The organism is Rossellomorea sp. NPDC071047 (assembly GCF_050270195.1).
GTDB lineage: Bacteria > Bacillota > Bacilli > Bacillales > Bacillaceae_B > Rossellomorea.
The window spans coordinates 1-48,657 of sequence record NZ_JBNNJT010000011.1 but is presented as its reverse complement, the minus strand read 5'-3'; the positions used below and the strand labels follow the sequence as shown (position 1 = coordinate 48,657).

General features: G+C 42.0%; 60 protein-coding genes, 1 rRNA gene, 1 pseudogene and 2 other annotated features. All 62 genes and pseudogenes read right to left on the bottom strand.

The features are described 5' to 3' along the window. Window positions 1-56 precede the first annotated feature (56 nt). Window positions 57-158 (bottom strand): annotated as a pseudogene (locus ACQKFO_RS22870) (DNA-directed RNA polymerase subunit alpha); the annotation flags it as partial. A 171-nt stretch (window positions 159-329) separates the two neighbouring features. Next, window positions 330-719, bottom strand: a complete 390-nt coding sequence (rpsK, locus tag ACQKFO_RS22865; protein ID WP_032085294.1) for a 30S ribosomal protein S11 — start codon at window positions 717-719, stop codon at window positions 330-332. Between the two features lie 25 nt (window positions 720-744). Then, a complete protein-coding gene (rpsM, locus tag ACQKFO_RS22860) occupies window positions 745-1,110 on the bottom strand; it encodes a 30S ribosomal protein S13 (protein ID WP_034765943.1) in 366 nt (121 codons plus the stop codon). Between the two features lie 24 nt (window positions 1,111-1,134). Further along, the gene (rpmJ, locus tag ACQKFO_RS22855; RefSeq protein ID WP_003156543.1) at window positions 1,135-1,248 is read right to left on the bottom strand and encodes a 50S ribosomal protein L36; all 114 of its coding nucleotides are present in this window, start codon (window positions 1,246-1,248) and stop codon (window positions 1,135-1,137) included. Window positions 1,249-1,286: 38 nt separating this feature from the next. Next, window positions 1,287-1,505: a translation initiation factor IF-1 gene (gene infA, locus ACQKFO_RS22850; RefSeq protein ID WP_034765945.1), complete on the bottom strand. Its 219-nt coding sequence runs from the start codon at window positions 1,503-1,505 to the stop codon at window positions 1,287-1,289. Beyond that, a complete protein-coding gene (locus tag ACQKFO_RS22845; RefSeq protein ID WP_427601287.1) occupies window positions 1,498-1,821 on the bottom strand; it encodes a KOW domain-containing RNA-binding protein in 324 nt (107 codons plus the stop codon). Before ACQKFO_RS22845 ends, infA begins: the two co-directional genes overlap by 8 nt. Window positions 1,822-1,836: 15 nt before the next feature. Further along, the gene (gene map / locus ACQKFO_RS22840; protein ID WP_148971245.1) at window positions 1,837-2,583 is read right to left on the bottom strand and encodes a type I methionyl aminopeptidase; all 747 of its coding nucleotides are present in this window, start codon (window positions 2,581-2,583) and stop codon (window positions 1,837-1,839) included. Then, window positions 2,583-3,233: an adenylate kinase gene (locus ACQKFO_RS22835; RefSeq protein ID WP_427601285.1), complete on the bottom strand. Its 651-nt coding sequence runs from the start codon at window positions 3,231-3,233 to the stop codon at window positions 2,583-2,585. The genes map and ACQKFO_RS22835 overlap by 1 nt, the downstream gene beginning before the upstream one ends. Before the next feature lie 62 nt (window positions 3,234-3,295). Continuing rightward, on the bottom strand, window positions 3,296-4,588 hold the full coding sequence (gene secY, locus ACQKFO_RS22830; RefSeq protein WP_113970898.1) for a preprotein translocase subunit SecY: 1,293 nt from the start codon (window positions 4,586-4,588) through the stop codon (window positions 3,296-3,298). After that, a complete protein-coding gene (rplO, locus tag ACQKFO_RS22825; RefSeq protein WP_113970897.1) occupies window positions 4,588-5,028 on the bottom strand; it encodes a 50S ribosomal protein L15 in 441 nt (146 codons plus the stop codon). Before rplO ends, secY begins: the two co-directional genes overlap by 1 nt. 32 nt (window positions 5,029-5,060) lie before the next feature. Further along, the gene (gene rpmD / locus ACQKFO_RS22820; protein WP_044340532.1) at window positions 5,061-5,243 is read right to left on the bottom strand and encodes a 50S ribosomal protein L30; all 183 of its coding nucleotides are present in this window, start codon (window positions 5,241-5,243) and stop codon (window positions 5,061-5,063) included. A gap of 13 nt (window positions 5,244-5,256) precedes the next feature. After that, window positions 5,257-5,757, bottom strand: a complete 501-nt coding sequence (gene rpsE / locus ACQKFO_RS22815) for a 30S ribosomal protein S5 (RefSeq protein ID WP_044340531.1) — start codon at window positions 5,755-5,757, stop codon at window positions 5,257-5,259. Window positions 5,758-5,780: 23 nt separating this feature from the next. Further along, window positions 5,781-6,143, bottom strand: a complete 363-nt coding sequence (gene rplR, locus ACQKFO_RS22810; protein ID WP_113970895.1) for a 50S ribosomal protein L18 — start codon at window positions 6,141-6,143, stop codon at window positions 5,781-5,783. 33 nt (window positions 6,144-6,176) lie between these two features. Next, window positions 6,177-6,716, bottom strand: coding sequence for a 50S ribosomal protein L6 (gene rplF / locus ACQKFO_RS22805; RefSeq protein WP_427601281.1), 540 nt, complete (start codon window positions 6,714-6,716; stop codon window positions 6,177-6,179). A gap of 30 nt (window positions 6,717-6,746) precedes the next feature. Next, window positions 6,747-7,145, bottom strand: a complete 399-nt coding sequence (gene rpsH / locus ACQKFO_RS22800) for a 30S ribosomal protein S8 (RefSeq protein WP_060674108.1) — start codon at window positions 7,143-7,145, stop codon at window positions 6,747-6,749. 30 nt (window positions 7,146-7,175) lie between these two features. Continuing rightward, window positions 7,176-7,361 (bottom strand): type Z 30S ribosomal protein S14, encoded by a 186-nt coding sequence (locus ACQKFO_RS22795; protein ID WP_010191505.1) that lies wholly within the window; start codon window positions 7,359-7,361, stop codon window positions 7,176-7,178. Between the two features lie 24 nt (window positions 7,362-7,385). Next, the gene (gene rplE, locus ACQKFO_RS22790) at window positions 7,386-7,925 is read right to left on the bottom strand and encodes a 50S ribosomal protein L5 (protein ID WP_148971242.1); all 540 of its coding nucleotides are present in this window, start codon (window positions 7,923-7,925) and stop codon (window positions 7,386-7,388) included. 26 nt (window positions 7,926-7,951) lie between these two features. Next, complete coding sequence (gene rplX, locus ACQKFO_RS22785) at window positions 7,952-8,263, bottom strand: 50S ribosomal protein L24 (protein ID WP_034765969.1); 312 nt, start codon at window positions 8,261-8,263, stop codon at window positions 7,952-7,954. Between the two features lie 40 nt (window positions 8,264-8,303). Then, entirely contained in the window at window positions 8,304-8,672 is a 369-nt protein-coding gene (gene rplN, locus ACQKFO_RS22780) for a 50S ribosomal protein L14 (protein ID WP_032085280.1), read from the bottom strand. 44 nt (window positions 8,673-8,716) lie between these two features. Beyond that, complete coding sequence (gene rpsQ / locus ACQKFO_RS22775; protein WP_032085279.1) at window positions 8,717-8,980, bottom strand: 30S ribosomal protein S17; 264 nt, start codon at window positions 8,978-8,980, stop codon at window positions 8,717-8,719. 20 nt (window positions 8,981-9,000) lie between these two features. Further along, the gene (rpmC, locus tag ACQKFO_RS22770; RefSeq protein WP_032085278.1) at window positions 9,001-9,204 is read right to left on the bottom strand and encodes a 50S ribosomal protein L29; all 204 of its coding nucleotides are present in this window, start codon (window positions 9,202-9,204) and stop codon (window positions 9,001-9,003) included. Further along, on the bottom strand, window positions 9,194-9,628 hold the full coding sequence (gene rplP / locus ACQKFO_RS22765; protein ID WP_044340527.1) for a 50S ribosomal protein L16: 435 nt from the start codon (window positions 9,626-9,628) through the stop codon (window positions 9,194-9,196). Before rplP ends, rpmC begins: the two co-directional genes overlap by 11 nt. Before the next feature lie 2 nt (window positions 9,629-9,630). Further along, complete coding sequence (rpsC, locus tag ACQKFO_RS22760) at window positions 9,631-10,287, bottom strand: 30S ribosomal protein S3 (RefSeq protein ID WP_034765973.1); 657 nt, start codon at window positions 10,285-10,287, stop codon at window positions 9,631-9,633. Window positions 10,288-10,290: 3 nt separating this feature from the next. Continuing rightward, window positions 10,291-10,632, bottom strand: coding sequence for a 50S ribosomal protein L22 (rplV, locus tag ACQKFO_RS22755; RefSeq protein WP_034765976.1), 342 nt, complete (start codon window positions 10,630-10,632; stop codon window positions 10,291-10,293). 19 nt (window positions 10,633-10,651) lie between these two features. Continuing rightward, window positions 10,652-10,930, bottom strand: a complete 279-nt coding sequence (gene rpsS / locus ACQKFO_RS22750) for a 30S ribosomal protein S19 (protein ID WP_148971241.1) — start codon at window positions 10,928-10,930, stop codon at window positions 10,652-10,654. A 60-nt stretch (window positions 10,931-10,990) separates the two neighbouring features. Continuing rightward, window positions 10,991-11,821, bottom strand: a complete 831-nt coding sequence (rplB, locus tag ACQKFO_RS22745; RefSeq protein ID WP_044340525.1) for a 50S ribosomal protein L2 — start codon at window positions 11,819-11,821, stop codon at window positions 10,991-10,993. A gap of 31 nt (window positions 11,822-11,852) precedes the next feature. After that, window positions 11,853-12,137, bottom strand: a complete 285-nt coding sequence (gene rplW / locus ACQKFO_RS22740; RefSeq protein WP_058300085.1) for a 50S ribosomal protein L23 — start codon at window positions 12,135-12,137, stop codon at window positions 11,853-11,855. Next, window positions 12,137-12,760 carry a 50S ribosomal protein L4 gene (gene rplD, locus ACQKFO_RS22735; protein ID WP_148971240.1) on the bottom strand — a complete coding sequence of 208 codons (624 nt, stop codon included), beginning with the start codon at window positions 12,758-12,760 and terminating at the stop codon, window positions 12,137-12,139. The genes rplW and rplD overlap by 1 nt, the downstream gene beginning before the upstream one ends. A gap of 30 nt (window positions 12,761-12,790) precedes the next feature. Continuing rightward, the gene (gene rplC, locus ACQKFO_RS22730) at window positions 12,791-13,420 is read right to left on the bottom strand and encodes a 50S ribosomal protein L3 (RefSeq protein ID WP_148971239.1); all 630 of its coding nucleotides are present in this window, start codon (window positions 13,418-13,420) and stop codon (window positions 12,791-12,793) included. Between the two features lie 35 nt (window positions 13,421-13,455). Next, window positions 13,456-13,764, bottom strand: a complete 309-nt coding sequence (rpsJ, locus tag ACQKFO_RS22725; protein ID WP_007085291.1) for a 30S ribosomal protein S10 — start codon at window positions 13,762-13,764, stop codon at window positions 13,456-13,458. A 686-nt stretch (window positions 13,765-14,450) separates the two neighbouring features. Further along, complete coding sequence (tuf, locus tag ACQKFO_RS22720; RefSeq protein ID WP_113970887.1) at window positions 14,451-15,641, bottom strand: elongation factor Tu; 1,191 nt, start codon at window positions 15,639-15,641, stop codon at window positions 14,451-14,453. Window positions 15,642-15,770: 129 nt separating this feature from the next. Next, on the bottom strand, window positions 15,771-17,849 hold the full coding sequence (fusA, locus tag ACQKFO_RS22715; protein WP_148971238.1) for an elongation factor G: 2,079 nt from the start codon (window positions 17,847-17,849) through the stop codon (window positions 15,771-15,773). A gap of 51 nt (window positions 17,850-17,900) precedes the next feature. Beyond that, window positions 17,901-18,371, bottom strand: coding sequence for a 30S ribosomal protein S7 (rpsG, locus tag ACQKFO_RS22710; RefSeq protein ID WP_034765993.1), 471 nt, complete (start codon window positions 18,369-18,371; stop codon window positions 17,901-17,903). Between the two features lie 44 nt (window positions 18,372-18,415). After that, a complete protein-coding gene (rpsL, locus tag ACQKFO_RS22705) occupies window positions 18,416-18,838 on the bottom strand; it encodes a 30S ribosomal protein S12 (protein WP_032085266.1) in 423 nt (140 codons plus the stop codon). A 99-nt stretch (window positions 18,839-18,937) separates the two neighbouring features. Then, a complete protein-coding gene (locus ACQKFO_RS22700; protein ID WP_148971237.1) occupies window positions 18,938-19,186 on the bottom strand; it encodes a 50S ribosomal protein L7ae-like protein in 249 nt (82 codons plus the stop codon). 160 nt (window positions 19,187-19,346) lie between these two features. Then, a complete protein-coding gene (gene rpoC / locus ACQKFO_RS22695; RefSeq protein ID WP_148971236.1) occupies window positions 19,347-22,946 on the bottom strand; it encodes a DNA-directed RNA polymerase subunit beta' in 3,600 nt (1,199 codons plus the stop codon). A gap of 51 nt (window positions 22,947-22,997) precedes the next feature. Next, window positions 22,998-26,555, bottom strand: a complete 3,558-nt coding sequence (gene rpoB, locus ACQKFO_RS22690) for a DNA-directed RNA polymerase subunit beta (RefSeq protein ID WP_427601272.1) — start codon at window positions 26,553-26,555, stop codon at window positions 22,998-23,000. A 232-nt stretch (window positions 26,556-26,787) separates the two neighbouring features. Continuing rightward, window positions 26,788-27,396 carry a class I SAM-dependent methyltransferase gene (locus tag ACQKFO_RS22685; RefSeq protein ID WP_427601271.1) on the bottom strand — a complete coding sequence of 203 codons (609 nt, stop codon included), beginning with the start codon at window positions 27,394-27,396 and terminating at the stop codon, window positions 26,788-26,790. A 155-nt stretch (window positions 27,397-27,551) separates the two neighbouring features. Next, a complete protein-coding gene (rplL, locus tag ACQKFO_RS22680; protein ID WP_148971233.1) occupies window positions 27,552-27,911 on the bottom strand; it encodes a 50S ribosomal protein L7/L12 in 360 nt (119 codons plus the stop codon). A 57-nt stretch (window positions 27,912-27,968) separates the two neighbouring features. Beyond that, window positions 27,969-28,469, bottom strand: coding sequence for a 50S ribosomal protein L10 (rplJ, locus tag ACQKFO_RS22675; protein WP_148971232.1), 501 nt, complete (start codon window positions 28,467-28,469; stop codon window positions 27,969-27,971). 42 nt (window positions 28,470-28,511) lie between these two features. Further along, window positions 28,512-28,656, bottom strand: a sequence feature (ribosomal protein L10 leader region). A 51-nt stretch (window positions 28,657-28,707) separates the two neighbouring features. Further along, a complete protein-coding gene (gene rplA / locus ACQKFO_RS22670; RefSeq protein WP_282139298.1) occupies window positions 28,708-29,454 on the bottom strand; it encodes a 50S ribosomal protein L1 in 747 nt (248 codons plus the stop codon). A 74-nt stretch (window positions 29,455-29,528) separates the two neighbouring features. Further along, entirely contained in the window at window positions 29,529-29,954 is a 426-nt protein-coding gene (gene rplK, locus ACQKFO_RS22665) for a 50S ribosomal protein L11 (RefSeq protein WP_032085258.1), read from the bottom strand. A gap of 175 nt (window positions 29,955-30,129) precedes the next feature. Next, window positions 30,130-30,663 (bottom strand): transcription termination/antitermination protein NusG, encoded by a 534-nt coding sequence (gene nusG, locus ACQKFO_RS22660; RefSeq protein WP_098353402.1) that lies wholly within the window; start codon window positions 30,661-30,663, stop codon window positions 30,130-30,132. 169 nt (window positions 30,664-30,832) lie between these two features. Further along, window positions 30,833-31,012 carry a preprotein translocase subunit SecE gene (gene secE / locus ACQKFO_RS22655; RefSeq protein WP_044340513.1) on the bottom strand — a complete coding sequence of 60 codons (180 nt, stop codon included), beginning with the start codon at window positions 31,010-31,012 and terminating at the stop codon, window positions 30,833-30,835. Window positions 31,013-31,060: 48 nt separating this feature from the next. After that, window positions 31,061-31,207 (bottom strand): 50S ribosomal protein L33, encoded by a 147-nt coding sequence (rpmG, locus tag ACQKFO_RS22650; RefSeq protein WP_079534455.1) that lies wholly within the window; start codon window positions 31,205-31,207, stop codon window positions 31,061-31,063. A gap of 72 nt (window positions 31,208-31,279) precedes the next feature. Further along, window positions 31,280-31,924 carry an RNA polymerase sporulation sigma factor SigH gene (sigH, locus tag ACQKFO_RS22645; RefSeq protein ID WP_374056919.1) on the bottom strand — a complete coding sequence of 215 codons (645 nt, stop codon included), beginning with the start codon at window positions 31,922-31,924 and terminating at the stop codon, window positions 31,280-31,282. 77 nt (window positions 31,925-32,001) lie between these two features. Then, window positions 32,002-32,511 carry an NYN domain-containing protein gene (locus ACQKFO_RS22640; protein WP_427601267.1) on the bottom strand — a complete coding sequence of 170 codons (510 nt, stop codon included), beginning with the start codon at window positions 32,509-32,511 and terminating at the stop codon, window positions 32,002-32,004. A gap of 6 nt (window positions 32,512-32,517) precedes the next feature. Continuing rightward, window positions 32,518-33,261, bottom strand: coding sequence for a 23S rRNA (guanosine(2251)-2'-O)-methyltransferase RlmB (rlmB, locus tag ACQKFO_RS22635; RefSeq protein WP_427601265.1), 744 nt, complete (start codon window positions 33,259-33,261; stop codon window positions 32,518-32,520). Window positions 33,262-33,263: 2 nt separating this feature from the next. Continuing rightward, on the bottom strand, window positions 33,264-33,683 hold the full coding sequence (locus ACQKFO_RS22630) for a Mini-ribonuclease 3 (protein WP_113970873.1): 420 nt from the start codon (window positions 33,681-33,683) through the stop codon (window positions 33,264-33,266). Continuing rightward, complete coding sequence (gene cysS / locus ACQKFO_RS22625) at window positions 33,683-35,083, bottom strand: cysteine--tRNA ligase (protein WP_427601263.1); 1,401 nt, start codon at window positions 35,081-35,083, stop codon at window positions 33,683-33,685. Before cysS ends, ACQKFO_RS22630 begins: the two co-directional genes overlap by 1 nt. Next, on the bottom strand, window positions 35,080-35,730 hold the full coding sequence (gene cysE / locus ACQKFO_RS22620) for a serine O-acetyltransferase (protein ID WP_427601261.1): 651 nt from the start codon (window positions 35,728-35,730) through the stop codon (window positions 35,080-35,082). Before cysE ends, cysS begins: the two co-directional genes overlap by 4 nt. Window positions 35,731-36,057: 327 nt before the next feature. Further along, window positions 36,058-36,278: a binding site (T-box leader), on the bottom strand. A gap of 43 nt (window positions 36,279-36,321) precedes the next feature. Beyond that, window positions 36,322-37,779 (bottom strand): glutamate--tRNA ligase, encoded by a 1,458-nt coding sequence (gene gltX, locus ACQKFO_RS22615; RefSeq protein WP_427601259.1) that lies wholly within the window; start codon window positions 37,777-37,779, stop codon window positions 36,322-36,324. Between the two features lie 87 nt (window positions 37,780-37,866). After that, the gene (ispF, locus tag ACQKFO_RS22610) at window positions 37,867-38,343 is read right to left on the bottom strand and encodes a 2-C-methyl-D-erythritol 2,4-cyclodiphosphate synthase (RefSeq protein WP_427601257.1); all 477 of its coding nucleotides are present in this window, start codon (window positions 38,341-38,343) and stop codon (window positions 37,867-37,869) included. Next, on the bottom strand, window positions 38,336-39,040 hold the full coding sequence (ispD, locus tag ACQKFO_RS22605) for a 2-C-methyl-D-erythritol 4-phosphate cytidylyltransferase (RefSeq protein ID WP_427601255.1): 705 nt from the start codon (window positions 39,038-39,040) through the stop codon (window positions 38,336-38,338). The genes ispF and ispD overlap by 8 nt, the downstream gene beginning before the upstream one ends. 76 nt (window positions 39,041-39,116) lie before the next feature. Further along, a complete protein-coding gene (locus tag ACQKFO_RS22600; protein WP_427601253.1) occupies window positions 39,117-40,208 on the bottom strand; it encodes a PIN/TRAM domain-containing protein in 1,092 nt (363 codons plus the stop codon). A 214-nt stretch (window positions 40,209-40,422) separates the two neighbouring features. After that, a complete protein-coding gene (gene disA / locus ACQKFO_RS22595; RefSeq protein WP_113970866.1) occupies window positions 40,423-41,496 on the bottom strand; it encodes a DNA integrity scanning diadenylate cyclase DisA in 1,074 nt (357 codons plus the stop codon). 3 nt (window positions 41,497-41,499) lie between these two features. After that, window positions 41,500-42,876 (bottom strand): DNA repair protein RadA, encoded by a 1,377-nt coding sequence (gene radA, locus ACQKFO_RS22590; RefSeq protein ID WP_427601251.1) that lies wholly within the window; start codon window positions 42,874-42,876, stop codon window positions 41,500-41,502. Between the two features lie 458 nt (window positions 42,877-43,334). Continuing rightward, complete coding sequence (clpC, locus tag ACQKFO_RS22585) at window positions 43,335-45,782, bottom strand: ATP-dependent protease ATP-binding subunit ClpC (protein WP_427601249.1); 2,448 nt, start codon at window positions 45,780-45,782, stop codon at window positions 43,335-43,337. Window position 45,783: 1 nt separating this feature from the next. Continuing rightward, the gene (locus tag ACQKFO_RS22580) at window positions 45,784-46,866 is read right to left on the bottom strand and encodes a protein arginine kinase (protein WP_427601247.1); all 1,083 of its coding nucleotides are present in this window, start codon (window positions 46,864-46,866) and stop codon (window positions 45,784-45,786) included. Next, the gene (locus ACQKFO_RS22575; protein ID WP_427601245.1) at window positions 46,863-47,411 is read right to left on the bottom strand and encodes a UvrB/UvrC motif-containing protein; all 549 of its coding nucleotides are present in this window, start codon (window positions 47,409-47,411) and stop codon (window positions 46,863-46,865) included. The genes ACQKFO_RS22580 and ACQKFO_RS22575 overlap by 4 nt, the downstream gene beginning before the upstream one ends. A gap of 19 nt (window positions 47,412-47,430) precedes the next feature. Then, window positions 47,431-47,892 carry a CtsR family transcriptional regulator gene (locus ACQKFO_RS22570; RefSeq protein ID WP_148971217.1) on the bottom strand — a complete coding sequence of 154 codons (462 nt, stop codon included), beginning with the start codon at window positions 47,890-47,892 and terminating at the stop codon, window positions 47,431-47,433. 674 nt (window positions 47,893-48,566) lie between these two features. Continuing rightward, window positions 48,567-48,657, bottom strand: a 5S ribosomal RNA gene (gene rrf, locus ACQKFO_RS22565); the annotation flags it as partial.

Sequence of the window (48,657 nt, the reverse complement as noted above, 5' to 3'; positions counted from 1 at the left end):
TCCAAAGTACGCTGTTCTTAATGCAGATGACGAATGGTATGAGCGCTACAGCTATATGACCCCACATGAAGTGATAAGCTATGGACTTGAAGGGCTCCAAATGTGGCATCATCGCTGATCTCAACCGTTTCAATTTTTGGCTTTTCAATTTCGATCATTAATATTTACCCTCCTTCAAAACGTCGAAACTCCGGGCTAAATAAGTTAAAGTCCGAAATTCCCCATGTTTACGTTCCCTATTGTGCACCAACAACTGGTTACTTTTCTGAATGAACGTATCTTGTATCATATCCCATTATAGACAACGATACAAAATTTATACAGAAAAATTAAACGCGGCGACGTTTTGGTGGACGGCATCCATTATGAGGAACTGGAGTAACGTCTCTGATTGCAGTAACTTCTAGACCTGCTGCTTGAAGAGCACGGATAGCTGCTTCACGACCAGCACCAGGACCTTTAACTGTTACTTCAAGAGTTTTTAAACCATGTTCTTGAGAAGCTTTCGCTGCAGTTTCAGCTGCCATTTGCGCTGCGAATGGAGTGGATTTACGAGAACCTCTGAATCCTAGTGAACCTGCACTTGACCAAGCAACAGCATTTCCGTGAACATCAGTAATAGTTACGATTGTGTTATTGAATGTAGAACGAATGTGTGCAATACCAGCTTCGATATTCTTTTTCACACGACGTTTACGAGTGTTTGTTTTACGTGCCATACTAAGAAGTAACCTCCTTTACCTATTATTTTTTCTTGTTAGCTACAGTCTTACGAGGACCTTTACGTGTACGAGCATTGTTCTTCGTATGTTGTCCACGAACAGGTAGTCCACGACGGTGACGAAGACCGCGGTATGAACCGATTTCCATAAGACGTTTGATGTTTAGTGATACTTCACGACGAAGATCACCTTCTACTTTTAATTTATCAACGATATCACGAATCTTTCCTAGTTCGTCGTCAGTTAGATCGCGAACGCGAGTATCCTCAGATACACCAGCTTCAGATAAGATTTTCGCTGCAGTATTTTTACCAATACCGTAGATGTATGTTAATGAAATGACAACACGTTTGTCACGTGGAATGTCTACACCAGCAATACGTGCCATAGTGATAGCGCACCTCCTTTAAGATTAGCCTTGTTTTTGTTTGTGTTTAGGGTTTTCACAGATAACCATGACTTTACCTTTTCTACGAATAACTTTACATTTTTCGCAGATTGGTTTAACAGATGGTCTAACTTTCATCTTATTCTAACCTCCTTAATAGTACGGAGTGCAATAGATTATTTATAACGATATGTGATTCTACCACGAGTTAAGTCATACGGTGATAATTCTACTGTTACCTTGTCACCAGGTAAGATACGAATGAAATGCATACGGATCTTTCCTGAAACATGTGCCAGTACTGTATGACCATTTTCTAATTCTACCTTAAACATCGCATTAGGCAAAGTCTCGGCGACCTTACCTTCAACTTCAATTACATCATCCTTAGCCATCGAACATGTCTCCCTTCTTCTCATCATTTAAAACTTCGTTTACAAACTTTGAAACAGCATAACGCAGTTTACCGTTCGTAACTCTTCCTGTTTCTATAATACTGTTTTGAACTTCTGGAGAAACATAGTCACACAAGTGAAGATGAGCGATGTTCTTTCGCTTAGCGCGATCAAACTTTCTTCGATCTCCATCTGCTATGAGTACAAAACGTTCATCCAATTGCTGAACAACGACCGAGTAGCTTCCTGTTTCTCTCCCTTTAAGGGTTTGAACAATTTGGCCTATCCCCGGAATCGTCGAATCTGACTCGATCAATCCAATCACCTTCACTTAGGCTTTCGTCAATATCTCATAGCCGTCTTCAGTAATTGCAATGGTGTGTTCAAAGTGCGCACACATTTTATCATCTACTGTGACGACTGTCCAGTTATCTGATAACGTTCTAACATATCGACTTCCTGCATTAACCATAGGTTCAATAGCCAGTACCATGCCAGGCTTTAAACGAGGACCTTTGTTGGGTGGTCCATAATGAGGAATTTGCGGATCCTCATGTAAGTCTTGACCAACTCCGTGCCCCACATACTCTCGAACGATAGAAAAGCCATTAGCCTCAACAAATGTTTGTATACTATGAGAGATATTCGACAGACGCTCGCCTGGTTTAGCTTCCTTAAGTCCCAGAAATAATGACTCTTCCGTAACATCCAGAAGCTTCTGGGTTTCATCATCTATTGTTCCAACTGGATATGTCCAAGCTGAGTCACCGTGATAACCGTTATACTTAGCACCGATATCGATGCTGATTATATCGCCATCCTTCAATACCCGATCGCCTGGAATTCCATGAACCAACTCATTGTTGACGGATGCACAGATGCTGCCACGAAACCCATTATACCCTTTAAAAGATGGAATTGCATCATGTTTACGAATGAATTTTTCAGCAATTGCATCCAATTCCTTCGTCGATATTCCCGGAGAAATATGCTTTTGCAATTCCGCATGAGTTAATGCCACAATCTTTCCAGCTTGCCGCATAATCTCAATCTCTCTCGGAGTTTTAGAAATGATCATTATGAAAGGCCTCCAAGTAGTTCATCAATGTCATCAAACACTCTATGGATGTCTTGTTGACCGTCAATGTTTTTCAGATAGCCTTTATCTTCGTAGTAAGCCAATAGTGGTTGAGTTTGCTTGATGTTTACGTCCAAGCGGTTTTGAACCGTTTCTTCGTTATCATCTGCGCGTTGATATAACTCGCCGTCGCAGCGATCACAAACGCCCTCTTCTGTTGGCGGATTAAAGACAAGATGATAAGTAGCGCCGCACTCTTTACAGATCCTGCGACCTGTCAAGCGCTCCATCAGGATGTCCTTATCTACATTTATATTAATGACATAATTCATTTTTTTACCAAGATCAGCCAGGATGTTTTCAAGTGCTTCTGCCTGAGCAACCGTTCTTGGAAACCCATCCAGTAAGAAGCCTTTTTCACAGTCCTCTTTGCTTAAACGTTCACGAACGATACCGATTGTCACTTCATCAGGAACAAGGTCGCCATTATCCATGAATGATTTAGCCTTCAAGCCTAGTTCAGTACCGCCTTTAATAGCTGCACGGAACATATCGCCAGTAGATATATGGGGGATACCATATTTATCTACGATCTTTTCAGCTTGAGTGCCTTTTCCTGCGCCTGGTAAGCCCATAAGAACTATATTCACTCTCGAACTCCCCCTAATTGTCTATAAAATGGCTTCAGGAACAAAAGTTCCCGAAAACCCTCTTATTTAATAAATCCTTTGTAGTGACGTTTCACTAACTGCGCTTCCAGTTGCTTCATTGTCTCAAGTGCAACCCCTACTACGATGAGTAAGCTTGTTCCACCGATTTGAGCTGCAGGAGGTAATCCCGCAAAGTTAATGAAGAAAACAGGAAGAATAGAAATGACAGCTAAGAAGATTGCCCCAACAAATGTTAGACGATACAGAACGCGAGTGAGATACTCTTGTGTGGTTTTACCTGGACGAATACCAGGGATATATCCACCTTGCTTCTTCAAGTTTTCAGCCATTTGTTCTGGGTTCACTTGAATGAAAGCATAGAAATACGTAAAGGCAACGATCAGAGCTACATAGATGATCATACCAACTGGTTTAGTGTAATCAAAGATGTACTGAATAGTACTCGTCACATCATTTTCTCCGAAGAAAGATGAAATGGTCTGTGGCGTGATTATGAAAGAAATCGCAAAGATAACTGGAATAACACCCGCAGCATTTACTTTTAACGGTAGATGTGTTGATTGTCCACCAACCGGACTACGCCCCACTAAACGTTTTGCATATTGAATCGGAATTTTACGAAGTGCTTGTTGAATAAACACGACACCAACCACGATTGCAATAACTGCTAAAACAAGAAGTGCAAGAACCACAATTCGAAGGAAAAGCTGTTCGCCTGCCCCTTCAATTTGTTGAGCATAGATTTGGTTTACTGTGTTAGGGATAGCTGCAACGATACCTGCAAAGATCAGGATCGAAATACCATTCCCTACACCTTTAGCTGTAATTTGTTCACCCAACCACATAAGAAAAGCCGTACCAGCTGTTAGAACTAACGCTATTAGTAGGTACGTACTAACTCCCGGGCTTTGGATAAGCATTCCACCATATATTCTATTGAAGCCATAGGACATACCTAAAGCTTGGATGAATCCGAGAACGATGGTGAAATAACGTGTGAACTGAGCTAATTTACGGCGTCCGACTTCACCTTGCTTAGACCACTCTGTAAACTTCGGAACAACATCCATTTGCAGGAGCTGTACGATGATAGAAGCAGTAATGTAAGGCATAATTCCCATCGCAAAGATAGAGAAGTTTTGCAGTGCACCGCCACCAAATGTATTCAGGAATCCGAGAATTCCTGCCTGGTCCTGCATTTTCAATACATTAGCGTCTACGTTTGGTACCGGAATGAAGGTACCAAGACGGAAGACTATTAACATTAGAAGGGTGAAAATAATTTTATTTCTTATATCACCCACGCGCATAAAATTGGAGATAGTTTGAAACATTAGATCACCTCGGATGTACCGCCAGCAGCTTCGATAGCTTCTTTAGCAGTGGTTGAGAATTTTTGTGCTTTTACTGTAAGCTTTTTCTCGATTGAACCTTTACCAAGAATCTTAATTCCCGCTTTTTCGTTACTCACTACGCCAGTTTCTACAAGTAGAGCTGGAGTAACTTCTGTACCATCTTCGAAGCGATTCAATGCGTCAAGGTTGACGATTGCATATTCTTTACGATTGATGTTCGTGAATCCACGTTTTGGTAGACGTTGGAATAATGGTGTTTGACCACCCTCAAAGCCAGGACGAGTTCCGCCACCTGAACGAGCGTTTTGTCCTTTATGACCTTTACCAGAAGTCTTTCCATTACCTGAACCAATACCACGTCCCACACGATTGCGGACCTTACGTGAACCTTCTGTAGGCTTTAACTCATGTAATTTCATGTCGGCACCTCCTTTTTTTCGAAAGAAATCGATTATTTTTCTGTAACCGTTACAAGGTGAGCAACTTTATTGATCATACCGCGGATAGCAGCATTATCTTGTTGTTCAACTGTTTGATGCATTTTGCGAAGTCCTAAAGCTTCAACAGTTTTACGTTGATCTTGTGGACGACCAATTGTACTGCGAGTGAGGGTAATTTCTAGTTTGTTAGCCATCGTTATCCCTCCCTTATCCTAATATCTCTTCTACTGATTTACCACGTAATTTTGCAACGTCTTCAGCACGCTTTAATTGTTTTAAACCTTCGATAGTAGCGCGAACCATGTTAATTGGAGTGTTAGATCCTAAAGATTTAGATAGGATATCTTGAACACCAGCTAATTCAAGTACGGCACGAACAGGTCCACCGGCAATAATTCCTGTACCTGCAGAAGCAGGTTTGATCAGAATTTGACCAGCACCAAATCGTCCAGTTACTAGGTGAGGTGTTGTACCCTCAACCATAGGAACTTCAATTAGATTTTTCTTCGCATCTTCAATCGCTTTACGGATTGCATCAGGTACTTCCTGAGCTTTACCAGTTCCGAAACCAACGTGACCGTTTTTGTCGCCTACTACTACAAGAGCAGCGAAACGGAAACGACGTCCACCTTTAACAACTTTCGCAACACGATTGATTGTAACTACGCGTTCTTCAAATTCTAGTTTACTTGGATCAATACGACGCATCTGGATTGTCCCTCCTTTTTTTATTAAAATTCTAAGCCGTTTTCACGAGCTGCTTCAGCTAAAGCCTTGATACGGCCATGATATAAATATCCTCCACGGTCAAATACCACGGATTTCATTCCTTTATCTACTGCACGTTTCGCAACTAGTTCTCCAACTTTTGCTGCTGCATCGATAGTAGCGGCTGAGTCTAGATCGAAATCTTTATCTTGAGAAGATGCACTTACTAGAGTAACACCGTTCACGTCATCGATAAGTTGAGCGTAGATATTTTTGTTAGAACGGAAAACGTTCAAACGAGGACGAGTTTCAGTTCCAGTAATTTTTGAACGGACACGAGCATGTCTCTTCTTACGTGTTTTGTTCTTATCTGGCTTAGTAATCACCTACGGTCACTCCTTTCTTTTGCCTACGCGGCATTATTTACCTGTTTTACCTTCTTTACGACGAACATATTCACCTTCGTAGCGAATACCTTTTCCTTTGTAAGGCTCAGGAGAGCGTACAGCACGAATGTTTGCAGCTAATGCTCCAACACGTTCTTTATCGATACCTTTGATAGATATCTTTGTGTTTGCCGGTACTTCGATCTCGATACCTTGTTCTGGTTCGATCTCAACTGGGTGAGAGTAACCAACGTTAAGTACAAGCTTAGTACCTTGTTTTTGAGCACGGTAACCTACACCGACTAGCTCAAGATTTCTTTGGTATCCTTTAGATACACCTTCAACCATGTTCGCGATTAGGGCACGAGTTGTACCGTGTAACGCGCGGTGTTCTTTTGCATCAGAAGGGCGAGTAATTGTTACTACGTTTCCTTCTAATTCAACTTTAATATCAGAATTGAATGTACGAGAAAGTTCCCCTTTAGGTCCTTTTACAGTTACAGTGTTATCTTCACCTACTGTTAGAGTAACGTCAGATGGAATTTCGATTGGTAGTTTTCCTACACGTGACATCCTGTTGCACCTCCATTCATATAAAAAATATTACCAAACGTAAGCTAGAACTTCTCCGCCTACTTGTTGAGCACGAGCTTCTTTATCAGTTAAAACACCTGTAGAAGTAGAAACAAGCGCGATACCTAAACCGTTTAATACTCTAGGTACTTCTGTAGATTTCGCATATACACGTAAACCAGGTTTAGAGATACGCTTTAATCCAGTAATTACACGTTCGTTGTTTGCTCCATATTTTAAGAAAATGCGGATAACACCTTGCTTGTTATCTTCTACATATTCTACGTCACGTACGAAACCTTCACGTTTAAGGATTTCTGCAATTTCTTTCTTGATGTTAGAAGCAGGAACTTCTAATCTTTCGTGACGAACCATGTTCGCATTACGGATGCGAGTAAGCAAATCTGCAATTGGATCTGTCATTGTCATAATAATTTACCTCCTTCCCAATATAGGGTATTACCAACTAGCTTTCTTAACGCCAGGAATCTGACCCTTGTATGCAAGTTCACGGAAACAAATACGGCAAAGCTTGAATTTACGGATAACTGAATGAGGACGTCCGCAACGTTCGCAACGTGTGTACGCTTGAACATTATGCTTTGGCGTGCGTTTTTGTTTCGCAATCATAGATTTTTTAGCCACATTTTCGCCTCCCTTATATAGCGATTACTTTTGGAATGGCATTCCGATTTGTGTCAATAATTCACGAGCTTCTTCGTCTGTGTTCGCAGTTGTTACGATTACGATATCCATACCACGTACTTTAGACACTTTATCATAGTCAATCTCAGGGAAAATCAATTGCTCTTTAACTCCTAATGTGTAGTTACCGCGACCGTCGAATGCTTTTTTAGAAACACCACGGAAGTCACGTACACGTGGAAGTGAAACAGAAATTAATTTATCTAAGAATTGGTACATACGCTCTCCACGAAGAGTAACTTTTGCACCGATAGGCATACCTTCACGAAGACGGAAGCCTGCGATAGATTTTTTAGCTTTCGTTACAACTGGCTTTTGACCAGTGATTTGAGTCAACTCATCAACAGCTACATCAAGAGCTTTTGAGTTTTGAACAGCTTCACCGATACCCATGTTGACAACGATCTTTTCAACTTTAGGTACTTCCATTACTGATTTGTAATTGAATTTGCTCACTAGAGCTGGACTGATTTCTTGTTGAAATTTTTCTTTTAGGCGGTTCATTCAGAATACCTCCCTTCTTAATCGTACTATTTATCTAGAACTTCACCTGATTTTTTTGCTACACGTACTTTTTTGCCGTCTTCTGTCTTATAACCTACACGAGTTGGCTCGTTAGATTTCGGATCTAGAAGCATAACATTTGATACATGGATAGATGCTTCTTGGCTGATGATTCCGCCTTGCGGGTTCATCTGTGAAGGCTTAGCGTGTTTTTTTACAACGTTGATTCCTTCAACTAGCACTCGGTCTTTCTTAGGGAATGAAGCAAGAACAACACCTGTTTTGCCTTTATCTTTCCCAGTAATGACCATTACTTTATCGCCTTTTTTTACATGCATTTCATCGCACCTCCTTGAATGGCCCAATGCTAAATATCTATTAAAGAACTTCTGGAGCTAAAGATACAATTTTCATAAAGTTGCTGTCACGTAGTTCGCGAGCAACAGGTCCGAAGATACGAGTTCCACGTGGTCCCTTATCGTCACGGATAATTACACAAGCGTTCTCGTCGAACTTAATGTAAGTACCGTCTTGACGACGTACACCAGATTTAGTACGTACAACAACCGCTTTTACTACGTCACCTTTTTTAACAACGCCACCTGGTGTTGCTTGTTTTACTGTACACACGATAACATCACCGATGTTAGCTGTTTTGCGTCCAGAACCACCAAGCACTTTGATAGTTAATACTTCACGAGCACCAGAGTTGTCAGCAACTTTTAAACGTGATTCTTGTTGAATCATGTAGGTAACCTCCCTTCGGAATATAAGATATCCGAACAAATATATTAGATAATAACTGCTTTTTCAACAACTTCTACTAAACGGAAACGTTTTGTAGCAGATAGTGGACGAGTCTCCATGATACGTACGATATCGCCTACTTTTGCTTCGTTGTTCTCATCATGAGTTTTAAACTTCTTAGAGTACTTAACGCGCTTGCCGTATAGAGAATGCTTTTTATAAGTTTCTACCATAACCGTTACTGTTTTATCCATTTTGTCGGAAACAACACGGCCAGTGTATACCTTACGTTGGTTGCGGTCACTCATTTAAGCAAACCTCCTCTCATTTATCGATTGTTAACCCCGATCTCTCTTTCACGGATTACAGTTTTCATACGAGCGATCCCTTTGCGGACTTCACGGATGCGAGCTGTATTTTCTAATTGCCCAGTCGCAAGTTGGAAGCGAAGGTTAAATAACTCTTCTTTCAGAGTCTTTACTTTTTGTTCAATTTCAGCAGTGGTTAGGTCACGAATTTCATTAGTTTTCATTTGATTCACCACCAATTTCCTCACGTTTTACAAACTTCGTTTTGATTGGAAGTTTGTGTGATGCTAGACGAAGTGCTTCACGAGCTACCTCTTCAGACACACCAGCGATTTCAAACATGATTTTTCCAGGCTTAACTACTGCTACCCAACCTTCTGGAGCACCTTTACCTGAACCCATACGTACTTCTAAAGGTTTTGCAGTGTAAGGTTTATGAGGGAAGATTTTAATCCATACTTTACCGCCACGTTTCATGTAACGAGTCATAGCGATACGAGCTGCCTCGATTTGACGGTTTGTGATCCAAGAAGCTTCCACTGCTTGTAAACCGTATTCACCGAACGCTACCTCTTGACCGCCTTTAGCACGTCCACGCATTTTTCCGCGGTGTTCGCGACGATGTTTAACGCGTTTAGGTAATAACATAATTATTTGCCTCCTTCCTCAGATTTCTTTCTTGTAGGAAGAACTTCTCCACGGTAGATCCATACTTTAACGCCAAGCTTACCATAAGTTGTGTCAGCTTCTGCATGAGCATAGTCAATGTCAGCGCGTAGTGTATGAAGTGGAACAGTACCTTCACTGTAATGTTCTGCACGAGCGATATCTGCTCCGCCTAAACGACCAGATACTTGTGTTTTGATTCCTTTTGCTCCAGCACGCATAGCACGTTGGATTGATTGCTTTTGAGCACGACGGAAAGAAACACGGTTTTCTAATTGACGAGCGATGTTTTCTGCTACTAGTTTAGCATCAACGTCAGCTCTTTTGATTTCAACGATGTTGATGTGTACACGTTTTGAAGTAAGTTCGTTAAGTGCTTTACGAAGAGCTTCAACTTCTGTACCACCTTTACCGATAACCATACCAGGCTTAGCTGTATGAACAGTAATGTTAATACGATTTGCAGCGCGCTCGATTTCAACTTTAGAAACTGAAGCGTCTACTAAACGTTTTGCAATATATTCACGTACTTTAATGTCTTCGTGTAAAAGATTGGCGTAATCTTTATCTGCGTACCATTTAGATTCCCAATCACGGATTATACCGACACGAAGTCCGACCGGATGTACTTTTTGACCCACAGCTTATCCCTCCTTCTTTTCTGATACGACAAGTGTAATGTGACTTGTACGTTTGTTAATTTGACTTGCACGTCCCATCGCACGAGGACGGAAACGTTTAAGTGTTGGTCCTTCATTTACATAAGCCTCAGTTACCACTAGGCTATTAATATCCATGTCAAAGTTGTGCTCTGCGTTCGCAATAGCAGACTTAAGTACTTTTTCGATTACTGGTGAAGCAGCTTTAGGTGTATGCTTTAAGATAGCAACCGCTTCTCCAACTTGCTTACCTCGGATTAGATCAACGACTAAACGTACTTTACGAGGAGCAATACGTACTGTTCTTGCAACAGCTTTTGCTTGCATTAGGATACCCTCCTCTCAATTAGCGTCTTGTTTTCTTATCATCACTTGCATGACCTTTGTAAGTACGAGATGGTGCGAATTCACCAAGCTTGTGTCCTACCATGTCTTCAGTGACGTATACAGGTACATGTTTACGACCATCGTAAACTGCGATAGTGTGACCGATGAATGCTGGGAAGATCGTTGAGCGACGAGACCAAGTTTTAACAACTTGTTTGCCTTCAGTTTCGTTCAATTTCTCAACCTTACTCATTAAATGATCATCAACAAAAGGTCCTTTTTTTAAGCTACGACCCATGTTTGAACCTCCCTTCGTGATTGATCTACGGCTCTTTTCAGGAACCGTAGTACAATCCCGTTATTTTTTGCGACGACGCACAATAAATTTATCAGATTTGTTGTTTTTCTTACGTGTCTTGTATCCAAGAGTAGGTTTCCCCCATGGAGACATTGGTGATTTACGTCCGATTGGAGCGCGTCCTTCACCACCACCGTGTGGGTGATCGTTAGGGTTCATTACAGAACCACGAACTGTTGGGCGTTTACCTAACCAACGAGAACGTCCGGCTTTACCAATGTTGATAAGTTCGTGTTGTTCATTTCCAACTTGACCTACAGTAGCACGACAAGCAGATAGAATCATACGAGTTTCACCAGAGTTAAGACGTACAAGTACATATTTACCTTCTTTACCAAGTACTTGAGCAGATGTTCCAGCAGAACGTACTAACTGGCCACCCTTACCTGGTTTAAGTTCGATATTGTGTACGATTGTACCAACTGGGATGTTGATAAGTGGTAATGCGTTACCCACTTTGATATCTGCTTCAGGTCCAGACATTACTTCCATACCTACTTCGATTGTTTTCGGTGCAAGAATGTAACGTTTTTCCCCATCAGCGTAGTTAATTAGTGCAATGTTTGCTGAGCGGTTTGGATCGTATTCGATCGTAGCAACGCGTCCAGGTATACCATCTTTTTCACGTTTAAAATCGATGATACGGTATTGGCGCTTATGACCGCCACCTTGATGACGAACTGTTAACTTACCTTGGTTGTTACGGCCACCCTTTTTGTGTAGGGGTGCTAAAAGTGACTTTTCCGGAGAATCTGTAGTGATTTCAGCGAAATCAGAACTAGTCATGCCGCGACGACCATTAGAGGTAGGTTTATACTTTTTAATCGCCATGTTTTTCCCTCCTCTTCTTAATTAAAGAATTTTATACTTCAAAGAATTCGATTTCTTTACTATCAGCAGTAAGCTTAACGATTGCTTTACGACGCTTGTTAGTGTAACCAGCGTGTTTACCCATACGTTTGAACTTACCTTTGTAGTTCATGATGTTAACTTTATCTACTTTCACGTCAAAGATTTCTTCAACAGCGTCTTTTACTTGAGTTTTGTTAGCTCTAGTATCAACTTCGAAAGTATACTTTTTCTCAGACATAAGATCAGTTGAAGCCTCTGTAATTACGGGGCGCTTAATGATTTCACGTACATCCATTATGCAAGCACCTCCTCTACTTTTTCAACAGCTGATTTAGTGATCACTAGTTTGTCGTGTCCTAATACATCCAGAACGCTAATTCCATCAGCAGGAACTACAGTTACACCAGGGATGTTACGAGCTGAAAGTGCTACGTTTTCGTCGATGCCATCAGTGATTACTAATGTTTTAGAATCAACAGATAGACCTTTAAGAACGTTAGCAAATTCTTTTGTTTTAGGAGCATCGAATGATAATGCTTCTAATACTAAGATGTTTTCTTCTACTACTTTAGAAGAAAGAGCAGATTTGATCGCTAAGCGACGAACCTTCTTTGGAAGTTTGTAGCTGTAGCTGCGTGGAACTGGTCCAAATACAGTACCACCACCGCGCCATTGTGGAGAACGGATTGACCCTTGACGAGCACGGCCAGTTCCTTTTTGACGCCAAGGCTTACGCCCACCGCCACGTACTTCAGAACGATTTTTTACTTTGTGATTCCCTTGACGTAAAGAAGCTCTTTGCATCAATACTGCTTCAAACATTACATGTTTGTTTGGTTCGATACCAAAAACAGTGTCATTAAGTTCGATATCACCAACTTTAGAACCGCTTTGGTTAAATAATGCTACTTTCGGCATTCTTGTTTCCTCCTTTCTTGAAAAGTTCTATTAGTTTGCTTTAATAGCTGACTTTACTTTGATCAGTTGTTTCTTAGGTCCAGGTACATTACCTTTAACTAAGATAAGGTTACGATCTGCATCAACTTTTACAATTTCAAGGTTTTGAATTGTAATTTGCTCTCCGCCCATACGTCCAGGTAGTAATTTACCTTTGAATACACGGTTTGGATCAACAGGACCCATTGAACCAGGACGACGGTGGTAACGAGAACCATGGGACATAGGTCCGCGGGATTGGTTATGACGCTTGATAGCACCTTGGAATCCTTTACCTTTTGAAACTCCTGTTACATCTACGATTTCGCCTGCTGCGAAAATATCAACTTTGACTTCTTGACCAACTTCGTACTCTTCTACGTTTACACCGCGGATTTCACGGATGAAGCGCTTAGGAGCAGTTTCAGCTTTAGCAACGTGGCCTCTCTCTGGTTTGTTAGAAAGCTTTTCACGTTTGTCTTCAAAACCTACTTGGATAGCTTCGTAGCCATCAACATCGATAGATTTCTTTTGAAGTACCACGTTTTGAGCAGCTTCGATAACAGTTACAGGGATAAGATCACCGTTTTCAGCAAAAACTTGAGTCATACCAATCTTTCTTCCTAAGATTCCTTTGGTCATAAGTCACACCTCCTAATAATTATGGTTTTTATGAATTAAAGTTTGATTTCGATATCTACACCTGATGGTAAGTCTAAACGCATAAGCGCATCAACTGTTTGAGGTGTTGGGTTTACAATGTCGATTAAGCGTTTATGAGTACGCATTTCGAATTGCTCACGAGAATCTTTGTATTTGTGCACAGCACGTAAGATTGTGTAAACAGACTTTTCAGTCGGTAGTGGGATCGGTCCAGAAACCGCCGCACCAGAACGTTTTGCTGTTTCAACAATTTTCTCAGCTGATTGATCAAGAATTCTGTGATCATAAGCCTTTAAACGGATACGAATCTTTTGTTTTGCCATTATTTTCCCTCCTTTATCGCCTATTTTTGAATAGACATTCTCCACAGAAATTTCCCACACACTCGCCATGGCAAAGCGGCCGTGTGTGTCAGCAACCTTCTGTTTCATCGCAGTCAAAGACCAACATTGTCTATTATAACTAAAACACCTAGAAGATGCAACTGTTTCTTGCAAATTCTTTATGTTTTGCACACTTTCTCTATTATACAAACGAACCGTGGTATTTTCAAGGTTATGTGGTATTTTCACAATATTTAATATAACAATGTGAATGGATTAAAGTAATTTAATCCAAAGTGAACTATTAATCATTCTTGTATAGTCCTTAGTTATAATATTTCTTCAAGAGTAAGTGCTTGTTGATTTCCGCTCCGGGATGCTCGCTTTCCGCGGGGCGTGAGTTGAGCATCCCTCCGCTACAATCAACTTAGATTTTTTCAAATATATATGGATGAAGATCTCAACCATATTAAAATCACGCTTCATAAACAGTGTGATTTGATAATCTAAAGTAAGCTAGTACTTCATAAAGTATAGAAGCTTTATAAATTTGCACAATCTCATCTTATATAGAAGAAACTCGTCAAGACTTCTATCTTGTCCTTATATATACAAAACATTTATAAAGAAATTCACACAAAAAAAAACAGATGGACATGATGTCCATCTGTTTTTGATATCAATGATTACTCAGTGATTGTAGCTACTACTCCAGCACCTACAGTACGTCCACCCTCACGGATAGAGAACTTAGTACCTTCTTCGATAGCGATTGGAGCGATAAGCTCAACAGTCATTTCGATGTTATCGCCAGGCATAACCATTTCAACACCTTCAGGAAGGTTACAGATACCAGTTACGTCAGTTGTACGGAAGTAGAACTGTGGGCGGTAGTTAGTGAAGAATGGAGTGTGACGTCCACCCTCTTCTTTAGAAAGAACATAAACTTCTGCTTTGAACTTTGTGTGTGGAGTGATTGTACCTGGCTTAGCAAGTACTTGTCCACGTTGGATATCTTCACGAGCTACACCACGAAGTAGTGCACCGATGTTGTCTCCAGCTTCAGCATAGTCAAGAAGCTTACGGAACATTTCTACACCTGTTACAGTTGTAGATTTTGGCTCTTCAGAAAGACCGATGATGTCGATAGTGTCTCCAACTTTAACTTGTCCACGCTCAACACGACCAGTAGCAACTGTACCACGACCTGTGATTGAGAATACATCCTCAACAGGCATCATGAATGGCTTTTCAGTGTCACGCTCTGGAGTTGGGATGTAGCTATCTACAGCTTCCATTAGTTCGTAGATTTTCTCTTCCCACTCAGCTTCTCCTTCAAGAGCTTTAAGAGCAGAACCTTTGATTACTGGTACGTCATCGCCAGGGAAATCGTACTCAGAAAGAAGGTCACGTACTTCCATTTCTACTAATTCAAGTAGCTCTTCGTCGTCTACCATATCACATTTGTTCATGAATACAACTAGGTATGGAACACCTACTTGACGAGAAAGAAGGATGTGCTCACGAGTTTGTGGCATTGGGCCGTCAGCAGCAGAAACTACTAGGATCCCACCATCCATTTGTGCAGCACCAGTGATCATGTTTTTAACATAGTCAGCATGTCCTGGGCAGTCAACGTGTGCATAGTGACGAGTATCAGTTTCGTACTCAACGTGTGCAGTAGAGATTGTGATTCCACGCTCTCTTTCTTCTGGAGCACCATCGATTTGGTCATATGCCATTGCAGTTCCACGACCATACTTCTTGTGAAGTGTAGTTGTGATTGCAGCTGTTAGAGTTGTTTTACCGTGGTCAACGTGACCGATTGTACCGATATTCGCATGTTGCTTGGAACGATCAAATTTTTCCTTACCCATTTGAAAATCCTCCTTTGATTTTAAAGAAAATAAGTATATTTTGGGTGCCTCAGAGATAGCTAAAAAACCATCTCTGACACAACAATTGCTTACATTAGTATTTATACTTTATAAAAGCGAATAAATCAATTATTCACCTTTATTTTTTTTGATGATTTCTTCAGAAATCGATTTAGGTACTTCTTCATAGTGATCGAAGTGCATGGAGTATGTTCCACGTCCTTGTGTGTTAGAACGAAGGGAAGTTGCATATCCAAACATTTCTGATAGAGGTACGAACGCTTTAACGACTTGAGCGTTACCGCGTGCTTCCATACCTTCTACACGTCCACGACGAGAAGTTACATCACCCATGATATCTCCAAGGTATTCCTCAGGGATAACAACCTCTACCTTCATCATTGGCTCAAGGATTACCGGCTTACATTTAGAAGCAGCATTCTTAAGTGCCATTGATGCAGCGATTTTGAACGCCATCTCAGAGGAGTCAACGTCATGGTATGAACCATCGAATAATCTTGCTTTAACATCAACAAGTGGGAAACCAGCTAAGACACCATTTTCTAAAGCGTCAGATAGACCGGCTTGTACTGCAGGGATGTATTCACGAGGAACAACACCACCGACGATACCGTTCTCGAATTCGAATCCTTTACCTTCTTCGTTAGGTGAGAATTCGATCCAAACGTGTCCGAATTGTCCACGTCCACCAGATTGACGGGCAAACTTACCTTCAACTTTAGCCGTATCACGGAAAGTCTCACGGTAAGATACCTGAGGAGCTCCTACGTTTGCTTCTACTTTGAATTCACGTTTCATACGGTCAACGATGATATCTAAGTGAAGCTCACCCATACCTGCGATGATAACCTGTCCAGTTTCCTGATCAGTATGCGCACGGAATGTTGGATCTTCCTCTTGAAGTTTTTGTAGAGCAGTAGTCATTTTATCTTGGTCAGCCTTTGACTTAGGCTCAACAGATAGAGAGATAACCGGCTCTGGGAATACCATTGATTCAAGAATAACAAGACTCTTTTCATCACATAGTGTATCTCCAGTAGAAGTATCTTTAAGACCAACAGCTGCTGCAATGTCTCCAGCGTATACAGTAGAGATCTCTTCACGGGAGTTAGCGTGCATTTGCAGGATACGTCCTACGCGCTCACGTTTACCTTTAGAAGAGTTTCTTACGTATGAACCAGAATCTAATGTTCCTGAGTACACACGGAAGAATGTTAATTTACCAACATAAGGGTCAGTTGCAACTTTGAACGCTAATGCAGAGAATGGCGCATCGTCAGCTGATGGACGAGTTACTTCTTCTTCTGTATCAGGAACAAAACCTTTGATATCTTCAACGTCTGTTGGCGCTGGAAGATAGTCGATAACTGAGTCAATTAATAATTGAACCCCTTTGTTTTTAAATGCAGATCCACAAACTACCGGGTAGAACTCAACAGTCAGTGTAGCCGCACGGATAGCAGCTTTGATTTCTTCGTTAGAAAGCTCTTCACCTTCTAAGTACTTCATCATAAGCTCTTCATCAAGTTCAGAAACAGCTTCAATTAACTTGCCGCGGTATTCATCAGCTTGATCTTTGTACTCTTCAGGAATGTCACGAGCTTCTGCACGCGTTCCAAGGTCATCTTCATAGAAGTAAGCTTTCATTTCTACTAAGTCGATGATACCTTCGAAATCATCCTCAGCTCCGATTGGAAGCTGAATAGGATGCGCATTCGCTTGTAAACGTTCATGAAGTGTCCCAACAGAGTAAAGGAAGTCAGCACCGATTTTGTCCATTTTATTAACGAACACAACACGGGGAACCCCGTAAGTTGTTGCTTGGCGCCAAACAGTTTCAGTTTGAGGCTCAACACCAGATTGAGCATCAAGTACTGCTACTGCACCATCAAGTACACGCAATGAACGCTCAACTTCAACAGTGAAGTCTACGTGTCCCGGTGTATCGATGATGTTAATACGATGGCCTTTCCATTGAGCTGTTGTCGCAGCAGAAGTGATAGTGATACCACGTTCTTGCTCTTGCTCCATCCAGTCCATTTGAGAAGCACCTTCGTGAGTTTCTCCAATTTTATGGATACGACCTGTATAAAATAGGATACGCTCAGTTGCAGTTGTTTTACCAGCATCGATGTGAGCCATGATACCGATATTACGAGTGTTTTCTAAGGAGAACTCTCTAGGCATGCGGTCTTTCTCCTTCCTTATATGAGAATGATTAGTTTGTTTAAGATCAGATTACCAACGATAGTGAGCAAACGCTTTGTTCGCTTCAGCCATCTTGTGTGTATCTTCACGCTTCTTAACAGAAGCTCCAGTGTTATTAGCTGCATCAAGGATTTCGTTAGCTAAACGCTCTTCCATTGTCTTCTCACCGCGAAGACGAGAGTAGTTTACTAACCAACGAAGACCTAATGTAGTACGACGCTCTGGACGTACCTCTACAGGTACTTGATAGTTTGAACCACCAACACGACGAGCTTTTACTTCCAATACCGGCATGATATTTTTCAAAGCTGCATCGAATACTTCCATTGCATCTTTACCTGAACGCTCGCTAATGATATCAAACGCTGCGTATAATTTCTTTTGAGCTTTACCTCTTTTACCGTCAATCATGATTTTGTTGATTAAACGAGTAACTAATTTAGAATTGTACATTGGATCAGGTAAAACGTCTCTTTTTGCTACAGGACCTTTACGTGGCATGTGATTTCCTCCTTTCAACGAGAAATGAATTTATAGTTTTTTTATTATTTTTTAGCTGCTTTAGGGCGCTTAGTTCCGTATTTAGAACGTCCTTGCATACGGCCTTCAACTCCAGCTGTATCAAGCGCACCACGTACGATGTGATAACGTACCCCCGGTAAATCCTTTACACGTCCTCCACGGATAAGAACAACACTGTGTTCTTGAAGGTTATGTCCGATACCAGGAATGTAAGCAGTAACCTCGATTCCATTTGTCAAACGAACACGAGCATATTTACGTAGCGCCGAGTTCGGTTTCTTTGGAGTCATAGTACCAACACGAGTACATACACCACGTTTTTGTGGAGAAGACAAGTTAGTGTGCACTTTCTTAAAGCTGTTATAACCTTTGTTAAGTGCAGGTGACTTTGATTTAGTTGATTTAGACTGACGAGGCTTGCGAACTAATTGGTTAATAGTTGGCATTTTGTTTTCCTCCCTTCTTATTTGGTAAGCCCACACATCCAGGTGGTTCTTTTTTGGGTAAAAGTAAAGTTTTTGCAGATAGCTTCTACAAAAACTATTTTACTGTATAATCGCAACAGCTGCTGCTCCAACATCTATTCCGCACGATTTTCCAAGTTTCTTCATAGAGTCCACTTTGTTAACCGGTACTTTAAGATCAATAGCGGCCTGAACTACTTTGGCTGTAACTTTGGGATCAGCATCCTCCGCAATAACAACTTCTAGTACATGACCTGTTTTTAGAGCTTTCACTGCTTGCTTTGTTCCTACAATAATTTCTTTAGCCTGCGCTACTTTTTCATAAGACATTTCATATCCTCCAAAGTAACAGGTTATTAATAGGAGCAACCTTGAATATATTATCATCTTAAAATCTCTATGTCAACATAGATTTAAAAGATTTATAAAAGCTAACTCTTAGAGCTTGTGTTTGAGCAATCAAACGCGCCTAAGAGTTAGCCTAAATAGATTACTCTACTGTTACTGTTTCTTCACTAGTATCTTCTGCTAATACCGGCTCTGCCTTGCGGTAACGTTGCATACCTGTACCGGCAGGAACCAATTTACCGATGATAACATTTTCTTTCAATCCAAGTAACTCATCACGTTTTCCTTTAATGGCAGCGTCCGTTAACACACGAGTTGTTTCCTGGAACGATGCTGCTGATAAGAAGGAGTCCGTTTCAAGTGAAGCTTTGGTGATTCCGAGCAGTACAGGACGTCCTGTTGCCGGAAGCTTCCCGCCAAATAGAGCTTTTTCATTCGCATCTCTGAATTGATGGATATCCATAAGTGTACCTGGCAGTACCTCAGATTCACCCGCATCAATAACACGAACCTTGCGTAGCATTTGACGAACCATAACCTCAACGTGTTTGTCGCCGATTTCAACCCCTTGCATACGGTATACTTTTTGTACCTCACGCAGCAAGTATTCTTGAACGGCTGACACATCACGCACTTTAAGAAGTTCTTTTGGATCGATTGAACCTTCAGTGATTTCCTGACCGCGTACTACTTTATCATTCACAGCGAATTTCAAGCGGGCTGTGTAAGGAGCTGTGTAACTTCTCGTTTCCACATCACCTTGAACGGTAATTTCGTACTGACGATCTTTTCCTTCACTGATGGAAGTAATGACACCATCGATTTCAGAAATAACGGCTTGACCTTTAGGATTACGCGCTTCGAAGATTTCTTGGATACGCGGTAAACCTTGAGTGATATCGTCTCCTGCAACCCCACCGGTATGGAACGTACGCATCGTTAACTGTGTACCCGGTTCCCCGATGGATTGAGCAGCGATGATCCCAACAGCTTCCCCTACTTCGACTTTTTGTCCTGTTGCCAAGTTCGTTCCGTAACATTTCTCACATACACCATGTCTAGTGTTACATGTGAATGCAGAACGGATCGAAACATGTTCGACACCAGCATCAATGATCGTCTTAGCTAAGTCTTCTGTGATCAGCTGATTTTCTGTGATGATGATTTCATCTGTCTCAGGATGACGTAATGTTTTACGTGAATAACGACCAAGTAAACGTTCTTCAAGAGGTTCGATGATTTCTGTACCCTCTTTAATAGATCCTACAAGTAGGCCTCTGTCCGTTCCACAGTCCTCTTCACGAACGATTACATCCTGGGCCACATCAACAAGACGACGTGTCAGGTAACCTGAGTCAGCTGTTTTCAGTGCTGTATCGGCAAGACCTTTACGGGCACCATGTGTAGAGATAAAGTACTCAAGAACCGTTAAACCTTCACGGAAACTTGATTTGATCGGTAACTCAATGATACGACCAGCCGGGTTGGCCATCAGTCCACGCATACCAGCAAGCTGAGTGAAGTTAGATGCGTTACCACGGGCACCTGAATCACTCATCATGAAGATTGGGTTGCGTTTATCCAGTGTCGCCATCAATTTACCTTGGATAGTATCTTTCGCAGCACTCCAGATTGAGATAACACGATCGTATCTTTCATCTTCTGTAATAAGACCACGTTTAAATTGTTTTAATACGTTGTCGACTTTACTTTGTGCTTCGATTAAGATTTCTTCTTTTTCCGCTAGTACGACGATATCTGCGATACCAACCGTAATACCGGCTTTGGTAGAGTATTTGAATCCTAAGTCTTTCATCTTATCAAGCATACGAGACGTTTCAGTGATAGCAAACTTCTTGAATACTTCCGCAATGATATTCCCTAAGAATCCTTTTTTGAACGGGTTGATTAACTCACGGTTTTGGAATACCTCTTTGACGTCCGTTGACGGATCAACAAAGTAGTTCTCAGGAGTAGCTACTTCCAAGTTCGTTCTTGTTGGTTCGTTAATGAACGGGAATGTATCCGGTAAGATCTCGTTAAAGATTACTTTACCTACCGTAGTTAATAATAATTGTTTGTTTTGCTTCTCTGTGAACGTTTTGTTGTTGATGGTGCTGGCATGGATCGCTATACGGGTATGCAAATGTACATAACCATTTTGATAAGCTAGAATGACTTCATTTGCATCATTGAAGATCATACCTTCACCAACAGCATTTTCACGCTCAAGTGTCAGGTAATAGTTACCTAATACCATATCCTGGGACGGAGTAACAACTGGCTTACCGTCTTTCGGATTAAGGATGTTTTGGGCAGCAAGCATCAGCATGCGTGCTTCAGCTTGTGCTTCGGAAGATAAAGGCACGTGAACCGCCATTTGGTCACCATCGAAATCCGCGTTGTATGCAGTACATACAAGTGGATGAAGACGGATCGCTCTACCTTCGACAAGAGTTGGTTCAAATGCTTGAATACCAAGTCTGTGAAGAGTAGGTGCACGGTTTAAGAGAACTGGATGTTCTTTAATGACCCCTTCTAATACGTCCCATACTTCCGGTTGTACGCGTTCGATCTTGCGTTTTGCACTCTTAATGTTGTGAGCCAATCCTTTTTCAACAAGTTCTTTCATAACGAATGGCTTGAATAACTCAAGAGCCATTTCTTTAGGAAGACCACATTGATACATCTTAAGGTTAGGTCCAACGACGATTACAGAACGACCAGAATAGTCAACACGTTTACCAAGAAGGTTCTGACGGAAACGACCTTGCTTCCCTTTAAGCATGTGTGAAAGGGATTTTAATGGACGGTTACCTGGTCCAGTAACTGGACGTCCGCGGCGGCCATTATCAATTAAAGCGTCGACCGCTTCTTGAAGCATACGCTTCTCGTTTTGAACGATGATGCTTGGAGCACCAAGGTCCAACAAACGTTTCAAACGGTTATTACGGTTAATAACACGACGGTATAAATCATTTAAGTCAGAAGTTGCAAAGCGTCCACCGTCAAGTTGAACCATCGGACGAAGCTCTGGAGGAATGACAGGCAGTACATCAAGAATCATCCAATCCGGATCATTTCCTGAGTTTCTGAAGGATTCCACTACTTCTAAACGTTTGATTGCACGGGTACGGCGTTGACCTTGAGCTGTTTTCAATTCTTCTTTAAGGAAATCAGCTTCTTTATCCAGGTCAATGTCTTGAAGAAGCTTTTTAATCGCTTCAGCCCCCATTGCAGCCTGGAATTTAACTCCGTATTTCTCACGATACGCACGGTACTCTTTCTCAGAAAGAAGTTGCTTTCTTTCCAGAGCCGTGTCACCCGGTTCCGTTACGACATAGGAAGCGAAGTAAATAACTTCTTCCAAAGCACGTGGAGACATGTCTAAAACAAGTCCCATACGGCTTGGAATTCCTTTGAAGTACCAGATGTGGGATACAGGGGCAGCCAGTTCAATGTGACCCATACGTTCACGGCGAACTTTAGCCTTTGTTACTTCAACACCACAGCGGTCACAAACGACGCCTTTATAGCGGACGCGCTTGTATTTTCCACAGTGACATTCCCAGTCCTTCGTAGGACCGAAGATACGCTCACAGAATAAACCATCTTTTTCAGGTTTTAATGTACGATAGTTAATCGTTTCAGGTTTTTTAACCTCCCCGAAAGACCACGAACGGATCTTATCGGGGGAAGCTAAACCAATTTTCATATACTCAAAATTATTTACATCTAGCAAGGGGCCTACCTCCCTTTTAATCTACAGGCTCTAACCCTAATTGCTCTAAATTTATTCTTTTGACCCTACTGTCTCGGATTCTTGTGCATTAGATTCAGAGATATTTAGCGTGTCTGCTTGTTGTACTTCTTCTTCGTCCTCTAAGTCACGCATTTCAATTTCTTCTTCGTTACTAGAGAGGATCTTAACATCCATACCTAAACTTTGAAGCTCTTTGATCAGAACCTTGAATGATTCCGGAACTCCCGGTTCAGGAACGTTTTCACCTTTGACAATGGCTTCGTATGTTTTCACACGACCCACAACATCATCAGACTTAACCGTTAGAATTTCTTGTAGAGTGTACGCAGCACCATAAGCTTCAAGTGCCCATACCTCCATCTCACCGAAACGCTGTCCACCGAATTGAGCTTTACCTCCGAGTGGCTGCTGCGTAACAAGTGAGTAAGGACCTGTTGAACGTGCGTGAAGTTTGTCATCAACCATGTGAGCAAGTTTGATCATATACATGATTCCCACTGATACACGGTTATCAAACGGTTCGCCTGTTCTACCATCATAAAGAACGGTTTTCGCATCACGTGCCATACCGGCTTCTTCGATGGTTGCCCATACGTCTTCTTCACGTGCTCCATCAAATACCGGTGAAGCGACATGTACACCAAGATATCTTGCGGCCATTCCCAAGTGAAGTTCAAGCACCTGACCGATATTCATACGTGATGGTACCCCTAATGGGTTCAGCATGATATCGATCGGTGTACCGTCCGGCAAGAACGGCATGTCTTCTTCAGGAAGGATCCTTGAGATAACACCTTTGTTACCGTGACGACCAGCCATTTTGTCACCTTCAGAAATCTTACGCTTCTGAACGATGTATACACGTACAAGCTGGTTTACACCTGGTGGTAATTCATCGCCGTCTTCACGATTGAAGACTTTGACATCGAGGATGATCCCTCCGCCACCATGTGGTACACGAAGAGAAGTATCCCGGACTTCACGAGCTTTCTCACCGAAGATTGCATGTAATAAGCGTTCTTCAGCAGTCAACTCTGTGACACCTTTAGGCGTTACTTTACCTACAAGTAAGTCGCCATCTTTCACTTCAGCACCGATGCGGATGATTCCACGCTCATCAAGATTGCGAAGTGCATCTTCACCAACGTTTGGAATATCACGAGTGATTTCTTCAGGTCCCAATTTCGTATCACGAGATTCAGACTCATATTCTTCAATATGAATTGAAGTATATACATCGTCTTTTACAAGACGTTCACTCATGATGATCGCATCTTCATAGTTGTAACCGTCCCAAGTCATGAATCCAACCATTACGTTACGTCCTAAGGCGAGTTCTCCTTTTTCCATTGAAGGACCATCAGCAAGGATTTCTCCTTTGACTACACGGTCGCCTTCACTTACGATCGGACGCTGGTTGTAACATGTACCCTGGTTAGAACGGATGAATTTTTGCATACGATACTTATCGAGGTCACCTTTTACTTCTTGACCGTCGATTTCTTTCACACGACGCACCCAAACTTGTTTCGCTTCAACTTTTTCCACAATACCTTCATATTTACAAATCACAGCTGCACCAGAGTCTTTAGCAGATACGTGTTCCATACCTGTTCCGACGATCGGTGATTCCGGATTCATTAGGGGTACTGCTTGACGCTGCATGTTCGCTCCCATAAGAGCACGGTTAGAGTCATCGTTCTCTAAGAAAGGAATACATGCTGTCGCAGCTGATACTACTTGTTTAGGAGATACATCCATGTAGTCCAGACGTTCACGCTTGATAACCGTGTTTTCACCACGGAAACGAGCGATGACTTCTTCATCAAGGAATGCTCCGTCTTCACCAAGACGTGCGTTAGCTTGTGCCACTACATAGTTATCTTCTTCGTCTGCCGTCAAGTAATCGATACGATCGGTTACTTTCCCTGAATCAGGGTCGACACGACGATACGGCGTTTCAATAAAGCCGAATTTATTCACTTTCGCAAAAGAAGAAAGTGAGTTGATCAGTCCGATGTTTGGTCCCTCAGGCGTTTCAATCGGACACATACGACCATAGTGGGAGTAATGTACGTCACGTACTTCGAATCCAGCACGTTCACGTGTTAATCCACCAGGTCCTAAAGCAGAAAGACGACGTTTGTGCGTTAATTCTGCAAGAGGATTCGTTTGATCCATAAATTGAGACAATTGAGAGCTTCCAAAGAACTCTTTAATTGATGCGATTACAGGACGGATGTTGATCAGTTGTTGAGGCGTGATCGTGTTTGTGTCCTGAATGGACATTCTTTCACGAACTACACGCTCCATACGTGATAAACCGATGCGGAATTGGTTTTGAAGCAATTCACCTACCGAACGTAATCGACGGTTACCTAAGTGGTCAATATCATCTGTTAGTCCTACTCCGTGTAATAAGTTAAAGAAGTAAGAAATAGAAGAGATGATGTCTGCAGGTGTAATATACTTAACCTCTTCTTCAACATACGCATTGCTGATGACATTAATCTCAAATTCTCCCTCTTCGTTAGGAGAATAGATTTTGATAGATTGAAGAACGACGTCTTCTTCTAACACGCCACCAGACTGTTGGTAGTTTTTAAACCCGATGCCATTTTCTAGATAAGGAATAACCTTATCCAGAGCGCGACGATCAAGAACCGTGCCTTTCTCCGCCAGAATCTCACCCGTTTCCGGATCTGCTAGAGTTTCTGCTAGAGTTTGACCGAATAAACGGTTCTTAATGTGAAGCTTTTTGTTCATTTTGTAACGTCCAACGTTTGCTAAGTCATAACGCTTAGGATCAAAGAAACGAGAAACGAGTAAACTTTTAGCATTTTCTACTGTAGGAGGCTCTCCTGGACGCAGACGCTCGTAAATCTCGAGCAATGCCTTGTCGATACCTTCCGTGTTGTCTTTCTCGAGCGTGTTACGAATGTACTCATTATCACCGATCAAATCGATGATTTCTTGATCAGAGCCAAACCCAAGGGCACGTAAAAGAACCGTTACCGGTAGTTTGCGAGTTCGATCAATTCGCACATATACAACATCTTTCGCATCTGTTTCATACTCAAGCCAAGCTCCGCGGTTTGGTATAACGGTAGCAGTAAACCCTTTCTTTCCGTTCTTATCTACTTTTCCGCTAAAGTAAACACTAGGTGAACGTACTAGCTGAGATACGATAACGCGCTCAGCACCATTAATGACAAAAGTACCTGTGTCTGTCATTAACGGGAAGTCACCCATAAATACGTCTTGATCTTTTACTTCTCCTGTTTCTTTGTTCACAAGACGGACTTTCACTCTAAGCGGTGCAGAGTAAGTAACATCTCTTTCCTTTGATTCTTCCACCGAGTACTTTGGCTCTCCCAGACTATAATCAATAAATTCCAAAGAGAGATTACCAGTGAAGTCCTCAATCGGAGAAATGTCACGGAACATTTCTCTTAACCCCTCATCAAGAAACCATTGATACGAGGAAGTTTGAATTTCGATTAAATTCGGTAATTCTAAAACTTCACTGATACGCGCAAAACTTCTGCGTTGGCGGTGTCGTCCATACTGAACTAGTTGACCTGTCAACTGATTCACCCCTCAAATCAAGCGTTTTGGTTGTGTCTATATGCCTTCAAGTAGGAATGCTACTCTACACAAGACAAAAAGAAAAAGGGTTTTAATGATAAAACCTCATTTTCAAATGACGAACTATTATTTTATAATCTTTTCCAATTTATCCAATATGTATACATATGGACATAATACCGGAAAATAATATTTTTGCATTTTATAATGTTATCATAGCAGTAAAGCTACGTCAACGGATTTCTTTTACCGATTTCAAGATGTAGTATCCCTTTTTTCTAGTGACAATTTCTACATTTGAAAACAATTCTTCCATTTTATCCATGGCAGACGGAGCACCTTGTTTCTTCTGAATAACGACCCACAGTTCACCATTTCCCTTCAGGTAGTCATAACTATTCTCAAGTATCGAATGAACCGTTTCTTTCCCTGCTCTTATCGGCGGATTAGTTAATATGGCCGCAAATTCCGTTTCAACGACATTCGTATATCGGTCACTTTGATAGATGCTCACGTTTTGAACTTTATTCTCTCTAGCATTTTCTTTCGCTAAAGACAACGCCCTCTCATTTACATCAATCATATGAACCGTACGATCATCATTTTCTTTCGCTAAAGACAAACCGATTGGACCATACCCACAACCGACATCCAGTAACGGACCCGTTACGCCAGGCAATTCAAACGTTTCAATCAAAGCTCTTGAACCAAAGTCAACCTCCTTCTTCGAGAAAACACCTTGATCCGTTTTGAAACGGAAGGTATGCCCTCTCAACTCGAAGGTGATCGTTTGGGGGTTACTCTCTACATCGGGGTTATGAGAATAATAGTGATTGGTCATTATATCATCTCCATCCATTCTTACATATCGTCCAGTAATCATCATTCCCAACAGAACTGAATATAACCGACGATAAACATCCATGTTTATATCTGTTAGAAGCCAGACAAGAAAAAAGCCCGCCAAATATAGCGAGCTTTTCATCTATACAATCATTACTTAACTTCTACGCCAGCTCCAACTTCTTCAAGTTTAGCTTTAAGTTCTTCAGCTTCCTCTTTAGAAATACCTTCTTTAAGAGCTTTTGGAGTGTTATCAACAACTTCTTTCGCTTCTTTAAGGCCAAGACCTGTGATTTCACGAACAACTTTGATAACTTTGATTTTTTGAGATCCAGCGCTCTCAAGGATTACGTCGAATTCAGTTTTTTCTGCAGCAGCTTCTCCGCCACCAGCAGCTACAGCTACAGGTGCAGCAGCAGTTACTCCGAATTCTTCTTCGATTGCTTTAACTAGATCATTTAATTCAAGAACTGACATTTCTTTAATCGCGTCAATGATTTGCTCTTTACTCATTTTAAATTTCCTCCTTGTAATGTGTGCTTAATTTTTATTTAAACGACTTGCTTTAACTTACGCGCCTTGCTCTTCTTTTTGATCTGCAACGGCTTTTGTTGCCAATGCGAAGTTGCGCATTGGTGCTTGAAGCACGCTGAGTAGCATAGAAAGAAGTCCTTCGCGGCTTGGAAGTTCAGCGATTGCTTTAACATCCTCAACTGAAGTGATTGTTCCTTCGATGACACCCGCTTTAATTTCAAGCGCTTCGTGTTCTTTAGCAAAGCTGTTAAGAATCTTTGCAGGTGCAACTACTTCTTCACTGCTGAACGCGATTGCGTTAGGACCAGTTAGGAATTCGTTTAACCCTTCAAGACCAGCTTCTTCAGCCGCACGACGTACCATAGTGTTTTTGTACACTTTGAAGTCGATGCCAGCTTCACGGAGTTGTTTACGAAGCTCAGTTACTTCGGAAACATCAAGACCGCGGTAATCTACAACGATTGTTGATACGCTGTTTTTTAGCTTGTCAGAGATTTCTCCAACGATATGTTTCTTTTGTTCTAGAATGCTGCTCATCATTACACCTCCTGTAGATTGACTGATGAACATTTATACCGTCATCCAATAAAAAATGCCCTTATATCAAGGTAGACATAAGGGCATTGCAAACACGCTATAAGCGGTTATTTTATCGCAATTACCTCGGCAGGGCATTAAGCTCTTAACGAGCACCTACTGTCTACGGTACAAATGTATTCGTTTTTTAACAACAGAACTAATTATAATCACTAGTCCCTAGTAAGTCAATACCAAATTATGCCTTAACTGCGAAAGATGAAGGATCGACTTTAACGCCAGGTCCCATAGTGGAAGTTACAGAAACGTTTTTCATGTAAGTTCCTTTTGCAGCAGCAGGTTTAACTTTAAGCATTGTTTCATACATTGTAGCAAAGTTTTCAACAAGCTTGTCGTTGTCGAATGAAATCTTTCCAACAGGAACGTGAACGTTACCTGATTTGTCAGCACGGTATTCAACTTTACCAGCTTTGATTTCATTAACAGCTTTTGTTACGTCGAATGTAACTGTTCCAGTTTTAGGGTTTGGCATTAAACCTTTAGGCCCTAATACACGACCAAGTTTACCAACTTCACCCATCATGTCCGGAGTTGCTACGATTACGTCGAACTCGAACCAACCTTGGTTGATTTTGTTGATTAGTTCTGCATCACCTACGAAATCAGCGCCAGCAGCTTCTGCTTCTTTTGCTTTATCGCCTTTAGCGAATACAAGAACTTTTTGAGTTTTACCAGTTCCGTGTGGAAGTACAACTGCTCCACGGATTTGCTGGTCGTTTTTACGAGTATCTACACCTAAGCGGAACGCTACTTCGATCGTTGCGTCAAACTTAGCGAAGTTTGTTTTCTTAACTAGTTCGATTGCTTCTTCAACTGAGTAAGCTGTAGTACGATCTACAAGCTTTTGAGCTTCAAGAAACTTTTTACCTTTTTTTGCCATTTTATATTTCCTCCTATATGTGGTTTTAGCGGAATAACCTCCCACGAAATAAGGTTGCGAGTGAAACGTACATTTCATCATCGCAACCTCGTTCAACAGGACCTTTAACGAAGCAGGGATTAGTCTTCGATGACGATACCCATGCTGCGCGCAGTTCCTTCTACCATGCGCATAGCTGATTCAACACTAGCTGCATTTAAGTCAGGCATTTTTGTTTCAGCAATTTCACGTACTTTGTCGCGTTTAAGTGTTGCCACTTTCTTGCTGTTTGGTTCGCCTGAACCAGACTCGATACCAGCTGCTTTTTTAAGTAAAACTGCAGCGGGTGGAGTTTTTGTGATGAATGTAAATGAACGGTCTTCAAATACCGTAATTTCAACAGGAATGATTAAGCCAGCTTGATCTGCTGTACGAGCATTGAATTCCTTACAGAATCCCATGATGTTAACACCTGCTTGACCTAGTGCAGGACCAACTGGTGGAGCTGGATTAGCTTTACCGGCAGGAATCTGCAATTTAACCATTTTGATAACTTTTTTAGCCACGAGACACACCTCCTTAAGTCCGTGATGTGGTTATTGGGTTTTTCACCCTCCCACTCATGTAAAAAATGTCTTTATCAACATAAAGAACGTCTATTAGTTTCAGTATCTCTTTGTGGAGACGCACTGACTTATGAAATAGTACCATTTTTTCAGAATGATTTCAAGTTCTTTTCCATTATAATTTATCAATTTGAGAGAAATCCAGTTCTACCGGGGTATCTCGGCCAAACATATTAACATGGACTTTCACTTTTGCTTTCGCATTATCTATCTCTTCGATCGAGCCAGTGAAGTTTGCAAACGGACCTTCGTTTACCTTTACTGTTTCTCCTAATTCGAAGTCGATTTCTACCTTTTTCTCTGTCATGCCCATTTGTTTCAGAAGATTTGTTACTTCTTCCGGCAGTAACGGAGTAGGCTTTGATCCGGATCCCGATGAACCGACAAATCCGGTAACTCCAGGTGTATTACGTACGACATACCAGGAATCATCCGTCATGACGATTTCAACAATCACGTAACCAGGGAATACTTTCTTCTTAACGACTTTCTTCTTACCGTTCTTAAAATCTGTTTCTTCTTCTTCAGGTACGATCACGCGGAAGATTTTGTCTTGCATCCCCATCGTTTCAACACGTTTCTCAAGGTTTGCTTTAACCTTATTCTCGTATCCTGAATAAGTATGAACTACATACCAATTCTTCTCCATTTAATAGGACTAAACGTCCGTCCCTCCTCGCTATTTAAGAATACTCTTTCGCCTTTTTCTCCAAATGAAAAAACCCGTAAAAAGATAACGGGCTCTAAGGTCATGTACTCTATTAATATTCATTATACCATGCTTTCACGGTATATATACAACTAATTCTATGTTTCTCTTACTTAGAACCAATGATCAATCGCATAAGTTCTGAGATGCCCAGGTCAATGACAGCAAAGAAAAGGGCAACAAATACCACTGTTGTAATAACGGTAATCGTATAGCGTGTTAACTCTTTACGTTTAGGCCAGCTGACCTTTCTCATTTCTGATGCAACATTGCGAAAGAATTTAAACATCCGTTTGTAACCTCCAACTAATATCAATACGCAAGACTTGGTGCTCCACTATTTTGTTTCTTTGTGTAGGGTGTGAGCATTACATGTATTACAGAATTTCTTTAATTCTAATCGAACTGCTTGATTACGATTACCCGGTACACTATAATTCCTGGAACCACACACCGTACAAGCAAGTATTAATTTAGTAGTCATATATTCCACCTATACTATACATAGTAAGTCCTATCAAAAATAACACGACCACCAATTTGTGTCAATATGACTTTACATCGTTATTTCGCGAACTTCCAAGTATCGTTCGAGCTTTCTCTTCACTCGTTGCAAGGCATTGTCGATGGATTTCACATGGCGGTTCAGTTCTTCAGAGATCTCCTGATAGGATTGCCCGTCTAAATAAAGAGCCAGGACTTTCCTCTCAAGATCACTTAATAACTGAGCCATCTTGTCTTCCATATTATCGAATTCTTCACGATTGATAATTAGCGCTTCCGGATCCATTACTTTCGCACCTGAAATAACATCTAAGAGCGTTCGGTCTGACTCGTCATCATAAATGGGCTTATCCAATGAAACATAAGAATTCAACGGTATATGCTTCTGTCTCGTGGCTGTCTTGATGGCTGTAATGATTTGTCTTGTGATACAAAGCTCTGCAAACGCTTTAAAAGAAGTCAGCTTGTCCTCCTTATAATCACGGATCGCTTTGTATAATCCAATCATACCCTCCTGGACGATATCTTCCTTATCTGCCCCAATTAGAAAATACGAGCGGGCTTTCGCTCTTACAAAATTACGATATTTCCTGATTAAAAAATCTAACGCTTCGCTGTGACCCTGATGGACGGCTTCTATTATCTCTTCATCATCCATGCCTTCTAATCGATTATCAAATGCTTCTGTCCTGGTGATATTGCTCACACACATCCCCCCGCGCAAAACAATAGATAGAAATATTATACATTACAGAAAATTCAATCGTCAACCTCTCATTGTTCACCGCGGCGCCATTTTTCGAAAATTTCAGCAACTTCATCTGATAATTGGATCTTGGAAGCCGGCCTTTTATCACTTGAATTCCGTACTTTTCTTTCGATCTTTTTTTCGATGACTTCTACTTCCGTCAGAAGCTCCCTTGCTGATTTACGGAGGGCTCCCTGACCAAAGATCGCCCATTGCTCCGTGAAATCGGAAGTCGCTACATGAATTTGAGTTTTAATATTGCTTAACTCAATGGCTAATTTTTCAATTCGTTCATCGGCTGTTTCATTTTCTTTCGTGAAAATGACTTCCACCTTATAATTTCTATATTTACGGGCAATTCCCTGAACGTAATAAGCGTCAAACACGACAATGACGCGGTAGCCCGTATATCCTTGATATTCTGCCATCAGCTCTACAAGGCGATCTCTCGCTGCGGCCAAATCCTTATGTTTCAACTCATTCAGCTCTGACCATGCACCGATTATGTTATAGCCGTCCACAAGGAGAATATCCATCTCTCTCTATTCTCCCAACGGGTGGCGTTTACGATAGACCTCATACATTAAAATACTAGCTGCCACCGAAGCGTTTAATGATGTAACATGACCGATCATTGGCAGCTGAACAAGGAAATCACATTTGTCTCTCAGTATCCGGCTCATCCCTTTACCTTCGCTTCCGATAATTAAGCCGATAGGCAGCGTACCATCCAACTGGCGGAAATCCTGCTTACCTTTCGCATCCGTTCCTGCCACCCATACACCACGTTCTTTCAGTTCATCTACCGCTCTCGACAGGTTGGTTACACGTGCAACCGGAATGTGCTCAATGGCCCCAGTGGAAGCTTTCGCTACCGTTGACGTAAGTCCCACAGCCCTCCTCTTCGGGATGATGACTCCATGGGCACCTGCAGCATCCGCTGTTCTCATGATCGAGCCCAGATTATGAGGATCCTCCAATTCATCCAGGATCAGTATGAATGGATCTTCCCCTTTTTGTTCGGCCCTGTGAAACAAATCATCGATTTCCGCATACTGATAAGCAGCTACAGACGCCACTACCCCTTGATGATTTTCCGATACCATTTGTTCAATCTTTTTCTTCGGGACGTATTGAACCATCACATTCGATTCCTTGGCAAGTCCAACAATTTGCTGGATGGAGCCTTTCTGAGAACCTTCTGCAATCCAAATCTTATTGATGTCCCTTCCTGACTTCAATGCTTCCATAACCGGATTTCTTCCTCCGATAAAATCCTTACTCATTTTTACTCCTCCTTTCCTGCCTGGGCTTGTTCAAATATCATCTTCAACAGTTCCTCTAATCGCTCTGTCCGATTAAGTAAAAACAAATATCCAATAAGCGCCTCAAAAGCAGTGCTGTGTTTATACGTTTGTACATCCGTGTTTTTCGGCGTTGTCCCGGATTTCGCATTCCGGCCACGCTTGACAATCGAGATCTCTTCTTCCGTTAAGACGTCCTGATCGAATAACGTTCTGAGAATAGCCGCTTGAGCTTTAGCAGACACATACTTCGTCGCCGCTCTGTGCAGCTGATTCGGTTTGATCTTTCCTTTTGTTAATAGGAGCTGCCGTACATACGTTTCATATACAGCATCCCCCATATAAGCCAGTGCAAGTGCATTGATTTGTTTCGCATCGATTTGTTCATTTATCTCGTGAAGCATTAAGACCCTCTTTTCCAGCGAATGCCTTGAGGAGTATCTTCCAGGATGATATTCATCTCTTTTAACGTGTCACGAATTTCATCTGCTAATTGGAAGTTCCGATCTTTACGTGCCTGAACGCGTTTTTCGATCAGTTCTTCCACTTCTTCGTCCAACAGTTCTGCTTCCTGAAGGCTTAGCCCCAGGACAGAGAAGAAGTCTTCGAATTGGCTCAAGAACGTATCAATGACTTCTGTAGCTGTATTCTTCTCCATCAAATAATAATTGGCTTGCTTGGATAATTCGAATAATACGGAAATTCCGTTGGCTGTGTTAAAATCATCATCCATTTCAGAGATGAACTGCGCTTTTAACTCAGCGATTTTGTCCAGCCATTCCCGGTTGTTATCCGTTAAGTCTGTACTTGATTCCTTACGGTGCTTCAAGTTCTCATAAGCTGTCTTAATTCTATCTAAAGCGGACTCTGCATTTTGAAGAAGCTCCAAATTGTAGTTGATAGGGTGACGGTAATGAACAGATAGCATAAAGAACCTGAGGACTTGTGGATCCTGTTCTTTAATGATGTCATGAACCAATACAAAATTCCCCAATGATTTAGACATTTTCTCATTATCAATATTAATATATCCATTGTGCATCCAGTACTTCGCGAATGGCTTACCTGTAAGTGCTTCTGATTGTGCGATTTCATTCTCGTGATGAGGGAAGGTTAAATCCTGGCCCCCGGCGTGAATGTCGATGGTATCCCCCAAGTAGCGCTTTGCCATGGCAGAGCACTCAATATGCCAGCCTGGACGGCCTTCACCCCAAGGACTTTCCCAAGAAATCTCCCCTTCTTTCGCTGCTTTCCATAATACGAAATCAAGAGCATCTTCTTTTTTATCCCCTACATCAATTCTGGCACCTGCTTTAAGCTCATCGATCGGCTGATGAGAAAGCTTTCCGTAGCCATCAAACTTTCTTGTGCGATAATAAACGTCGCCTTGTGATTCGTAAGCAAACCCTTTTTCAACAAGAGCAGAGATAAAATCAATGATGGTGTCAATATTGTCTGTTACAGTCGGATGAACATCCGCTTTCTTGCATCCAAGGGCTCCGGTATCTTCAAAGTACGCCTGGATAAAGCGCTGGGCAACCGTCGGAACATCCACTCCAAGCTCCTTTGCCGCCCTAATCAATTTATCATCCACATCTGTGAAGTTAGAGACAAAGTGGACATCATAGCCTCTGTATTCCAAATAGCGTCTCACCGTATCGAAGACAATGGCGGGGCGTGCATTTCCTATATGAATATAGTTATAAACCGTCGGCCCGCACACATACATTTTGACTTTACCCTCTTCCAGGGGTTTGAATTCCTCTTTTTTTCTTGTCAGTGTGTTATATAAACGAATCGTCAATATGATCGACTCCTTCCTTCATATTCCCTTAATAATGATTTTACCTCGTTCAATTCCAATTCCAGTTGTTTCATACGATCATTCATCGGATCCGGGAGATCACAGTGATTCAGATCCTTCTGTATCTTGACGCCATCCTGAATGACGACCTTCCCCGGAATACCGACGACGGTTGAGTTGGGAGGAACATCTTTCAGCACGACCGAACCAGCCCCTACCTTAGAATTTTCCCCAACTACAATCGATCCTAATACTTTCGCTCCCGTGGCGATGAGGGCATTATCCTGAATCGTAGGGTGCCGCTTCCCTTTTTCTTTACCTGTTCCACCAAGGGTCACCCCTTGAAAGATCGTAACATTATCCCCGATTTCACACGTTTCACCAATCACGACTCCCATCCCATGATCAATGAAGAATCGACGGCCGATCTTTGCCCCTGGGTGAATCTCCACCCCGGTGAAAAAGCGGCTTACCTGTGAAATAACGCGAGCGATAAAAAAGAATTTCCTTTTGAAAAAAGCATGGGCAATGCGATGGGACCAAATGGCATGAAGACCGGAATACGTAAGGATGACCTCGAGATAATTCCTCGCAGCCGGATCCTGGTCAAACACAACTTCTATATCTTCCTTAAATGACTTAAACATTCGATCACCTCTCTTCGAAATAATAAAAGCGCAGGCGGCTTGGCCAGAGGCGACAAGCATAAGGCGAGCCCGCCGGAAAGGCGTTCTTTGCCTTTTTGGCGGGATTGACTTATGACCTCGAGCCTCTAGCCGCCGGAGCTGGACAATAGAAAAGCGCAGGCGGCTTGGTCAGGCCCGACAAGCATAAGATGAATTAGCCGGGAAGGCGTTTTTTCCCTTCCTGGACCATTTAGCTTATGACCTCGAGGGCCTAGCCGCCGGAGCTAGACAATAGAATAGCGCAGGCGGCTTGGTCAGACAATAAAAAAACGCCCCTGTCAATAAACTGACAGAGACGCTTAGGTAGCGCGGTTCCACTCTGATTGAGAAGAAAACAACCTTCCCCAACTCAAATCCTGTTAACGGTAGGAAACCGCCTTTACCTACTATATTTCAGTAACGGGCTCAGAGGTGCATTTCAGAATCGGAGGGGCTTAAACCACTTTCAGCCGGTGATGGTTCTCTCTAATAAGCATCCTTTTCTTACTTCTCCTCATCAACGCGATATCATTTATTGTGATACTCTTACTATATTACATAACATCCAAAATGTTAACCTAAAAGACTCTGCAGACGATGTTTAACGGTATCTTTCCCTAAAAGCTCAATCGCATTCGGCAATTCAGGACCATGCGTCTGACCTGTTACCGCTACACGGATCGGCATAAACAGCTTTTTCCCTTTATGACCAGTCGACTTTTGCACCGCCTTGATAGACGATTTAATTTCTGCTGCTTCATAATTTTCAAGAGCTTCGATTTCATTCAAGAAGGCTTGAAGAACTTCAGGAACCTGCTCTTCTTCCAACACTGCTTTGGCATCCTCATCATATTCAAGATCTACCTTGAAGAACATTTCAGACAGCTCTACGATTTCAGCACCGAAGCTCATTTGCTCCTGGTATAAAGAGATGACGCGACTCGCCCATTCACGCTGCTCGCCTGACATATTCTCATCCAGTTTACCCGCACTGATTAAGTGAGGAAGGGATAGCTCCACAACCTGACTTAAGTCAAGATTCTTCATGTACTGATTGTTCATCCATGTAAGCTTCTGATTATCAAACAGAGCAGAAGAAGTCGATAGACGCGCAGGGTCAAAGATTTCTATAAACTCATCTTTAGAAAATAGCTCTTCTTCTCCTTTTGGAGACCAGCCCAGTAACGCAATGAAGTTGAATAAAGCTTCCGGTAAATAACCTAATGCTTCGTATTGCTCGATGAACTGAATGATACTTTCATCACGCTTACTTAGCTTTTTACGGCTTTCATTAACGATTAATGTCATATGTCCATAAACAGGTGCTTCCCATCCAAAAGCTTCAAAAATCATCAATTGCTTTGGTGTATTGGAAATATGATCTTCCCCGCGTAGAACGTGTGAAATCTTCATCAAGTAATCATCTACCGCAACGGCAAAGTTATACGTTGGTGTACCGTCTTTTTTCGCAATGACAAAGTCACCGATGCCATCTGATTCAAATGACACATCTTCTTTCACGATATCATTGAAAGTATATACTTTTCCTGCAGGCACACGGAAACGAATGCTCGGTTGACGCCCTTCTGCAGCTAAACGTTCCTGATCTTCTTTCGTCAGGTTACGGCATTTCCCGGAGTAGCGGGGCATTTGACCTGATGCTGACTGCGCTTCACGTTCCGCTTCAAGCTCTTCTTCCGTACAATAGCACTTATAAGCTTGTCCTGATTCAAGCAGCTCATTTAGATACTGCTCATAAATATGGTTACGCTCTGATTGGCGATAAGGGCCATAGTCACCAGGCTTATCTGTGCTTTCGTCCCAATCGATTCCAAGCCATTGAAGATATTTAAGCTGACTTTCTTCTCCGCCTTCAATATTACGTTTCTTATCCGTGTCTTCAATACGGATGATGAACTTCCCACCTACACTTCGAGCGTAAAGGTAATTAAATAAAGCGGTTCTTGCATTCCCAATATGTAAATGACCCGTTGGACTTGGAGCATAACGGACGCGTACTTCTCTTGTCATTTGATTTCCTCCTCTTTGTATTCATGCAATTAAGTCTCTGACCTATTTTAACACCGTAATGAAAGGGAATAAAGCAGATTTCTCCCCTTACTTCTTTTTGATCAACACGGTTGTCTGCGCTGCGATCCCTTCGCCTCTCCCGGTAAAACCAAGCTGCTCAGAGGTTGTGGCTTTTACATTCACTTGCGTAATATCCGCTTCCAATAACGTTGCGATGCTTTGTCTCATTGCATCAATATAAGGAGCCATCTTCGGTTTCTGCGCAATGATAGTGCAATCGATATTTCCTAATTCATACCCTTGCTCTTTCACAAGAGCCCATACATGCAGAAGAAGCTTTGCCGAATCTGCATCCTTGAACTCAGGATCTGTGTCTGGGAAATGCTTGCCGATATCTCCTGCTGCAACAGCCCCCAAGCACGCATCCGCTACAGCATGTAAAAGTACATCTGCATCTGAATGACCTAATAACCCTTTTTCATATGGTATTGTTATGCCTCCCATGATAAGGGGTCTCTCTTCTACTAATTGATGAACATCAAAACCCTGTCCGATCCTAAACATGGTTGTCTCCTCCACTCGTTTCCTCTTGCTTCTTCAATATTGCCTCAGCAAAATATAAGTCTTCAGGTGTCGTCAGTTTAATATTGTCATAATCGCTCTCAACAACAGCAACCTCAACATCCATTCGTTCCACTAGAGAAGCATCGTCTGTTCCAAGAAAACCATCTTGCTCCGCTTCCCCGTGCGCTCTTTTCAACAATGAAACACGAAAAGCTTGTGGAGTTTGAACCATCCACAAGCTTGAGCGTTCAATCGTTTCCTCGACTTTCCCATCCAGTACTTTTTTAATCGTATCTTTAACAGGAACAGCAGCAATGGCAGCTCCTGCTAAATGAGTTTTCTCTACCAGTTGGTGAATCGTGGATTCTTTAATAAATGGTCTTGCTCCGTCGTGTACAAGAACAATTTCATGATCAACCTCAAGCAATGCATTGTATACACTATGCTGTCTTTCCTCCCCGCCATCTACAAGCTTAACGACCTTTGTAATACCAAAACGGTCTAATAAACTCTTGAACGCATCCCGCTCCGATGGATGAATCGCTAAATAGATTCCCTGACAATGGGAGTCATGCTCAAAGACCCGAAGTGTATGAATAATGACTGGACAGCTATTCAGCTCGAGGAGCAGTTTGTTCTTGCCCGCTTTCATTCGTTTCCCTTGCCCTGCAGCAGGAATGACAACTTCATATTCCATACGATAACTCCTTTAACTCTCGAGTAATAATATTTATTATACCTTACCGAATCAATAGAGTCAGGGCAATGATTACTTATAAAGCTTTTTCTAGTTGTTTGGGCTTGGCAAAGATCATACGGCCTGCAGAGGTTTGAAGAACAGATGTTACAAGTACATCGATGTACTTGCCGATATAATTGCGTCCTTCTTCTACAACGATCATCGTACCATCATCGAGATAGGCAATCCCTTGGTTATGCTCTTTCCCATCTTTGATTACCTGAACCTTCAATTCTTCTCCAGGTAATACAACAGGCTTAACGGCATTAGCTAAATCATTGATATTCAATACTTGTACACCTTGAAGATCGCACACTTTATTCAAGTTGAAATCATTCGTTACAACGATCCCATTCGTAAGCTTCGCTAATTTCACCAGCTTGGAATCAACTTCCTGAATCTCCTCGAAGTCACCTTCATAAATCTGAACCTCAACAGGCAGCTCCTTTTGAATTCGATTCAGGATATCAAGCCCACGTCGTCCACGGTTTCGTTTCAACACGTCTGAAGAATCCGCAATATGCTGAAGCTCTTCCAACACGAACTGTGGAATCACGACAATTCCTTCTAAGAATCCAGTTTGACAGATATCCGCGATACGACCATCGATAATCACACTCGTATCCAGTATTTTCAGGGTTTTCACACCCGCTTCATCAGCATCTTCGTCAGTCCCTTTTTTCTTACCCCTATTTGAAGTACCAAACAGACCGACCAGCTCGTCCCTTTTCTTAAAGCCAACTTGAAACCCTAAATATCCAAGAAGCAACGTTAATAGAATCGGAACCACTGTGTTAACAATCGGGATCTCCATTTGATTGAAAGGAATCCCAAACAGATACGCAACAAAAAGACCGATGATAAGTCCTAAGCTGCCAAATAACAGATCCGTTACTGGTGCTTTTACTAAACTATCTTCAAACCACTTGACGAAATTGACGACATACTCGACTGCCCAAAACGTAAGAATATAAAAAATAATGGCACCAAATATAGCAGTCATATAAGGGTTATTAATTAAAGGAATGTCTGATAAATTTATGACGGTAAATAATTCGGGAAGAAGAAATATCCCTAGTGTTCCCCCGACGATAAGGAAGCACGCTTGAACGATTCTTTTTAACATTCCCTCACCTCCTCCTATTCATTATAAACAATTTACTATTTTTGAAACGTCTCAGCCCTTGAAAATTTTAAATTTAATCGAATGGAAACCATTTTGATATACTTATCCCATTTTACTAGCTTCCTTAAGTGAAGGCTAACATGTCTTATAGAGACTGTCAATTTTTTGAAAATGCTTCAATTATACCATATATGGCAAATACAGGACCACATACCTATAACTGTCGATCGGCAAACGTTTGTTCTTTGATCAGTTTTAACCCCTCTTTGATTTTCCGTGCCCTTACCTCTCCGATTCCTTCCACTTCATCCAAATCATCCACTGAAGCACTCACTACATGAGGGAGGGTTTCGAACCTTGTAATAAGATTTTCGATGATGACAATCGGTAAACGCGGGATCTTATTCAACACGCGATATCCTCTTGGATAGATGGCATCATCGTGATGGACATACCCATGATAGCCTAATAATTTTAATAGGACATTATCCTCTAATACCTCTGAATGAACAAGTTCCTGAAATTTATAGAGGAGTTCAAACGGCTTTATATTTCTTTCCTGGGAATAATCCCTTATGATGAGCATCGCCTCATCTTCAATATCCGCCAATAGCTCATTCATCTGAAGGCGTATCAATCTTCCTTCAACACCAAGCTCGCTTAAATAGGTCAATAACTCGTTCTTAATCCTTAATACCATTTCGAATCTGTGAAGAACTTGCAGCAGGTCGCTTTGTGTCACCAGCTCCTCAAACTCCAGCACCGATAAATTAGAAATGCTCTGATCCAGAACCACCTTATACTTCTCCAATGTTTGAATCGCCTGGTTGGCCTTCGTCAAGATGACAGAGATGTCCTTTAATGCGTATCGAAAGTTACCTTGATACAGGGTGATGACATTCCTCCGTTGAGAGATGGCGATGACAAGAGCATTGGTTTGTCTTGCAACCCGTTCAGCCGTACGATGTCTCATTCCAGTTTCAGTGGAAGGAACGTATACATCGGGAGCCAACTGTGCATTGGCCAAAATAATCTTCGTACCCGCTTCATTCAGGATGATTGCCCCATCCATCTTGGCCAGTTCATATAGATAACTAGGAGAAAAAGCGCAATTGATATGAAATCCGCCGTCCAGTACAGATTTCACCTTATCATTGTAGCCAACAACAATGAGCCCCCCTGTATTGGCCCTCAGTACATTATCAATGCCATCCCTGATCGGGGCACCAGGAGCAACGAATTGTAAAATATCCGACATGGACTTCTCTCTTGCCTTCTTATCTTCCATATCCTATCCTCCTAAAATAATAGCCAGCGCTTCATTTATATTTGATACTCCTGTGACCTCTATATCAGAAGGCGGCTGCCACCCACTTAAGTTATTTTGGGGAATAATCACACGTTTAAAACCTAATTTAGCCGCTTCCTGGACACGTTGCTCAATCCTCGAAACCCTTCTTATTTCACCTGTCAAACCAACTTCTCCAATGATACAATCGTGTGCCCTTGATGCTTTGTCCCTAAAGCTCGACGCAATACTGGCTGCAACGGCCAAGTCAATCGCCGGTTCATCCAGTTTCACTCCACCTGCCACTTTCAGATAGGCATCTTGCTGCTGCAATAGCATTCCTGCCCGTTTCTCCAATACGGCCATGATGAGTGAAACTCGGCTATGATCAATCCCCGTTGCCATTCGTCGTGGATTGTTGAAGCTCGTTGGAGTGACAAGGGCTTGTATCTCCACTAGAACAGGTCTTGTACCTTCCATGGAAGCAACGACCGTTGAGCCTGCCGCGCCTTGGGAGCGCTCCTCCAGGAATATCTCAGAAGGATTTGCGACTTCCTCCAGGCCAAGCTCTTTCATTTCAAAGATCCCCATCTCATTCGTTGATCCAAAACGATTCTTCACGGCTCTTAATATACGATACGAATGATGGCGCTCCCCTTCAAAATACAGCACGGTATCAACCATATGCTCCAATAATCGAGGCCCTGCAATCGATCCTTCTTTTGTAACATGCCCTACAATAAAGATGGCAATGCCTTTTGTTTTCCCTATTCTCATCAATTCTGCTGTACATTCCCTTACCTGAGAAACACTGCCTGGAGCAGACGTCACTTCAGGGTGAAAAATCGTTTGAATCGAATCGATGATGACAAAATCAGGTGATATCTGTTCAATCGTCTGATGGATCAATTCAAGATTTGTTTCTGCAAATATATATAGATCATCGGATTTCACATGTAATCGATCTGCCCGAAGCTTTGTTTGCTTGATGGATTCCTCTCCGGATATATATAAAACCTTCTGCTTTTGATCAGCCAGCTGGGCAGAAACCTGGAGTAATAAAGTAGATTTACCGATTCCCGGATCTCCACCGATCAACACAAGTGATCCTGGAACGACTCCCCCACCCAATACCCGATTCAGCTCTTTCGACTCGGTCAATACTCTTGGTTCTTGCTTTGTTTCGATTGAGATAAGCTTCTCTGCTTTAGTTGGCCCGCTATTTTCAGAATGCATAAACGACCCTCGAGGCTTCTTCCCGGTCATCTCAACCTCTTCCACCATCGTGTTCCACTCGTTACACCCTGGACATTTCCCCATCCACTTAGCAGACTCATATCCACATGATGAACATACAAACTTTGTCTTTTTCTTTGCCAATCTATTCTTCTCCTCTTTTACTCTATTTGTTCTTTTTACATTTCATGACAATACCCATTTGAAATGATTGTATCGGTTTTATGTATTCGTTACAAGAAAAGCGCAGGTGGCTTGCTCAGAGGCGACAAGCATAAGACGAATCAACCGGAAAGGCGCTCTTTGCTTTTTGGTTGATTTGACTTATGACCTCGAGCCTCTAGCCACCGGAGCTAGACAATCACAAAAGCGCAGGTGGCTTGCCCAGAGGCGACAAGCATAAGACGAATCAACCGGAAAGGCGCTCTTTGCCTTTTTGGTTGATTTGACTTATGACCTCGAGCCTCTAGCCACCGGAGCTAGACAATCACAAAAGCGCAGGTGGCTTGCCCAGAGGCGACAAGAATCCCTCGTAAAGCCATATTATGATAAAAGAGGTACACGAAAAACATATACGTGTACCTCTTTTTCTACCGTTTGTATTAAGTAGGAGAATTTGCTGCCTCTTGTTCTTTTACCTTCACAACAAACTCACTATCTTCTACATCGATCAATATATTCTGTCCTGTCAGTACCTTGCCTCTTAATAGCTCTTCTGACAGTTTATCCTCTACATGTTTCTGAATGGCACGACGCAGTGGACGCGCACCGTATTCAGGATCGAATCCTTCATCTGCAATTTTTTCTTTAGCGGCAGCTGAAAGCTCTAAATGAATATCCTGCTCTTTCAAGCGAGTTGTCAATTGGTTGGACATCAAGGTCACAATCTCTTTTAAGTGGTCTTTTTCAAGGGAATGGAACACAATGATTTCATCGATACGGTTAAGGAACTCTGGTCGGAACGCTCGTTTCAGCTCCTCCATTACCTTGCCTTTCATATCCTTATAATCTTGTTTTCCATCTTGAATATTAAACCCAACATATTTATTGCTCTTAAGGGACTGGGCACCGACGTTGGATGTCATAATTAACACCGTGTTTCTAAAGTCTACCGTTCTTCCTTTAGAATCCGTCAATCGACCATCTTCCAAGACTTGCAGAAGTATGTTAAATACATCAGGGTGTGCTTTTTCAATTTCATCCAATAGAACGACAGAATACGGTTTACGACGAACTTTCTCCGTTAACTGGCCGCCTTCTTCATACCCTACATACCCTGGAGGAGAACCTACTAAACGGGAAGTCGAATGTTTCTCCATGTACTCGGACATATCAATACGGATCATGGCATCCTCGTCACCGAACATAGATTCCGCCAGCGCACGCGCCAATTCTGTTTTCCCTACACCAGTCGGCCCTAAGAAGATGAAGGAACCGATTGGGCGCTTCGGATCTTTCAGACCGGCTCTTGCACGACGGACAGCTTTTGATACTGCTACGACTGCTTCAGATTGACCAATGACTCTGGAATGTAGGATCTCTTCTAACTTTAGTAATCGATCCGTCTCAGTCTGAGCAAGTTTCGATACCGGTACTCCCGTCCAGTTCGATACAACTTTCGCAATATCTTCAACGGTCACTTCTGTATTTTCCTGGCCTTGCTTTTCTTTCCATGTGTTCTTCGTTTCTTCCAGCTCTTCACGAAGCTTTTGTTCTGAATCTCTTAGAGAAGCTGCTTTTTCAAACTCTTGGCTTTGAACCGCTGCATCCTTCTCTTTGCGGATTTCTTCCAGATTGGCTTCAAGCTCTTTCAAGTTTGGCGGCGTTGTATACGATCGTAAACGCACCTTAGAACCAGCTTCATCAATTAAATCGATCGCCTTATCCGGTAAGAAGCGGTCTGAAATGTAACGATCAGAAAATTTCACTGCCGCATCAATCGCTTCATCTGTAATCGACACGCGGTGATGGGCTTCATAGCGATCACGTAAACCTTTAAGAATCTGAATGGACTCTTCTGCCGTTGGTTCATTGACTTGGATTGGTTGGAAACGGCGCTCTAACGCAGCATCCTTTTCAATATATTTACGGTACTCATCTAATGTCGTTGCACCGATACACTGTAATTCACCGCGAGCAAGAGATGGTTTTAAGATGTTTGACGCATCAATGGCACCTTCAGCCCCACCTGCTCCAATTAATGTATGAAGTTCATCGATAAACAGGATGATGTTACCTGCTTGACGGATTTCATCCATTACTTTCTTTAATCGATCCTCGAACTCCCCGCGATATTTCGTACCGGCTACCACTGTACCCATATCCAGGGTCATGACGCGTTTGTCGCGGAGTATCTCAGGAACCTCATTGGCAATGATCTGCTGGGCAAGACCCTCTGCAATCGCGGTCTTACCTACACCAGGCTCACCGATAAGGACCGGGTTATTCTTCGTACGTCGACTTAGCACTTCAATGACACGCTGAATTTCTTTGCTTCGTCCAATAACCGGATCTAAACTGCCTTCACGGGCAATCGCCGTCAAGTCACGGGCTAAGCTATCAAGGGTAGGCGTATTGGCATTTGCATTGCCCCCGCCCTGGTGGTTACTTGAATCATTGCTGCCAAGTAACTGCAGCACCTGCTGTCTTGCTTTATTTAAGCTGACTCCAAGATTACCGAGTACACGAGCAGCTACTCCTTCACCTTCACGAATCAACCCTAGTAAAATATGTTCCGTTCCTACATATGAGTGACCCAGTTTACGAGCCTCATCCATAGAAAGCTCAATCACTTTCTTCGCTCGGGGTGTATAATGGATCGTTTGAGATTTCTCGGTACCTTTTCCGATCAATCCTTCCACTTCTTTCTGAATCTTTTCAGGGCTCAGTCCCAACGCCGTTAGTGCTTTAGCGGCAATCCCTTCACCTTCGCGGACAAGTCCCAATAAAATATGTTCAGTACCAATATTACTGTGCGCCAGACGAATAGCTTCTTCTTGAGCTAATGCCAATACCTTTTGTGCTCTTTCTGTAAATCGACCAAACATCATATTATTTTTCCTCCTCACATGTATCCTTATCTAACTTAATTCGCTCCCGAATCAAAGAAGACCTTCTTATATCTCTTTCATTTGGTCTCAATGGACCTCCAGAATATTGTTGTAAAAATCCAGGTTGGGTTAAAATCATTAGTTCATTCAATATATTCTTAGATATGACTTTGATGTATCCTAAATCTATTCCTAGCCTGACATCCGATAAACACTTCGCTGCTTCCTTGGACTCGATAATTCTACTGTGCTCCAATACTCCAAGCGAACGGAAGATCCTATCTTCTAATTGTATGTTAGACGTTTTAACTAATGCGTCCCGCGCCGAGTGTTCTTTATCAATGATCTGCTTCACGACGCTCAATAAGTCTTCCACAATATCTTCTTCTGATTTACCAAGTGTCGTTTGATTCGAAATCTGAAAAATGTTCCCTAATGCTTCGCTGCCTTCTCCATAAATCCCTCTGACCACCAGACCTAATTGGTTAATGGCAGGAATGATGCGATTTAATTGCTGGGTCAGAACCAGACCCGGTAAGTGCATCATCACTGAAGCTCGAAGCCCAGTCCCCACATTAGTGGGACATGTCGTTAAATATCCATGTTTCTCATCAAAAGCAAAATCAAATTCACTTTCAAACCAATCATCAATCAGATTCGCTCTCTGTAAAGCTTCCTTCAATTGCAATCCTGGATATAAACACTGTATTCGAATATGGTCCTCTTCGTTTACCATTATGCTAATATCTTCTTCACCCGATAGAAGGACGGCCCCATGATTCGTGTCCTCCGCTAAGTTAGGACTAATAAGGTGTTTCTCCATCAATACCCTCTTTTGGAGAGGCTGAATCTCACTTGTAGGCAAAAATTCTAATTCTCCTAAATTCTCCGGGTATAAAGAGAGCTTATCCTTTACGCGATCCACGATCTCTTTAGCTTCCTCGGAAGAATATAAAGTGGAAAAACGAAAGTCCGTCATGTTTCTTGCCAGCCGGACCCGTGAGCTAAGGACAATATCTGAATTCGGTCCTTCTTCATTCATCCAGGAGCTAACAGCATTTTGTAAAAACTTCTCCAGGCTCATCCTTTATCTCCCCCCTCTTTATGAACATCTTTCTCCAGGGAGCGAATTTCATCTCGAATCTCTGCTGCTTTTTCGAATTCTTCATCCGCAATCATCGTTTGCAGATCCGATTTCAACTGCTGAATCTTTTTCTTTATGTGAATCGCTCCACCCATCCGTTCAGGAACCTTCCCGTGGTGCTCCACATTCCCACTATGAACGCGCTTTAAAAGAGGAGTAAGTTCGTCTTTAAACGTTTCATAGCAATGAGCACAGCCGAAGCGCCCTACATTAATGAATTGCTGAAAAGTCATTTTACACTTTTCACACTGTAAAACCTCTGTCTTAGGAATTTCCGTTTCTCTTGCCTGCTTAAATGCAGGGGCTATATTAAGAAGACCTGCCAATAGATTGTTCACAGAGAACCCGGAAGAAGAATCAAACATAAACATTTCACCCTTATCCTGAGAGCATTGTTCACATAAATGAACCTCTGTCTTTTCCCCATTTATCACTTTGGTAAAATGAAGGGTTGCAGGTCTTTCATTACACTCTTGACAAACCATCCTACTCACCTCTCAAAACTTACTCATACTTCAATGTATCCAGCATGGCCCTGAGCATTCTTCCCCTCAATACATCCCGTTCAGGTAAATCTACCATGATCACCGAACGGTCCATTACGCTCAGCATAATCTTCGCTTCCCGCTCAGAAATAATATCCTCTTCCACTAATCGAAACACAATATCTGCCGCCGTATTCTGACTGATGGTTTGTGTGATTAACGCTACTAGCTGATCAATAAGATGAACTTGATCGTGGGCCTTCACCTTCATGATACGGATGTAGCCCCCTCCACCTCGTTTACTTTCAACTACATACCCTCTTTCTATCGTGAATCGGGTATTGATCACATAATTAATTTGAGAAGGAACACATTGAAACTTATCAGCAATCTCGCTTCTTTTAATCTCGACTATCTCACTTTCACTCAGTTCTAAAACATTCTTTAAATAACGTTCAATGATGTCGGATATGTTCCTCATCAAACCTCCTCCTCATTTTGACTTTGACTATATTTGACTATAATTATACAACCGTGTTTTAAACTTTGCAATTATGAAGTATGACCTTAGAAGTTTTCCTGTTTTAGGAAGGTTTTAAACGTGTGAATGTGAGATTGTTGAATAGAAATAAAGAAGTGGGGCATTGAGAGTGTGTGGTGTTTTGTTTGGAAAGTGTGCGATGGGATGGGATGGATGAAGAGAAGGGTTATTTGTGATGTGGTGGAGGAAGAGTAGAAATAAATTTAATAGGATTAAGGTGGATCCTTTTAGAAAGGTTGTGGCTAATTGGGGAATTAGATAAGGAAAGTGCTTTATTTTTTATCAAAGCTGGGAGTTTTCAAGGGGGAACTAAATGTTAATAGTCGAGGATTCGTGGTAATTGCGTCGTTTTTTTATTTTTATGCGTCATTTTCGGCTGTTATTGCGTCATGATTTTATTTTATGCGTCATTTTAGGTTACTATTGCGTCAATTTTTTCGTTTTATGCGTCATTTTCCAATTATCACCTAGCCTCTTGTAGGATTACCATACCATATTATCTTTTCCCCAAGCCACTGTTTTAATAATTGAAGCGAACTCCACTTCCACAATACTTCTCAAAAATAAAAGCACAAAAAAGAGCAGCCCCTAAGAGCTACTCTTTCTTCACATTTGCCTGGCGACGTCCTACTCTCACAGGGGGAGATCCCCCAACTACCATCGGCGCTGAAGAGCTTAACTTCCGTGTTCGGCATGGGAACGGGT

Coding starts and splice junctions, on each gene's coding strand:
- gltX (WP_427601259.1), bottom strand. CDS start 37,779: ATGACAAGAGAAGTACGCGTCCGTTATGCTCCAAGTCCAACGGGTCAT.
- rplB (WP_044340525.1), bottom strand. CDS start 11,821: ATGGCGATTAAAAAGTATAAACCTACCTCTAATGGTCGTCGCGGCATG.
- rplD (WP_148971240.1), bottom strand. CDS start 12,760: ATGCCGAAAGTAGCATTATTTAACCAAAGCGGTTCTAAAGTTGGTGAT.
- ACQKFO_RS22685 (WP_427601271.1), bottom strand. CDS start 27,396: ATGACCAATCACTATTATTCTCATAACCCCGATGTAGAGAGTAACCCC.
- rplN (WP_032085280.1), bottom strand. CDS start 8,672: ATGATTCAACAAGAATCACGTTTAAAAGTTGCTGACAACTCTGGTGCT.
- rpsQ (WP_032085279.1), bottom strand. CDS start 8,980: ATGAGTGACCGCAACCAACGTAAGGTATACACTGGCCGTGTTGTTTCC.
- rpmJ (WP_003156543.1), bottom strand. CDS start 1,248: ATGAAAGTTAGACCATCTGTTAAACCAATCTGCGAAAAATGTAAAGTT.
- rplV (WP_034765976.1), bottom strand. CDS start 10,632: ATGCAAGCAAAAGCTGTTGCAAGAACAGTACGTATTGCTCCTCGTAAA.
- rpsK (WP_032085294.1), bottom strand. CDS start 719: ATGGCACGTAAAACAAACACTCGTAAACGTCGTGTGAAAAAGAATATC.
- rlmB (WP_427601265.1), bottom strand. CDS start 33,261: ATGAGTAAGGATTTTATCGGAGGAAGAAATCCGGTTATGGAAGCATTG.
- rpsG (WP_034765993.1), bottom strand. CDS start 18,371: ATGCCACGTAAAGGTCCTGTAGCAAAAAGAGACGTTTTACCTGATCCA.
- rplF (WP_427601281.1), bottom strand. CDS start 6,716: ATGTCACGTGTAGGAAAACTACCAATCGAAATTCCATCTGACGTTACT.
- rpmC (WP_032085278.1), bottom strand. CDS start 9,204: ATGAAAACTAATGAAATTCGTGACCTAACCACTGCTGAAATTGAACAA.
- rpmD (WP_044340532.1), bottom strand. CDS start 5,243: ATGGCTAACAAACTAGAAATTACCCTCACTCGCAGTACAATTGGTCGT.
- rplL (WP_148971233.1), bottom strand. CDS start 27,911: ATGAGTAAAGAGCAAATCATTGACGCGATTAAAGAAATGTCAGTTCTT.
- ACQKFO_RS22630 (WP_113970873.1), bottom strand. CDS start 33,683: ATGCTTCACGAGATAAATGAACAAATCGATGCGAAACAAATCAATGCA.
- ispD (WP_427601255.1), bottom strand. CDS start 39,040: ATGGAATATGAAGTTGTCATTCCTGCTGCAGGGCAAGGGAAACGAATG.
- ispF (WP_427601257.1), bottom strand. CDS start 38,343: ATGTTTAGGATCGGACAGGGTTTTGATGTTCATCAATTAGTAGAAGAG.
- rpsE (WP_044340531.1), bottom strand. CDS start 5,757: ATGCGTCGTATTGATCCAAGTAAACTAGAATTTGAAGAACGCGTAGTT.
- ACQKFO_RS22570 (WP_148971217.1), bottom strand. CDS start 47,892: ATGAGGAACATATCCGACATCATTGAACGTTATTTAAAGAATGTTTTA.
- ACQKFO_RS22600 (WP_427601253.1), bottom strand. CDS start 40,208: ATGTTAAAAAGAATCGTTCAAGCGTGCTTCCTTATCGTCGGGGGAACA.
- rplC (WP_148971239.1), bottom strand. CDS start 13,420: ATGACCAAAGGAATCTTAGGAAGAAAGATTGGTATGACTCAAGTTTTT.
- cysE (WP_427601261.1), bottom strand. CDS start 35,730: ATGTTTAAGTCATTTAAGGAAGATATAGAAGTTGTGTTTGACCAGGAT.
- tuf (WP_113970887.1), bottom strand. CDS start 15,641: ATGGGTAAGGAAAAATTTGATCGTTCCAAGCAACATGCGAATATCGGT.
- rplW (WP_058300085.1), bottom strand. CDS start 12,137: ATGGATGTACGTGAAATCATTAAGCGCCCCGTAATTACAGAGGCTTCA.
- rpsH (WP_060674108.1), bottom strand. CDS start 7,145: ATGACAATGACAGATCCAATTGCAGATTTGCTTACTCGCATCCGTAAT.
- rplJ (WP_148971232.1), bottom strand. CDS start 28,469: ATGAGCAGCATTCTAGAACAAAAGAAACATATCGTTGGAGAAATCTCT.
- rpsJ (WP_007085291.1), bottom strand. CDS start 13,764: ATGGCAAAACAAAAGATTCGTATCCGTTTAAAGGCTTATGATCACAGA.
- secY (WP_113970898.1), bottom strand. CDS start 4,588: ATGTTTCAAACTATCTCCAATTTTATGCGCGTGGGTGATATAAGAAAT.
- ACQKFO_RS22700 (WP_148971237.1), bottom strand. CDS start 19,186: ATGTCTTATGAAAAAGTAGCGCAGGCTAAAGAAATTATTGTAGGAACA.
- rplO (WP_113970897.1), bottom strand. CDS start 5,028: ATGAAATTACATGAGTTAAAGCCTACAGAAGGTTCACGTAAGGTCCGC.
- rplE (WP_148971242.1), bottom strand. CDS start 7,925: ATGAACCGCCTAAAAGAAAAATTTCAACAAGAAATCAGTCCAGCTCTA.
- rpsS (WP_148971241.1), bottom strand. CDS start 10,930: ATGGGTCGTAGCTTAAAAAAAGGACCTTTTGTTGATGATCATTTAATG.
- rpsM (WP_034765943.1), bottom strand. CDS start 1,110: ATGGCACGTATTGCTGGTGTAGACATTCCACGTGACAAACGTGTTGTC.
- map (WP_148971245.1), bottom strand. CDS start 2,583: ATGATCATTTCTAAAACTCCGAGAGAGATTGAGATTATGCGGCAAGCT.
- secE (WP_044340513.1), bottom strand. CDS start 31,012: ATGTTTAAATTCTTTCGCAATGTTGCATCAGAAATGAGAAAGGTCAGC.
- ACQKFO_RS22580 (WP_427601247.1), bottom strand. CDS start 46,866: ATGAGCCTGGAGAAGTTTTTACAAAATGCTGTTAGCTCCTGGATGAAT.
- ACQKFO_RS22640 (WP_427601267.1), bottom strand. CDS start 32,511: ATGGATATTCTCCTTGTGGACGGCTATAACATAATCGGTGCATGGTCA.
- nusG (WP_098353402.1), bottom strand. CDS start 30,663: ATGGAGAAGAATTGGTATGTAGTTCATACTTATTCAGGATACGAGAAT.
- disA (WP_113970866.1), bottom strand. CDS start 41,496: ATGGAAGATAAGAAGGCAAGAGAGAAGTCCATGTCGGATATTTTACAA.
- fusA (WP_148971238.1), bottom strand. CDS start 17,849: ATGCCTAGAGAGTTCTCCTTAGAAAACACTCGTAATATCGGTATCATG.
- rpmG (WP_079534455.1), bottom strand. CDS start 31,207: ATGACTACTAAATTAATACTTGCTTGTACGGTGTGTGGTTCCAGGAAT.
- rpsL (WP_032085266.1), bottom strand. CDS start 18,838: ATGCCAACTATTAACCAATTAGTTCGCAAGCCTCGTCAGTCTAAATCA.
- ACQKFO_RS22575 (WP_427601245.1), bottom strand. CDS start 47,411: ATGGTTTGTCAAGAGTGTAATGAAAGACCTGCAACCCTTCATTTTACC.
- rplX (WP_034765969.1), bottom strand. CDS start 8,263: ATGCATGTAAAAAAAGGCGATAAAGTAATGGTCATTACTGGGAAAGAT.
- infA (WP_034765945.1), bottom strand. CDS start 1,505: ATGGCTAAGGATGATGTAATTGAAGTTGAAGGTAAGGTCGCCGAGACT.
- rplP (WP_044340527.1), bottom strand. CDS start 9,628: ATGTTATTACCTAAACGCGTTAAACATCGTCGCGAACACCGCGGAAAA.
- clpC (WP_427601249.1), bottom strand. CDS start 45,782: ATGATGTTTGGTCGATTTACAGAAAGAGCACAAAAGGTATTGGCATTA.